Source organism: Paenibacillus rhizoplanae (genome assembly GCF_042684125.1).
Taxonomy (GTDB): Bacteria; Bacillota; Bacilli; order Paenibacillales; family Paenibacillaceae; genus Paenibacillus_AQ; species Paenibacillus_AQ rhizoplanae.
In genome coordinates this window covers 1-57,671 of record NZ_JBHUKY010000025.1, presented here as the reverse complement: position 1 = coordinate 57,671, position 57,671 = coordinate 1, and the positions used below count along the sequence as shown (strand labels likewise).

The window sequence follows — 57,671 nt, the reverse complement described above, 5'->3', positions numbered from 1 at the left end:
CCCCGTCGGAGATAATATGATGCATATCGAACAGGAACAGGTGAAGCTCACGGCCTCCTTCCTGCGGCCTAAGCCTGAATAATCCCACTCTCAGCAAGGGAGCCTCTTCAAGCTGAAAAGGCTGAATGAAATTCCTCAAGATATCCTCCGGCCTAACCGTTGCCGGCTCCGCGTCATATTGGACCCTAAAATCGGCATCAGGCAGTATACACTGGACAATCTCATCCTCTGTCACATCAAATACCGTCCGGAAGGATTCATGCCTGCGGATGAGCTGCGCAAATGTATCCTTGAAGCGCTGCACATCTATAGGACCGGTGATGATCGCAGCACCCGGCATATTGTAATTCAGACTTTGTCCTGCCAGTTGGTTGAGGACAAACAGTCTTCTCTGTGCATGGGAGAGCGGGTAGTATTCCCGCGCGGGTCCGGAAGCGGGGGCGTCTTCCTCCGGTGTAGCCGTGAGCAAACCAGCCAGCCCGCGAATGCTGGGGAATTGAAAGAACTGAGCCATGTTCACCACGGCACCGAACTCCCCCCTGATACGATTAATCAAATCTGTGGCCAACAACGAATCTCCGCCAAGCTGAAAAAAATCGTCCGTTACATCCAGCCGTTCCAGCCCGAGCACCTTGCCCCACAGCTGGGCCATACGGTATTCTTCCTCCGTAGGAGGGAAGCCTCCGCCGTCGAAGAGTCGAACTTCGGTTGTTACCCGTAGATTCTCTTGTATATGGCGGCCGGGACGCCGGGTTGGTGCTTCGACCCAGTGCCTTGTGCGTTCCCACGCATAGGTAGGCAGGGGCCGTTTGGCATATTGGGCCTGCGGATAAAATTCCATCCATTGGATACTCCCTCCCTCCGCATAGGCCCGGGCAACCGCAGCACACTCATCTCCGCTATCAGCCGTCCGCAGCGGATTTCCCGGCGGACAGAGCGATGAATACACCCCCTCTTGACGCAGATCCAGCCAATCCTTGGAGCCGAAGGCACAATAAGCCTGGCGGAGCTTGCCCAGCAGCTTCCCGGGATCTGCTGCCAGAATTGCCAGCCGGCAAGCATGATGCTCACGGCCAGTACTTAACACTGCACAGATTTCCTCCAGATTTGCGGGTTCTGCACAGTCGCTGATAAATTCAATATATTTACCGATGAGTCTCCGTAAAGAAGCTTCGTTGCGTGCAGAGAGTGGAAAGATGTATACAGGCCGCAGCAGCAGCGGCCGTCTACCGGTTTGACGAGGCTGGAACTCTTCCAGCACAACATGACAATTCGTTCCGCTGAGCCCAAATGAGCTCACCCCCGCCCGCAGCGGCTGGCCGTTTGGAGAACTCCATTCCTTCAGCCGGGTATTGATATAGACCGGGGACCGCTGCAGACTCATCAGCGGATTGGGTTCAACAAAGTGGATGGATGGCGGCAACAGCCTCTTTTGCATGGCCATTACCGTCTTAATTAATCCAGCTATGCCAGAAGCCGAATCCAAATGACCGATATTGCTCTTGACGGAGCCAACCCCGCAAAAGTGATTATTCAGCGAGAACTTCCGGAATGCATTGGTCAGACCCTTAATTTCTATGGGATCTCCGATCTTGGTGCCGGTCCCATGGGCTTCGATATAGCTGATGGTCAGCGGATCAATCCCCGCGCGGTTCCATGCTTTGACCAGCACCTCCTCTTGGGCTAAAGCATTGGGCGACGCCATACCGTTGGAGGTTCCATCTTGGTTGATCGCACTCCCCTTGATAACTGCATAGACATAATCCCCGTCTGCTTCCGCCTGCTTCAGCGGCTTGATCAGCACCGCGCCACAGCCTTCGCCCCAGGCCGTACCATTTGCACTTGCATCAAAGCTGCGGGACTTGCCCTCAATGGACGTAATTCCCAAGCCGCTCCCGTTCTCCAGCTTAGCCGGCAGCGGTCCGATGGCTACCCCCCCAACCAGCGCCATTGAACAGTCTCCAGCATGCAATCCTTCACATGCCAGATGCAGAGCAACCAGTGAGGAAGAACAGGCTGTCGCTATACTTACTGCCGGACCCGACAGGTTCAAGGCATAGGATAGTCTGCTTGCCACCACTGGCGGGAAGTTGCCCACAAATGCTGCGGGGACATCCTCGGATACCATATCCTTATATCTGGCTTCGCTGAAGCCCACATACACACCAGTATCGGCATTGCGGATACGTTCCCCGCCATAACCCGCATCCTCAATAGCCTCATAGCCCGTCTCCATAAAAATCCGCTGCTGCGGGTCCATATATTGGGCTTCCCCGGGAAGAATATTGAAGAATTCCGCATCGAAAAAATCAATCTCGTCCAAATAACCGGCTTGATAATAAGGGCCGCCGGAATCATCTTCACCCAGGAAGGGACGGATGCTCTCCATACGGGCGGACGGGAATGGCCGGATGCTGTTCATACCGCTGGCCACATTGTGCCAGAACTCCTCTTTATTGCCGGCTTGGGGGAACCGGCAGGAGATGCCGATAATGGCAATGTCTTTTGATTGATCACCTGTAACCGACTGGTGCGCCTTGATCAACGAATAAGCATTGTCTTCCGAGATTGCATCAATGGCAACAAGCTGCAAGATGGATTCTACAAACGAATTGCTCATAGCTCCTCAAATCCTTTCATGGCCTCACCGACAGAGATGCCATCATTCTTGACGCTCTTTATCAGCCGGCGCAAGGCATCATCCTCAGGGGCCGTTGATCCTGCCCAAGATGGTTGTTCCGGCGCAGCCTGCGGTACGGCTCGCTTATCTCCGATAAATTGCGCCAGCCTGGCAATAGTACCGTAGGAGAATAAGTCACCGGCTTCAACCTCTGCATCTACCTGCGCATTGACCAGGCTCAAGACCTTGAGGATCAGCAGAGAGTCACCACCGATATCAAAAAAGTTATCGTTAACGTCAAACTCCTCGTAACCCAGCACCTGTGCCCAAATCAGTGAAATCTGCTTTTCAAGCACTGTAAATTCTCCATCACTCCTACCGGTCAAGAGCACCTCCTTCAAGCTTTCCGCAGCAATTCCCGGAAGGGGCTCAGCCTTAACTGGGCGAATGCCCGAGGAAGTTCCGCGAATCACATCAGGTGCTAGCCGGATCTTCATCATTGGAGCCCACTCGGCCAGCACATGCGGGTCGAACTTGCCGATAACCACTTGATCCATCCGGCTGGATAGTCCAATGCGGAGAGCGGCCAAGGCATCTCCGGGAGGCATATATCCCATGCATCCGGGGTCGGTCAGTCCCTCCCATGCATACCAATTCACAGCCAGCGTATTCTTTCCACGTGCATTTCGGCTGGCACTGAAGGCATCCAAGAAGGCATTGGCGGCAGCATAATCGGCTCCTCCGACCCCGCCCCAGAGGGAGGCGACCGAGGAGTAGACTACAAAGAAATCCAGTGGATCTTGAGCCAGCAGACTGTCAAGCACCAGCGTTCCCTGTATCTTGGGCCGCAGAACTTGCCGGAATTTCTCTTGGGTCTGGATTTTCAGCGGTTGACTGCAGGCACCCGGTGCAGCCGCGCAATGGATCACCCCATGAACGCTGCCCGCTATTCTCCGTACTTGCGCCATAATCTCGCGCATGCGCTGCTCATCAGCAACATCTCCGGCAAAATAGTGAATCTCCGATCCGGTGTTATCCTCCAGTTCCAGAAGCGACGCCAGTTTATGCATATCCGAAGGATGTATACCTTCTGCCGGGTGCTCCAGACACTGTCTCCAGCGAAGCTTGTCAGGCAATACGGAGCGGCTGATAATGACCAGCTTGACAGGCTTCTCCCGGGATAAATACCTGCAGATCTCCATTCCCAGCCTGCCCAATCCTCCGGTAACAATATAGATTCCGTCCTCACGGACCCTGAATTCCTGCCGGGGATAATTCTTCGGATTGAACCGGGCTAACTCCTGAACCAATCGCTCCTGGCGGAAAGCGACCAGACCGTCATTCTTGTTCTCCGCCAGTTCCTTCATAATCAAAGCAGACACTTCTTCAGCGGAGTAAGCGCCGGTATCCACATCAAGCGCATAGCAGCGCAGCTTAGGATGCTCCTGGGAAATGACCTTGACAAGTCCCAGTATCGACGACTTCCCGGGAGAGACGGCTTGGTCTCCGGCGAGCATCACAGCATGGTCGGTCACGACCCGGATATCTGCCTCGTCATGAGTTCCGAAGTTCAACATAGCTCTTGTCAGGTATGTGACACTGTAGAGTCCTGCTTGCAGCAACAGATCTGCCGTACCGCTGACGGGCACTTCCGCACAGGCTGTGCACGCCCAAAGGTGTATCACTCCGGAAATCTGCCGCCCCTGTTCAGCCAGAATGTTCATTAGACGGATATAATGGACCTCTTCTCCGGCATCTATTGTAAACCGGTTGCTGTGACGGAAGTTGAATTCACTTCCCTTGTCTACAGTTATAATGCTGCAGCCTAGCCGCATAAGCTGCCCGGACAAGTGCTCCCCGATCCCCAGCTCATCCCGGAAGATCAGCCAGACGCCCCCGGGCTGGCTGACCGGCTCCGCATCCGGTTTTTTGGGAAGCCAGCGCACCTCATACATCAGTTCTTCAGGCGGCAGGGCTAAGGTTTTGCCCATCGAACCGATAATAAGGGCCGTGCCGCTTTCCGTATCTGAAGTCCCCGCTAGTTCTAGGGAATAGCTACGGACATCCGCAAACTGTTCCTCATGCAGAAGTTTCTCCCAGGCCGGGGCGGACAGCAAGGGGGTAGCTTGCCGTATATCCGTATCTTCAAAGTGCCACCAGCCCTCGGTTAGACCCCAAACCAAGTTCTCACCGGGCTCGCTCAATACTTTTTCAATGAGATACAATACCCCGCCCGCCGCTATAATTTTCTTCAGTTGCGATAAAGCACATCTTAAATTTCGAGTGGCATGGATCACATTTAGTCCAACAATGATATCGAATTGGCCGGGCTTGAATCCTTGTATCAACGGATCTTCCTCAATGTTAAAAACCTGGTACTGCACAAATGGATACTCCTTGAATTGTTTACTGGCCTCCAGAACAATCGACCGCCCTATATCCGTAAAACAATATTCAACTTGCAGACCGGCTAGTCCGGAGAAAATCGCTTTGCCGATGGTCCCCGATCCCCCTCCCACTTCCAGAATCCGGACGGGCCGGTGAAGCTGGGCTAACACAGTGATATGCTGCTGCAAAGCATCCATTGCCAGAATTTCATGCAGATCCCCCAAAGTCCGCCTCCGATTGGCAAATGACTGCAGAAAATGAGAGGTTCCATCCGGAAAAAGTACGCTCAGCGGAGAACGTTTGCCCGATAGAACATCTGGATACGCCTGGAAACAATGCTTCAGAATCTGGAAGCTGCCTGCAAGCTCCGGATATTGCCGGCAATATTCCGCACATAAATCCTTCACATCCAGGCTGGAATATACACCGGTTAAAGAATGAATATCCCCCTCGGAATGTAAACATCCCTTCTGATTCAGAAAGGACAGCATATAGCTGACCAGCCGCTGATAGGGAGGGGCAATTCTCGTCTTATGCATAATTTCCTGCCCGGAATAGACATTTTGGTCGTTAAACAATCCGTAGCTGCGAAAAAATTGCAGAATGAGTTGAACCGCAAAATGATCCAGATTCGCTTTATATTCCGGTTCCCAGCCAAAGCTGCCTTCCGCTAGCAATTGTCTACCCATCCCGAATACCGCCCCGGGAATGTGCAAGAAATCCGAAGCCTTAACCACATCTGCCGCATACTCAGGCGTTACCGGAGCTGGTGCCTCCAGCAGTACTTTGGCCGGAGCCGTCCAGCATCGTTTCTGCTCAAAGGGATACGCAGGCAGCGGCACGCGTCTGCGGGCTTGCCCGCGATAACAGCTCCTCCAGTCAATTGCTACACCTTGCAGATAAGCTGCTGCAACCTCCCATAGAGATGCATTCGGCTTCAATTCAGCCTGAGCACTCTCCATATCCGTTTTGGACAGTTGATTCCAAGAGATTTGATCTCTTTCCCCGGTGCCCAACGCATATTCATCCTGCAGATACGCGGTTCTAAAGATAACAAGCTTACGCTGCAGGTCCTGAACAGAATTCACAGTTACCGCTAACCGATGGGTATAAGCTGAGCGGCTCAGGCTGGAGCAGTAACAGATGTCCGCCAGAGAAGCTGCGGTAACCGGAAGAAACTGCAGGAAACGATCCACATATCTCAGAAGCGCTTGCGCAGACCAGGCAGACAAAGTAAATAATTGCACGTCTTCAGCTGGAAACGGCTCAGGCCTAATAAAGTAGTCTTCCAGAATGGCATGGCAGTTGGTTCCACTCAGTCCGAAGGAACTGACACCCGCTCTGCGGACTCCGCATTCTGGACGCCATTCCTCGCCTGAATCCGCCACATATACCGGCATATCCGAAAAATCGATATGCGGATTAGGCAGAGTGAAGTGGAGTGACGCCGGGATGTAACCATGGAAGACAGCAAGCGCCGCTTTGATGAAGCCGGCAATGCCTGCCGCTGCGTCCAAATGGCCGATATTGGTCTTGACCGACCCCACTGCACAAAATTGCCTGCGCTCCGTATACTTACGAAATGCGGACGCGATGCCCTCCACTTCAACAGGATCCCCAAGCCTTGTTCCCGTACCATGCGCCTCAATGTACGTAACGGTCTCCGGGTCCAGTTCTGCCCTCCTCCAGGCTTCCTCAATGACAAGTGATTGGGCTGCAGCATTCGGTGCGGTAATTCCGCCAGACCTACCGTCCGAATTCACCGCGCTTGCCTTGATGACAGCATAAATGTGGTCCCCATCGGCTACAGCCTGCTGGAGTGGCTTCAGCAGTACAGCGCCTCCCCCCTCTCCACCACCGGTCCCATTGGCAGAATGGTCAAAGGTCTTAGCGCGCCCATCAGGAGAGGCTATTCCCATTTCGTAGATATTCTGATCCACCATCGACAAATAAAGATTAACTCCCCCGGCAATGGCCATATCGCAGCCGCCCAGAAGCAGTTCCTGAACGGCGTGGTGCACGGCAACGAGTGAGGAAGAGCAAGCGGTATCAATCACTTCGGCCGGTCCCGTTAAATTAAAGGTATATGCAATTCTCCCGGCGATGGCAGCCTGCAGATTCCCCGGAATAGCTGACGGTTCGATTTGCTCCATAAGCTCGAGATATTTCGGCTTGCCCGTCCCGGCAAAAACCCCGGTCCGCGAGCCGAACACCTCCTTCTCCCCATAGCCCGCATCCTGAAAGGCCTCCCAGACCACCTGCAGGAACAGACGCTGTTGCGGGTCCATCATGGCTGCCTCGTTCGGCGATATTTGAAAAAATTGCGGATCGAAGGTGTCGATCCTCTCCAGATAAGCACCTCTTGGAAAGCTGGCCCCATACTCATCTGAAACAGCAATGCCCGGAAGAATATCCTGTAGACGCTGCTGCGGAATCACACCCACCGAATCTACGCCCCGACAAAGATTATCCCAGAATTCCTCCTGGGAAGCGGCATGGGGAAAGCGGCACGCTATTCCGATTACCGCAATATCATTATTTCCACTTAATCGGCTTCCGTTACTGTCCGCAACCCGCTCTGAATTCTGCACTTGTACAGCCCTTAGACCTTCCCTTTCTACATTTACCTTCTCCCTACCAGAAGACTGCAGCACTTCCGCCTGGCATGCAATCGTATGGTGCGTGAACAATTGGGAGATGGTCAACTTCACATCAAAGGCCTGGTTAATCCGGCTCTGCAGCCGGACTACGGACAGCGAGTTACCGCCGGATTCAAAGAAGCTGCTGTGTATGCCCAATTCCCCGCCGCCCAGCAGCTTTCGCCAAATCTCTATCAGCTTTTCTTCAACTGCATTTCGCGGACCGGCCAATCCGTTCATCCGCCGCGGCACCTTAAGCGCACTTTTGTCCGTTTTTCCGTTCACTGTCATAGGCATCCTTGCCAATTCAACGAAATGAACAGGAACCATGTACTCGGGTACAAAACGCCGGAGATGCGCAGTCAGGCTCTCTTGCGTAATGTCTGCAGCCGATTTGTCATTCGCAGAGAATCGGGTGTAAAAGGCCGCTAATTCCGTTGAATTAGAGGAAACGCCATGGACCAGCGCTACTTCTTTAATTCCCGGATATTCCCGCAGTACACTCTCAATCTCGCCCAGCTCGACCCGCATCCCGTTGATTTTGACCTGGTGATCAATTCGTCTGATAAACTGTAAGTGACCGTCAGGCAACCATCTCACTATATCCCCTGTACGGTATAATCGTGCTCCCGGCGTGAACGGATGAGCGATGAATGCCTTACTGGTCAGCTCCGGGCGGTTAATATAGCCGCGGGCTAAGCCGGCTCCGCCGATATACAGCTCACCTGAAGCCCCGTAGGGAAGCAACCGCTGCTCGGCATCCAATACATACACCTGATAATTGGTCAAGGGTTTGCCGATAGGTACAGTGCCATGATTGCTGCCCGAATGCCATTCATACAGAGTGGTATTGATCGTCGCTTCAGTAGGTCCGTAAATATTGAACAGGAAACGGATATCGAAACGCTGCTTCAGTCTGCAGGCTAATTCATGCGTAAAAGATTCACCGGCCATAATTACATAATCAAGCTGATGCGGAAGCCCGTCTGTCTGCTCCATCAGCACTTCCATCAGGGAAGGAACAGTATTAATGACATTGATCTTCTCTTCACATACCAGATCCCAGAAGCAATCCGGATCAGTGATTTGGGTTCTGGGAATAAGATATAACGTACCGCCAGTCGCCAAAGGAAGGAACACCTGTTGTACCGAAGGATCGAATGTATAAGGGGCCAGAAGTACATGACGCAGTGAAGCGTCAAACGAATAATGCAGCATTAAGCCTGCTATTTGATTAACGATGCTCCGGTGTTCAATCATGACTCCCTTCGGGCGGCCGGTTGAGCCGGAGGTGTACAGCACATAAGCCAAATGATGCGGTGCCGCTAACGTCGGCAGATTATCCGCCTCGCAGCCGGTAACGAAGGGAATGGTAATGTCAATTATCCTCCAGGGGCCAGCTAGCTCAGGCTGTGCTCCAATCGTCAGCACAAACTCTATACCGCTGTCTTCCATCATCTGCTGCAGCCTTTCCTGCGGGAGTTCCGGATCAAGCGGACAATAGGCACCCCCTGCCTTCAACACAGCGTTAATGGCGATAATCATCTCAATGGATTGCCGCACCACAATCCCCACAATCTGCTCAGGTCTTACACCATATTCCCTCAGTATTCCAGCCAGTCCGTTGGCTCTCCGGTTAAGTTCGCGGTAAGTCACCTTCCGGTCTTCCTGGACCAGCGCTGTCTGATCCGGCATTCTTGCGGCTTGCTCCTCCAGGAATTGGTGCAATAACCGAACACTGTTCTCCGTGTGAAAAGTGTTATTTAACGTTGTTAAGAGAATCTCACATTCGGTGGATGCAAGCATAGGGCATTCGCCGGCATCCAGAGATGCAAGAGGCTTCATCGTCAAAGCTCCCAGCACATGGACCAGGTTGGCGGCAAACGAACGAATAATAGCAGCATCGTACAAGTTCGGATCGAAGATAAACTGCAGTATTTGCCCTTGTGTGGAATCACTACACTTCCACTTTACCACCAGCGGGAAAAGCATGAGCCCATCCGGAGAGGTCTGGAGTCCTTCATCAACAACGGCGATTTGCTGCAGCACCTCGGTACGGAAGCCCGGTAATGTAAGCAGTCTCTCCTTAACCTGCTCCAGCGGGAGCCCTCGATGATTGAACGAACGCGAGAGTTCGGCATGCATGGCTTCCAGCAGAGTCTTCCAGGGCTGGCCCTGCTCCACGCGATTTCTTAGATAGAGCACTTGACCGCCCTCTTGTCCGGACTGCCTTAATGTGGTTGTACCGATGAGCGACTCTCCATGCTCGTTGTAACGGCACAGTAGGCCCGAAACAGCAGTCAGCAGTACAATAAGCCTGGCCAGTTCTGATCCGCCGGACACCTGCTCCAGTTGCCTCAGGATTGTCACGGGTATTACCGCTTCCCAGCATTCTGTACCTTCTACAGAGCTCTCTGCTGAAGTATTTTGTGCCGGAAGCATCTCCTTGGGGAGCTGCGGTGACAGCTTCTTCATCCAATATTCATCAATGATCTTGCTCTTCAAATCAACATCATGCACCATTCACAGCCCCCTTTGTATACAATCCAAGCACCTGGACTAGTCGGCAGCCTTCCACTCATCCTCCAGAACAGCCAGGCGGGACTCAAAAGTTGGCGGCTCCTCCCGCAGTTCCGCTTCCCATTGCTGCCTGCAACTGCAATCCAGGCCGTCCAGTGCAGATATATCCAATGTTCGGTTATATTCCTTCAAGGCTGCGAGCACTCTGTCGCTGCATTCCGGACAATTATAGGGCACTCCCACCGGCGAAGGATAGAACTGGAACAACCCGACTATCAATTTTCCAAGGTGGGCTGTACGCTTGACGACCTCCAGGATACTCCACAACCAGGCCGTCTTGTATCCCTTGCGTTCACTCAGAACCTGGACCAGAGTATAGTCCTGGATGGTGCAGGTTTCCAGTGATACTGTCGTCCCTCCGACCCGGAAGGAATGTTCAACAGCCAGTACTGCTTGTTCAATAGCCTCCATCTCTGTCAAAAAAGGGGGCTTCAATAGGACATACGTGCGCATGTGCATCTCTCGGGTAATGATCTCTGCTGCTTTGTTATATTGTTTAAGCGTAAACCCTTTATTGATGCAAACATACCGCAGGAAATCGTCGACGAGCTCCAGTCCCATCGCTATTTCAATATGTTTATTTGGAAGGAGCCGCTTGATCTCCCTAATCTTCTCTTCGGTAACGAACTCGGGACGGGTCTCCACAACCAGCATTTTAATTTCAGGCGTTTCACCAATCATTTGCAGAATTCTCCACAAGGCCTCCGAAGGAATCTCTCGTTCATTGATAATGGATCCGTTATTATACACATTTAAGAGCGGGAACTGATCGAATGGAATACGCTTGAACTCGTTCTCAAACTGCGCAATATAATTATCCGCCGAGATCGCTGTATCGGACCGGGTCTGCTTCGCCAAATGACCACACATGGTACAGCCATTACCGTTCTTCAGCGCCCATTCACAGCCGTTAGACATCAGATACATAACGGCACGTTTGTATTGGATTCCCTGGAAATTCTCCTCCCGGATATCCGTCTCCGTGGCGACCGTATTCAGATGGAAATCCTGCTTGGGGATCTTAGCATGTATAGCCTCCATAGCCTTTGCAATCTGGCGGTAATACTTTACGGTTTCTTTGGAACCCGTCCAGGTGTAGGAGTCCATCCCACCCCATTTGTTAAGATTACTCATAATGTCCTCCATTTCCTGATACCGGCTGAAGTTTGAATTCTACTTCCCAGAGCTGGTTCAGCTCCCGCTCCAGGTCGGTCAGACTACCCAATTGCCCCACCGGCTGCTGCAGATCCGCAAGCATAAGTCTTAACATTCCTACAAATCTTTCACGGAGCAAGGCAATGTCTTCCATGTTGAAGATCTCTGTGTGATAGACAAAATGAAAAGCTGTCTGATGAATATCTGTAATGGAGAGCAATAAAGGATAGTTCGTAGAGCTGTGGCCAGAGAAATCCTCCAGTTGCAGATTCCCGAATGTTCGGATATTTAACGGGTAATTCTCAATAATCAGCAGTGTATCGAAAAGCTCCTTCCGGCTGCCGGCCTCCATCCACTCCTGCACATCGACTAGTGGAGTAATCTCATAAGGCTGTCTCCGCAGATTGGACTGCCGGATATTCAGCAGGACATCGATAACTCTGGATTCATGATTTGCGTGTACCCTCACCGGGACCGTATTCATGAGCAGCCCGGCAATCTGCTCTATCCCCGGCAGGTTGCCGCTGCGTCCGGATGCGGTGACCCCGAACACGACATCGTCCTGTCCCGAGTACTGTTGCAGCAAGAATCCCCATGCCGCCGTATAAATGTCACCCACCGTCACCCCAGTTGCCCGGGCCGCATGCATCAGGTCTTGTCTTAGCCCATCTTCGATCATGCAGGAATCGTATCCGGCTTCGTTGCTTCCGGCTGACATAGAACCGATATTCTGCGTGAGCAATGGACGAACCACATATCCCTGCAAATATTGCTGCCAGAATTCTTGCCTCCCGCCCGTGTCCTGTCCGTGCAGCCATTTCAGATACTCCCTGAAGCCGGGCTTATGTATCGTTTGGGGGCGCCTTCCGGCTTGAAATGCTTCGTAAGCCTCCATGAACTCGCCGAGAATAATTCCGTTGCTCCAGCCATCATACAGAATATGGTGATGGCTGACTGTCATGACAAACCGGTTATCATCCCACTCGGTGACCATGACCCGAAACAAAGGAAGTTCCTCCAGCTGAAACGGGTTGGAGCGGTCTGCCTGCAGAATTCCCTTCCAGGCTTCCTCCTTGTCCGCTTCATTGAGCAGCGTAAGATCATGCACGGTCATGGTAATCGGCCGGTGCTTGAGAATAATCTGAACCGGATGTTCGATATTCTCCCAGCGGAACACGGTCCGCAGCATCTCATTATGGCGTATCGTCCAATTCCAGGCTCTTACGCTGGCGGTAATATCCATTGGCCCGTGCAGGGAATAGCTGTATTGTTCGAAATATAAGCCGGAATCCGGTTGCCGCAGACAATGGTACAATAACCCTTCCTGCATGGAAGTCAGCTTAAGCATATCCTCTACCAGACTTTTTCGGATCGGACGGTGGTTGGTCATGACAGCTTCCTCCTCATCCCGTTAATTGTGAACAATTCCAATCCCGTAGGATAAGGACCTTCCATTCTGCTGGAAGCCCGACGGTTCCCGGCTCCCCTCGGGATCGGAAATCTCTGTGCAGGTGCTGCAGAGAAGCTTTACCTCATTCCAGTAAATTCCGACGTCGTATCCCCGGCCCCAAGTTTTGGGATGCAGGTGGATATCATGAAAGGCAATTATTCCTCCTTGCGATACCAGCTGGCGGTACATATGGTAGTCTGAACTAACTCCGCCATAGGAATGATCCCCGTCGATAAACAGCAGATCAATCTGCCTGTCCCCCAGGAGCCTGATTAAATCCTGCTTGGTGGAATGGTGGAATGAGCGGTCCCGGATAAAAGAGAGCTGTTGGCCCGGTGCGCCGAAGCCGGAGTACAACTGCACCTCGTACTCATCCTGTCCGCCTCCGTAAGGGCCTCCCGGATAATCAATGCTGATCAGGCGGGCATTAGCATCCGCCAGCTGACACAGGCTGTAGAATACGCCGCCTCCAGCTGTTCCGATTTCCACTACTGTCTTAGGCTTGCGCTTCTGGACCAGCTCCAGAAATTCCCTGAGCTCATAAGGGTTCTGAATTGCCGGAAACAGCGGCATCCGCTCAGGTACTCCTTCCAGAATGGCGCGTAGACGCCGTGATTCCGGATCGGTTACATCCAGCTTCAAGTTTTCCGGTGTCAGCCGTTCAAAGAGTCCCGGAATCAGCACCTTGTCCAGCAACCCGTCAATCAACCCGCTGCCGGTTGTATCCCGGAACCAGTCTTCCGGCAGAAGATCCAGTACAGCCGAGTCTGTCCTCCCTTCCTTCACCGACTGTTTAAGCTCTTCGGCTTGTCCGGCAGATAATGTTATGAATCCGGGCTTGGAATGATGAATAACCAGCACTTCCCCCTGGAAGTGAATATGGTCCAGCCCGAATTTGTGGACCCATGGCAGATTGTTATACCTTTTGTGAATATAATGCTTGAGCGGTTCCACAGGCAGGAACCTTAAACATTGCGCAATTGTAGTCATCGTTCCCTCCGGCTCAGCCAAGAATTTGTCGCAGATACTGCCCGGTATAAGAAGCTTCCACGGCGGCCACTTCCTCCACGGTGCCGGCAGCGACGATTTGTCCTCCACGGTTCCCGCCTTCGGGCCCGAGGTCAATAATGTAATCGAGTGTTTTGATCAACTGCAGGTTATGCTCAATGACAAGCACCGTATTCCCCTCGGCAACCAGCTCCTGAAAGATATTCAGCAGCCTCTGAATATCGGCGAAATGCAGCCCTGTTGTCGGTTCGTCCAGGATGTACAGCTTGCCGATGCCTTTCTTCGCACCGCCCAGCTCATCCACCAGCTTAATCCGTTGCGCTTCGCCGCCCGAGAGAGTGACAGCCGATTGTCCAAGAATGAGATAGCCCATGCCCAGACGGTTCATTAACGTCAGCTTGTGATGAATATGATGCTGGTCCCCGAAGAAGTCAACGGCCTCCGCTACGCTCATCTCCAGCACTTGAGCAATGTTTTTCCCGCGGTATGCAATGTCAAGAATTTCTTCCTTGAACCGTTGTCCTTTGCAGGCTTCACACACGACCTCGATATCCGACATAAACTGCATTTCGGTCACCAGTACACCAAGTCCGGAACATACCTCACAACGGCCGCCCGCTGTATTGAAGCTAAATGAATTTTCCTTTACCTTCGCCGCCTTCGCCTGTGCTGTTGCTGCGAATAGCCGGCGAATGTAGTCGAAGATTCCGATATAGGTTGCCGGGTTGGAACGCGAATTCCTGCCAATTGGCTGCTGGTTCATATAAACCACATCTTCGATCCATTCAATGCCTCTGATGTTAGGATCCGCAGGCAAACTTGAAGCCCGCCGCTCAAAACGGGTACGAAGATTCTTTACCAAGACTTGATTAACCAGCGTACTTTTTCCAGAGCCCGACACCCCTGTAATCCCGACAAAACAGCCCAAAGGAATCCGTACGTTGATATTCTTTAAGTTGTTCTCCCGTGCGCCAATAATCTCCAGACAGCGAATGTGGTCTGAATGGACATCCATCTTCTGCAGCCTGTGTCTCCGGGGCAATTCAATGACTCTCGCCCCTGACAGATATTGGCCTGTCAAGGATAACGGGCTGGATTTCAACTGCCCCACAGTTCCCTGTGCGACAACCTCTCCACCCTGAACTCCCGCCCCGGGACCGATCTCCACGATATGATCGGCTCCTGCGATGAATTCTTCATCATGCTCAATCACAAGAATTGTATTATTTAAGTCCCTAAGCCGTTGCAGCATGCGAAGCAGCTTCCCGCTGTCCCTGGAGTGCAGGCCGACAGTCGGCTCATCCAGAATATAAATCATCCCCATTAGCCCCGAGTTTAATTGTGTGGTCAGGCGGACCCGCTGGGATTCTCCCCCCGAGAGCATAGTCACTGGCCGGCTGAGACTTAAATATCCTAGGCCTATCTCAATTAAAAAGGTTAGCCGGGCAGCTATTTCCCGGAAAATAGGCTCAGCCACGGCTTCCTCCTGTCGGCTCAGCCCCATCCGATTCAGCCCCTGGCAGAATTCCCGCAGCTCCTGAATCGGCATCTCGGATAAGTCGTGAATGCTCTGCCCGTTAATCCGGTACAGCAGCCGCTGACTCTTCAGCCGCGTACCCGCACACTTTGGACAGAGCTGCTCCCGTATTACACTCTTGTCCTCACCCTTAATTTCACTCAGCTCATTCTTTGCATAGCTATTAAACCGCTCATACACGATGTTAATGATTCCTGCGAATCTCTCATTCATCGGCTTGCCGCCAATAGAGGGATTCTCAATCAGTATTCTCTCACCGTCCGTACCGTACAGCACAGCATTCAGCGCCTCTTCAGATAAATGCTCCACCGGGGTAAACAGATCAAAATGATACCGGTTCGCCAATGCTTCAAATATCTTCCGGTTCTTGGCGAACTTGTCCTGTTCACACTGCCAGCCGATTAGTTGTATAGCGCCGCCACCTATGCTTTTTGTCTTGTCCGGAATGACCAGGTCCGGGTCCACGTAATAATGTCTGCCCAGACCGGTGCACGTCGGACAGGCGCCCAAGGGTGTATTGAAGCTGAATGCACCGGCCGCCGCCTCATGGGCCACGATTCCGCAGTCACTGCAACCAAGTTCCGGGTCAAATGTCAGCATGCCATCCCGCTTCACACCAAGCTTCATGAAGCCCTCTCCAGCCTCCAGTTGGGTATTGATTATTGCTTCCAGCGATCTGTGCTGCTGAGGCTGTACAATAAACGTCTTGATAAGAACATCATCTAACGAATAGATCTCAAGCATCGTCCCCTCCGGGTACTCCATCAGCTGACGGATCAGGGTTCTCTTCTTATTGACCGGAATCTCACGCTGGCAGTGCGGACATACCGCTCTGCTCGCCCGGGAGAACAGCAGCCTCAGATAGGAGCCGATATCGGTCAATGTCCCGACTGTGGAACGGGGGTTGCGTGACACGGTCTTCTGCTCGATCGCTATGGCCGGGGAGAGACCCTCGATCAGATCGACCTCCGCTTCGTCTGTCTTGCGCAGACTGCCGCGTTCGTACGCGGACAATGATTCCATTAACCGGCGGCGCCCTTCGGCGTATATCGTATGGAATACCAGAGAGGACTTGCCTGAGCCGCTGACACCGGTGAAGACTACAAGCTTGTCCCGGGGAATATGAAGCGTAATATTCTTGAGATTGTTCTGTCTGGCGCCTTTGATATAGATCTGATTCTGCAGCAACATTATCCCACCTTATTCTTGAAATTGCCCAATTCCAGCAGTTGGCCTGCATCCATCTTAAAGAGACGGTCTGCCAGATCGAAGTAATGGTCGTCATGCGTAATGGCAATTACAATCTTGCCTTCCGCCCGCATCCCCTGTAACAACGTCAGATAGAAAAACTTGCGGAATTCGGGGTCCTGGTCTGCCGCCCACTCGTCAAAGAGATAGATTGGCCGGTCCTCCAGATAACAAATTAACAACGCCAGCCGTTTCCTCTGGCCGCCTGACAGCTTGAGCGTACTGAACCTGCCATTATCAATGCTGACCTTGCCGTCCAGATCCAGCATCTTCAAGTAACGGTCAATTTCATCCTGCTTCCCTTCGTAATCAATATCATAGATGCGGTCAAATAAATGAAAATCAGAAAATATTGCGGAAAAATACTCTCCTGCACTGCCCGCTTCAATGACATTGCCATTGATGGCGATATATCCCTCCTGAGAAGGGTATAGACCGGTAATCAGCTTGGCTAAGGTCGATTTGCCGCTGCCGTTACCGCCGGTGATAAATATGATTTGCCCCCGCTCTGCTTCAAAAGAGACAGGACCTACTGTAAAGCTTCGCTCTCCAACCGTATCAGCATAAGAGAATATCAGGTGATGGAAAGCAATACTCTCGATCCCGCCCTCTTCGGTGAGTGAGTTCCATTCATTGCCTTCGTCAAGGCTCCTATCAGGCATTTCCTGATTAAAAGCTTCAACTCTTCTCCATGACACCCTGATTTGCAGCATATCGGGAATCACCTGCATCAATCCATTAATTGGACCGATCAAGTAAAGGAATACGATAATGAACTTAATCAGAGTAAAGTCTTTGATATCCGGAAATATTTTGGGAAAGAAGAAGATGACTACGCCCAGAATTAAGATCAGCAGGGATTCACCGGTTACCAGTGCATTGGTGAATTTAATCCTCGATAGAATCCGCTTATCGCGGTATTGCTCACAGCTGTCCTGCACATCCCCGCGGAACTGTAGTTTTTTACGCTGGTGCAGACTAAGCTCCTTATATCCCTTCAACATGTTGTCGATAAGGCCCATAAATACATTTTGCGTATCTCTGGCCTCTTCCCAATAACGGTTAGCCATATTGCTGACAATCATATAAAGGCCGGCTATCGCAGCAATTACTACCAGGGAAATTATCGTTCCCCAGAAAGAAATCGTTCCAAGATATATGAAACAGCAGATAACGGTTAAGAGACTGGTTACGAATCCCACCAGCACATTGGCGGATAATCCTATGAGCTCGGTATCGTTATTTAAGGTGGCTATAACCCTGCCGCTGTCCATTTTCTCCAGATTGGGATATGAGGTATTCAGAATCCGGCGCAGCAGCTCCATTCTTCTCTGATAGATCAAATGATAGGTGAGCTTGATCAGCTTGGTTTCAATGATTTTTCGTCCAAAGATATATAGAGCCAGCGCCAGCAGGAAGTAATACAGCAAGTAGCGGAGCGGGATCTCGGAACCCACAGAGGAGTTGACAATGAAAATGACAACGGCATTCGCAACACCGCTTAACAGACCAAGCATGATTAATGCTGGAATGGGACGCTTGTTCTCATTAGCTTCCGGAAATACTGTAGACAAAATCAGATATACGCAGCTCAGGACTGCCGTTGCGGCCGCTGCTGCTGCTGCTGCCGGAAGACTGACTGGAGACCAGACTATGGCTGTGCTCCACGATACCCCCTGCATGGCCTTCGGAATTAAAAATACGGCGTACACAAACGGCGCCGAAGCGGCTATTAATGCAATTCCTGTAATCAGAGCCTTGCGCCCCGGCGCTTGCCAGGAACGATTCTTCCGGAGGATGCCGGTAACCGTCCATCCCAGCAGCCCGGTAATGACCAGTACAAAGCCTGCAATAATGATGGCAATTACCGAATAGGCGTTATCCAGCTTCTGGTCAGGCTCATAGGGAGAGACAGGCTTCTTATCCCTTAGAATATCAAGGATTCCATGGCCCGTAATATATGTATTGGTCGTGCCATTGTTGGCCATTATGCCGACAGCAAGCTGATCTTCCGGCCGAAGCACCATGTACGCGGAGAAGTTAGGATTGAGTCCGGCTTTGGACAGTTCACCATTTCCGTGCTGGTAGTCTGCCCAGCCCATTGCATATGAAGAGTAGTCGAACTTGCTGGGCGGTACCGTGCGGTCAGGCTCATGGGTCTTCATAATCAGCGGAGTCAGCGGAGAGGTTACAGTTCCTAGTTGGTACATCAGCCATTTCGCCAGGTCCTCACTATCCATGATGATGTAACCCGCTGGCCGGTTACCGCGAAAGGTGGGTGAAGCATATTCTCTGGCTTGAAAGAATCCTGTCTTATAGCCGGTGGCAAGCGTTGAACCTGCCGTCTCCGGATATAAGGTTGTATGTTTAAGTCCGAGCGGCAGAAATACCTGGTCTCTCATATAATCTTCATAGAACTTGCCAGTTACCCGCTCAATAACCGCTCCAAGGATAGCATAATTGATCGTTGCATACTCAAACTGTTCACCGGGCTGATGATTAAGACGGACCCCGTCAATGTTACGTACGACTTCTTCTAAGGCATTGGGTTCATTGGAGACGGGAATATCGGTGATCGTGTACCAGGGAATACCGCTGGTATGATGCAGTAGCTGCCGAAGGGTAATGGGGAAGGAGCGGTTGTTATATTCTGCGTGAAACCAGGGGAAATACTTGGACACAGGGTCATCGAGTTTTAGTAACCCTTGAGCTTCTAATTGGAGAATAGCAAGGGCTGTAAACCCTTTGGAACACGAGGCAATTTCAAAACTAGTCTGGGGAGTAACAGGGGCCTTGCTCTTTATATTCGCATAACCGAAATTTTTCATATAGGAAATCTCTTTGCCCTGCACGATGACTACGGTCATTCCCGGTATTTTGCCCTCTTTCATTTTGGTTCGGACAAAAGTTTCAATTTCTCCGGCCTTCACACTGTCCAGTGCTGCATAAACCCTACTCTGGCCAACAAAGCATGCTAGTAAAAACATGCATAGGATTGACACCAGTCCTTTTGTGCAATTTCTTCTCTGTGCAAGCTCCATCTCCCGTTTCCAACTTTCTCTCAAAAATTTGAAATGATAAATACTTGAGATGCAAGATTGTGTATTATTTCACATATGCTCAAAACAAATTCTAACATATATTCTATTTTCAAACAATTGAATATTCTATGACCTTACATCGATTGACAACTAGGCCAGCCCTTCCTGCCCCCGATTTTATTGATAATCTTCCCTACCAGAGACTCATTCTGCGGTTTGCCCGGATCACAATTCATCATGACGACAACACCGCTTCCTTCTGCAGGAAATGCATAAACCTTGCATTGGAAGCCGATACCCCAGCCTTGAGAGACCAGATATACTTGGCCCTTCGCATCACGGGGAACAAATACGCCAAGACCCGCTTCCTCACTGCAGCCGTGAGCGCTAAGCATCAGTCGGGCAAACTCCGGATTTAGAATAAAATCACGCCCGCCCGCTCCAGCAGCAAGCAGCCGAACCACGAATTCCGCCAGCTCACCGGGAGTAGACCATAAGCCTGCCGCAGCCGGATAGGGATAAAACGGATATTTCCCCTTCACCGTTGTGCCGTGCGGGTCATGCCCGGCAGAAGTCCCGCGCGGCTTCTTCACCTTATATATGTTCCAGAACAAAGACCGCTGCAGACCCAGCGGCTGTAACACCAGCCGGTTCATGGCTGTGCTAAAGGGCATCCCGGTCACTTCCTCGATCAATTGGCCCACTAGACAATAGCCTGCATCCGAATATGAGAACCTGCTTCCCGGAGTACAGGATGACTGCAACGGTTCCTGAAGGAATCGCGTCTGCCCAGACAGAATATCGTTCATTGCTGGCGGCTGTTCTAGCTTGCTGAGCACATCGAAGCTGCCTTCAGGATCAATGAATCCTGCCTGGTGAGACAGCAAATGAAGCAGTGTCACCTTCGTATCCGCTGTATATTCATTATCCTGCAGCTTCCAAGAACGCATATAGCCATTCACATCATCCTCCAGTCCCAGCCTGCCCTCCTGCACCAGTCTCAGAGCCCCCGCAGCGGTAAACATCTTGCTGATCGAACAGGCATGGAAAACAGTATTCACCTTTACTGGACGGGCCTTGCCCTTCTCCAACACACCAAAGCCCTTTTGCCAGATGATTTGCCCATGGCTGAAGACGGCAACTCCCATTCCCGGAACATTTTCCGATTTCATCTCGCGCTCTAAATCTATAAATATATCATTTTTTTTCGGCATCGGTATCCCCCGCAAAAAGTTCACCTATTATTTGGTTTTGAATCTTGAATATGTATTTCTGTTACGATAACATCAAATCAAATATATGGCAATGACTACATATCTATGAAGTTTTCTTATTTATTTCATCCTCATTCCACTAATCTGGAGGAACTATGATGCAGTATAAACTCACCCAGCCCCAAACGAGAATATGGAACAATGAAAAAATTCACGGCAATCCCGCTATGCACAATATTCTAGGCCTGGTGCGCATAAGGAAGAATCTCAGCTTGGAGAAGTTATCCCAAGCCATTGAACTGTTTATTGCCAATCATGCCGGTGTCACTCTCCAGATTAATGAGCAGAACGGTGAGCCCGTGCAGATTTTCAAACCATATGAGCCGGCACAGATCGACTTTTTCGATTTCAGCAGCACGGATAACCCTGCAGCCGGCTTCGAACAATGGATTGATCGTTTAAGACAGACCAGCTTCACCTTGTTGAACGGGCCGCTCTTTTATTTTGCCATGTTCAGAATCGGGAGCTTCGATATGGGCTATGTCGGAAAATTCCATCACATTATCGCCGACGGCTGGTCCCTGCAGATTGCCGGCGAATCCATCGCCCGCTATTACTCAGAGCTTGTAAATGAAATGCCATCAAGTGTTGAAGCAGTTCCATCGTATGTTGATGCTATAGAGCAGGAACAGATTTACTTACAGTCAGAGCGTTTTTTGAAGAACAGAAGCTTTTGGAATGAAAAATTTGCTATACTTCCCGAAACAATGGCAATGGCCAATCATTTGGAAACAGCCGCCTCCAGAAAGACTTGGACACTCGAGAGCGGCCTGTCTGCAGAGATCCGGACGTTTATAGCCGAACACCGGCTTTCACTTAATTCCCTGTTCATATCTTCCGTGCTCATCTATATGCATGTAGTTATGAACGAGGATGATGCCATTATCGGAACGCCGGTGCTTAACCGCTCAGGGAGGAAAGAGAAGCATACCTTCGGAATGTTCGCCAGTACTATGCCCTTCCGTAAAACTATTACGGAAACTGCAGAGATTGGTGTATTTCTAAAAGAAACGGCACGTGAGCTAATGGGCTGCTATGTCCACCAGAAGTATCCTTACAACCTGTTAGCCGGAGATCTGAATTTGCAGAAACATGGGCATGCAGCCCTCTTTGATCTTTGCGTCAATTATTACAGCATAAAATTCAGCCCGGAATTTGACGGAAGTCCCTATGAGAATACGGAAATATTCAATGGAAACCAGCCGTATAAGCTGCAGATTGTCATCAGGGATTGGGAAGAGAACGGTAAAATTGCTGTCGATCTCGATTACCGCATCCAGGAATACAGTGAAATCCAAGTGGATAAGCTCGGTGAGCAGCTATTGAATATTATCCGCTTTATAATTTCCCAGCCCCAAAGCCGGATCTGCGACATCCCTCTTCTTTCTCCCCTGGAATGCCATGAGCTAACCTATAACGTTAACGCCACTTTTTGCCCCTATCCTTCTGCTGATATTATCACCCGCCTATTTGAGGCACAAGCGGAGCGGGCCGGGCTGCAAACCGCATGCAGAATGGGCGATGCCGCCATAAGTTACAACACACTCAACGAGCAGGCGAACCGTTTAGCACGTTTTCTGCGCCGGATGCGAATCGGGCCTGGCTCGGTGGTCGGTATCGCCTCCCCTCATTCTTTTGAATTAATTACCGCTATACTGGCAGTGTTAAAAGCAGGCGGAGCTTTTTTACCCTTGGACCCCGAATCACCGGCGAGCCGCATCCGGTATATGCTGGAGGATTCCGGCGCTGTTCTGGTTCTGAGAGATGAAACGTTGACCGGCAGTTTCAGCTCGCCAGTTGAAGAATACATGCTGCAGGATGCAGCAATTTATGAAGCAGACGGCTCAAATCTGTCGCCCGTTAGCGGTCCGGGAGACCTTGCCTATATTATTTATACTTCCGGCTCCACAGGACAGCCCAAGGGCGTTATGGTGCACCATCAGGGGCTTGTCAATTACATCTGCTGGGCCAACAAGACCTACACGGATCAAGAACGGGAAGTGTTTGCTTTATACTCTTCAGTCGCGTTTGATTTGACCATCACCTCCATTTTCACGCCATTGATCGGAGGGCATCAAATCGTCATTTACAGGGATGACCGCTCTGAATTCGTGCTGGAGCGAATTATCCAGGATCAGGTGGCCAGCATTATCAAGCTCACCCCCGCCCATCTCTTGCTGCTCCAAGACATAAATTTCGATCGGACGAATGTCAGAACCTTTATTGTCGGAGGAGAGAACTTGAAGGTCAGCCTGGCAAAGAGCATCTATGAGAAATTCCGGAGAAACATCAACATCTATAATGAATACGGCCCTACCGAAACCGTCGTTGGTTGCATGATTCACCACTATGATTATGACCAAGACCAGCGCTCTTCTGTCCCTATCGGGCTTCCAGCAGACAATGTCATGATTTATATCCTGGACCGGTATTTAAGGCCGGCACCTGTGCTGACCAAGGGGGAACTTTATATATCAGGAGACGGAGTAGCTCTCGGCTACAGGAATAAACCGGAACTAACTGCCCAGAAATTCGTGGACAATCCCTTTATACCCGGCAAAAAGATGTACCGGACCGGAGATGCGGGGATGTGGCTCGAGAACGGGGTAATGGAATACAAGGGAAGAATGGATTCGCAGGTCAAAATAAGGGGTTATAGAATCGAGCTGGGAGAGATCGCGAATGTGCTCTCGGAGTATACCGGCATTCTTCAAACTGCCATCAAGCTTCTTGAACCAGACAACGGAAGTAAATATATATGTGCGTATTATCAATCGAATCAGGAGATCAACCAGGAAGACGTGGAGCATTACCTGTATTCCCGTCTGCCAGGGTACATGGTTCCCCATCACCTAATGCGTATCCCTTCATTCCCTTTGACTCCAAACGGGAAAATTGATGTAAAACAGCTGCCGGTTCCCTCCATCAACCAGCATTTAGATACGGCACCTGCAAAAGCGAGAGATCAACGGGAAACAATACTGGCCGCTGTCTGGAGGGAAGTACTGGAGCTGCCGGCTGTCGGAGTCTTTGACGACTTCTATACCTTGGGCGGTGATTCCATCAAAGCCATTCAGATTGCCTCCAGACTCAACCAGCAGGGCATTCAAATGTTAGCCAAAGATATTATGACATACCGTAATATTGCCAAGCTCGCGACTCATACCGTTACACCGAAGCCCTCCCCAGCTCACAGCGTCGCAGCGGGAGAAATCCGACTCACTCCCATCGTCTCCTGGTTCTTGAATCTGCAACTGACTGACCCCCACCGCTATACCCAATCTGTTCTGCTGCGGTTAACGGAACCAGCCACGGCCAGTATCCTTGAACAGTCTTTCCGTAAGCTGATCGCGCATCATGATATATTCAGGTTAAGCTATACACCGGAGAGAGGCTTGTTCTACAATGATGACCTCTCGCAGAAGCACTTCTGCCTGCATCTCCACACAAGCGGATTAAACGGTACCGCTTCGAAGGCAGATCAACGTCTTAACACATTCAATCAACTGGTCGGAGAGCTCAATATCTCAAAGCGGCTCCCCATTCAAGCCGCGTTAATTGAATATCCTGACCAGCGGCAGGAATTGTTGATTGTTGCGCATCATCTGGTGATCGACGGTGTCTCCTGGAGAATCATCTTGGAGGACCTGTTCAACACTTACCATTCGATGCAGGAGGGTAAAGACATTATGCTGCCTGATAAGAGCGACTCCTACCAGGAATACGCAGCGGCGGTCCAGGCACTGTCGGAATCAGAAAGCATCTATCAGGAAAGGGAGTACTGGCTTGAAGCCGCTGGTTACCGTACCAAGCTTCCTTTACCCTCCGGAATAAAGACATCAAGCTATGCCTCCCGGCAGACTATGACTGGTGAATTATCAGAAGGCGCTACAGAGGCGCTGCAGCGGGAAGGGGTCAGGGTCTTCCGGGCGGATGCCCAGGTCATGCTACTTGCCGCCCTGTCGGTAACGCTGAGCGATTGGGCGGGCCTTGATGATTTCACCTATGAAATCGAACATCACGGCCGGCACCTGGATGCACTGGATGTCTCAAGAACAGTCGGCTGGTTCACTACAATATATCCTTTAAGAATACGCGTACAGGGCACCTTCGAAGAGCTGATCCACCATGTGAAGACACAGATTCACAGCGTACCGAATTATGGAATGGGTTATGGCGTACTCAAATATTTGACCGGCGGGCTTCCCCGCGATAAAGAGCCCAGCCAGGTCCGGTTCAATTATTTGGGCAACTTTGACAGTCAACCTATGAACGATAATTATATTTATGTACATGATACAGTCCTTCCTGCTATGGGAGAGCAAGAAGCCTTGACTCCTGTGATTGAGCTCAATTGTATGATTGCAGAACATAAGCTTCATTATTCCATTCAATATAGCCGGGAGATCTATAACAGGGAGTCAATGGAAGAATTCAACAGGCTCTATTCCGCCAATTTGTTACGGCTGATTGACCTGGCGTCTTCTCAGACTTGTATCAGCTTTTCCCCGTCTGACTTTGAATGGGCCGGAATCAGCCAGCAGGACTTGGACAAGCTTTTTGAATAGTGATTCGGAACATTAATGTGATGGCATAAGGTTGCATGCCCCTTCTCGCTTTTTGCCGCACAGGGTAGTAAAATAAAACCACTATACCCGAATGGAGTGAAGATACATGGAACAGATTGCTAAGGGAGAAGGACGTTTCTATATCGCTGGTGACGGGAAGGACCTGGCCGAGATTACATACAAAGCGGACAAGACTACAGGTGATTTGGTGATTGACCATACCTTTGTCTCCGAGGATCTGCGCGGTCAGGGTGCGGGAGAGAAGCTTGTGCGGGCGGTCGTTGACCTGGCCCGTGAACAGAACGTGCACATTGTACCGGAGTGCCCGTATGCAGCGCATCAGTTCGAGAAGCATGCGGAGTACCGGGATGTGCTCAAATAGGAGGAAGCAAGATTGATTAAGGCTGATCTATTGAAACAAATTGAAGAGCTCCAGCAGCGCTGCGAGCAATATGAAGGGATCTCGCTGAAGCTGAATTGGGATATGCTGCGGCATCCGGGGGAAGCTGGCGGTGCAGAGTGGCTGCTAGCCTATGAGGGGGAGCTACTGACCGGATTCATCGGCCTGTACGGTATCGGCGGTGATATGGAGGTATGCGGCATGGTCCGGCCGGGCTACCGCCGCCGGGGGATCTTCAGTGGCCTCTGGAAGCAGGCAGAGACCATCATCCGGCAGGATAAAGTGAAGACACTGCTGCTTAACACCCCTGCGGCTTCAGCTTCAGGCAATGCCTATCTGAAAAACTTGCCGCTTACCTTCAGCCATTCGGAGTTTCAAATGAAATGGGATGGCGCAGGCAGCAAGGTTAAAGCCTCAGAGGCCAGCTCGGCTTCCGGCAATGTGTTGCTTCGGCCTGCACGCCCGGAGGAGACGCCTCTGCTCATCGCCTTCGACTGCGACGGGTTCCAGATGACTGAGGAGGACGCTGCTGAAATGTATGCGCAGCAGGAACAGGAAGCCTCCCAGGAGCATATCATCATCGAGCTTAGCGGCCAGCCCGCCGGGAAAATGCGCCTGTGGTCCGAGGACAACGAAACCTGGATCTACGGATTCACGGTGGATAAGAAGCTGCGCGGTCTCGGCATCGGCCGGAGTGCCCTGCAGCAGACAATCGAGCGTGAGCAGCGGAATTATAACGGAGTGAATCTGGAGGTTGCGCTGGATAACCCGAATGCGCTGAAGCTCTATGAGAGCTGCGGATTCGTCGTTCAGAGCCAGCAGGATTATTACACCCATCCTTTGAACAGCTAACCTGCCAACGAGTATTTCAAGAAACATACATTTCCTACAATTAAAAAGCATCCCTTCACAGTCAAATGACCCTGAAGGAGATGCTTTTCTTGTCTTCTCAAAGCCATCGTCTGCTTCTACATCAGCCCGTAGCCCCGCACCTGAGCTTCATCCCGGTCGCTGCGGCGGTTGCTGCATTTCACGCAGCCCTCCGCCTGTTCTTCCCGTTCCAGGAAGACAGACAGCAGGCGTACATAATCCAGCGATTCCTGCAGCGGCATGTCTGCTCCGTCATACAGCTGCCTGCGGCCATCCAGCAGCGAGTAGATGGCGATGGTCTCCGCCGGCTTCCCGTAAGCCTTATGGCAGAACACATTCGCCATATGCAGAAATCCGGTCATCACCTGCTGGTCAGCGTGTACCATGAATTTCTGGATATTCAGACTGCGCCCCGCCAGCTCCGAATTCCAGGCCAGCTGAAAAATCACCGCCAGCTCAATCTCAAGCTCCCGTACAGAAACATGCCACTGTTCAAACCGCATCACCGGAATCTCTCCGGTGTGACTGCCCGCGACAATCCGCATCAGCTCATCGGCCACTGCCTGCTTGACGTCCCAGTAATGCATCAGGGAAGGAAAAGCGTTGCCCTTCAGCGGCCAGCGGCGCTCCAGCAGAAACTGGACAGGCGTCTCCCGGCGTACCTCGGGCCGCAGACTGTAGAAGTCATTGAGCGTATGTCCGACTGCATATTGAACCTGCTGTCTCCAGCGGGGAAGCCCCGTAGCGGGAGCTCCGCTGCCGGTCACCTCCGCTCCGCCCAGCATGATATGCTCCATGCGGTAATCATTCAGACGTCTGTACCGGACAGCTTCAGCATCCGGCTTCGTTCCTGTGAAGTCTCCTGCCGCCGCGCCCATCCTTAAGAGACCGCCGCGCAGATCTCGATGAACTGGCGTCCATAAGTGCGGCAAGCTTCTTTCTCCGTTGCATTCGGACCGTATTCAATCTTCAGGCTGGGCTGCACAATCTCGGCCCCGCGCTCCTTCAGCTTCTCTTCAATCTGATCCACGGCCCCGCAGTAGATCTCATATCCGGTGTCTCCGCTTCCGAAGGCCGCTGCCTTACAGGAGCTGAGATCCAGCTCATCCAGCTCTTCATAGAAATCCAGGAATTCATCCGGCAGCTCGCCGTCGCCCCAGGTGTACGCACCCAGCAGTACTGCCTCATAAGCTTTTATCTCATCCGCATTGCAGTCCATGACCGATTTCAAAACGGCCTCTCCGCCTGCCGCGCGTATTCCTTCCACGATCAGTTCAGCGATTTCCTCCGTATTGCCCGTCAAGCTGGCATATGCCACTAGCACTTTAGCCATGACTTTTATCCTCCCAGGGTCCAAATGAAATGTATTCTCTATATCCAGCCTGCAAGCCGACTATGCCTTGCTGTGCTGTATTACCCTCATTCTATTTGATAATGATTATCATTGTCAATATATATAAAAAAAGCGCCACTCCAGGACATGACTTCTGCCCGGAGCTGACGCTGCTCGCTAATGTTATTGTTGATGCGAAATGTGAGGAATAATCAATATCCGCCTTCCAGCAAGGTAATTGCGTTGCCGTCGGGATCACGGAAATTCATCTCTTTACCGCCGTACTCCATGGTTGCCGGAGGCTGGCAATCCAGTCCTTTCGCCTTCAGCTGCTCGTACGTTTCGTCCAGACTGCCGCAGGAGAATACCAGATTAACGGTTCCTGTCGTAAGGTTCTCCCACTTGTCTGCATTCCATATAATGATGCCGGGCTGACTGGCGTCTATCGCAATTTTGGCCCCGCCTGCTTCTCCATAGCCCTCGAATGGAACCGGGATGCCCAGTACCTCCGAATAGAACGCTACCAGAGCTGCCGGGTCTTTACTGTACAGATTGATGCCGTCAAAAGCTGTAATCATAATTGTATCCTTCCCTTCATTGCTTGTGATGTGATCGGGCTGGTCTCAGCCGTCTATCCTCATTGTACTTCTGCCTGAATAGCTTGTATTGCAAAAAAACGACATCAGCGCCGGGCATGACTCAGCGCATCCAGCGGGGTTCTGCCTGCAAATTTCTTGAAATTGTTGATCAAATGCGACTGGTGACTGTACCCGTAGGTAAAGACTATATCTTGCATTACACCCTTGGTCTGAGGAGCACGGTACAGGTCCCGCCAGACATTCTGGAAGCGGATCAGATCGGCCACCTTTTTGGGCGGAAGGCCGATATGCTGCCGGAACAGCCGTTCAAGCTGGCGGCTGCTTAGGCCGGAGCTGCTCTCCAGCGCCCCTGCCGTCATGCTGCCTCTCGATGTAAGCAGCCTGTGGACTGCGTTCATCATCCCGTCACTGCTGCGGTTTCCCCGTTCCAATCTCCGCAGAAGGAACGCTTCAGCAGCAGCGATGCGCTCAGTCATTGTACGGATATGCTGGAGCCTGTCCCCCAGCTCCTTACGGAAGGTCTGGAAATAATACTCCACCGGCACATGAACATTCAGCACCTCTGTCAGCGGCTCGTCTGCGAACAGATGAACGGCCCAGAAGTGAAACCGGATGGCGAACCGTTGTATGGACGCAGGCTGTGCTGCTTGTCCTGTCTCGAACGGCGTGTCGTTAATTCCGCAAAAAATCCCGCCGGACTCCCCTGTCCGCTCATCCCATTCCCATATGATGTCCATGCAGCTGTCAGGTATGATTGTCTCCGTCAACTGCGGCTTCATGGGCAGTGCTCCTGATCCCCAGAAGCAGCGGATATACGGCTGAAGCAGCCTGCCCGGCAGATACTCGCCGCCCCCGGCCGGATTGGCCGTAATCGGATGATACAGCGCCGAAAGATTATACATCTGAGTGCAGCCTCCTTCCATTGCTGTAACCTTGTATTCAGATCATACACAATCCCTGTACGAAGCGCCAGAACGCCTCCTTTTCCGAGTGAAATGATCTGCCCTGCGTTTCCTGGTAATATTATACGACTGCTGCTTGTTGGCTACACTGGGAGTAGTCGAAAACCTGCAACCATTTTGTTTGTAGATGCGTGCTTAAATGTTGTACAATAAAGGCTAAATGACTTTTTGAAGGATGGATTAATAATGTATATAGCCAGTGATTGGAAAGACTATGAAGTGATCGATACCGGGGGCGGGGAGAAGCTCGAACGCTGGGGCGATATTATCCTGCGCCGGCCGGACCCGCAGATCATCTGGCCGCTGGCCAGCGAGAGCGCCAAGTGGCGGGATGTGCACGGACATTATCACCGCAGCTCCGCCGGAGGCGGGCAGTGGGAGATGAAGAAGACGATACCGGAGGACTGGAAAATCAGCTACGGCAAGCTGAAGTTTCACCTCCGCCCGACGAACTTCAAGCATACCGGCCTGTTCCCGGAGCAGGCGGCCAACTGGCGCTGGATGATGGACAAGATCGCTGCGGCTAACCGGCCGATCTCCGTCCTCAACCTGTTCGCCTATACCGGCGGAGCCACTGTTGCGGCAGCAAGTGCCGGAGCATCCGTCGTGCATGTCGATGCGGCCAAAGGAATGGTGCAATGGGCCAAGGAGAATGTAGCCCTGTCCGGTCTTGCCGACAAGCCGCTCCGCTTCATTACCGATGATGTATTCAAGTTCGTCCAGCGCGAACAGCGCCGCGGCAGCAAATATGATGCAATTATTATGGACCCGCCGTCCTACGGAAGAGGTCCGGGCGGTGAAATGTGGAAGCTGGAAGCCAGTCTCTATCCGTTCCTGGAGAGCTGCATGGAGATTATGAGCGACCGTCCGCTATTCATGCTGATTAACTCCTACACGACCGGCATCTCGCCAACCGTACTGCGCAACATGCTGTCGATGACCATGGGTAAGCGCTATGGCGGCAAGCTGAATTCCGGTGAGATCGGCTTGCCGATTACAGCCTCCGGCATGAATCTGCCTTGCGGGATTCTGGGCCGCTGGGAGGCGTAAGCCATGACCGGAACGAATAACGCAGCAGCAGGAGAATCCGGCAGCAGCCCCTCGCGGTTCGAAATTTTATATGAGGACAACCATCTGCTCGGCGTTGTGAAGCCCGTGAATATTCCCGTTCAGGAGGATGCTACAGGCGACCCGGATCTGCTGACCCTGCTGAAGGAAGATGTGAAGGAACGCTACGCGAAGCCGGGTAACGTCTTCGTGGGCCTGGTTCACCGGTTGGACCGGCCTGTAGGCGGTGCAATGATTTTCGCCAAGACCTCGAAGGCGGCCTCCCGGCTATCCGAGAGTGTCCGTACCCACGCCTTCCAGAAGGTGTATCTGACGGTGGTGCATGGTCAGCCTCCTGGCGCAGAGGCCAGGCTTGAGCATACGCTGCTGAAGGACGCGAAGAGCAATACCGTCCAGGTGGTCCGCCGGGGAACACCGGGCGGTAAGGAGGCTATTCTCGATTATACGGTCATCGGCAGCGCAGAGGGGTATTCCTTGCTGAAGATTGACCTGCTGACCGGCCGCTCCCATCAGATCCGCGTACAGCTAAGCGCTATCGGCTGTCCGCTCTACGGAGATCAGAAGTACGGCGCGGCCGTGAACAGACCGGGACAGCAAATTGCATTATGGTCTGCACTCACCCGCTTCCCGCATCCGGTGACCAAAGAGGAAGTGGAGCTGCTCTCCTTGCCTCCCCGGTCCTATCCCTGGAATCTATGGACTCCACAAATTCAAAAGCAGGCTATCCTTTAACGGACAGCCTGCTTTTTTTGAAATATAATAATTTTCAAATTCACTCGATATCTTATTCTTCTATTTCCCGCTGAAGCGATTAGTGTTGTTGCTTATACGGACTGTACGGAAGCGGCGCTCTCCACCGCCGGGGTAACAGCCATCTTCCCCATGAGATAGAGCAGCAGCTGCTGGTTATGGGAGGAAATCGGGTCCAGGGCTTCGGCAAAAAAGTCACTGCGGACCTTCAGTCCGCGCAGCGTCTCCTGCTGGCCTGTCTCGGTGATGCTCACCCAGACAATTCTGCGGTCCGAGACATCGCGTTCACGGATAATCAGATTATGCTTCTCCATCCGGTCAAGCAGCATCGTCACAGCCGCCGGGCTGGTCGCCAGATGAGGAGCCAAATCAGAAGGCTTCATCGCGTCACGCTCCTGCAGCAATTCCAGTACGGTAAGCTGGGCATCAGTCAATGTAGGGGCAAGCTTGCTGTCCATATGTAACTTATAGTCTTTTAATATCTTATGCCAGATTTTACTGAATTCAGTGGAGTGCACACTTATTCCTTCCTTTCCTGCGTATCTCAAACTGGTATATTTACTTTTTCGCCAGAAAACTTCCATTTCCTTCAAGGGTTAAAAAATAAAATCTTAACTGCAACTGTTCGCCCTAAATTAAAAGCGCGGGCAGCCAGTTACTCCTGAGCTGCCCGCGCCGTTCTGAGCGGTCTATATTCTTACTTGATATTACTTTACAGCCTGAAAAAGAATGGAAATCTCGTCCTTCTTCTCGACGGCAACCAGTTGCTTGCCTGTAGAACGGCGCTCAGCAATCGGTGCTGATTCAGAGGAGAACGAATGCACAGCCCCGCTCTGAGTGATGACGGTCAGCTCCAGCGGCTGCTTGCAGTAGAATGCACCGACCAGCCTGCTGCCGTTCGGACGGACACGCTTGCCCTCCTTGAACTCGAACGTTGGCATCCCTTTGCCTCCACGGCTCTGGGAAGGATAATCCACCATCAGGGAACGCTTGGCATAGCCGATGTCCGAAATAGCCAGGATCTCACCTTCATCCTCACTGACCCAGAAGCAGGAGACGACCTCATCTCCTTCACGGAGCTGTATCCCCCTAACTCCTGTGGCCACCCGGCCCATAGGATTCACTTCATTCTCACGGAAACGGATGCTCATGCCCTCACGGGTAACGAGCACAATGTCCTTGTCGTTGCTGCTCAGCGCCACTGTAATGATCTCATCGCCTTCGGCCACCTTACAGGCGGCAACGGCTCCGGAACGGCTTGTAGAGTACTCCTTGAGCTCGGTACGCTTCACCTGGCCCTTACGGGTGATAAAGACTAGACTCGCCTGCGGGTCCTCCAGATTGCCGACCGGCAGCATACTGACGACACCGTCTCCCTTCGCCAGTCCGATCACGTTCACGATGGCCGTCCCCGGCTCTTTCCATTTGAACTCCGGAATCTGGTGAACCGGAAGCAGGAAGTATTGGCCCTTCCGGGTGAAGACTAGCAGGCTCTCCCGGGTATTTAAATCCAGCAGCTTGACGATATGATCGCCTTCCTTGACGCCTGAAGAGTTACGCTCCCCGCCCGAGCGGGTGAAGGACAACATGCCGGTCCGCTTGATATAGCCGTCAGCAGAGAGTGCAACCAGTACATCCTCCGCATTCACCAGCACCTCCATGTTGACCTTAAGCTCCTCCACCTCTCCCTGAATCAGGGAACGGCGGTCGATTCCGTATTTGTCACGGATCTCCAGCAGCTCCTTGCGGATGACGGTAATCAGCTTCTTGTCGCTGTCCAGAATCCCCTGCAGAACAGCAATCCGGGCCATCATCTCATCCAGCTCCTTCTGAAGGGAGTGAATCTCAAGATTGGTCAAGCGGTAGAGCTGCAAGGTAAGGATAGAATCAGCCTGTCGTTCGCTGAAGCCAAACATCCATACCAGATTATTCTGGGCATCCTGACGGTTCTTCGAGGCCTTGATGGCAGCGATCACTTCATCCAGAATGTTCAGCGCCTTGACCAGTCCCTCCAGGACATGGGCACGGTCCTCCGCCCGTTCCAGATCAAACCGGGTACGGTTGCTGACCACTTCACGCTGATGAGCAATGTAGGCTTCAAGAATTGCTTTGAGTCCCAGCTGCTGCGGAGCCTTGTTGACGATGGCCACCATGTTGAAGTTGTAGGTGATTTGCAGGTCGGTTTTTTTGAGCAGGTAGGCTAAGACGCCTTGGGCATCCGCCTCCTTCTTCAGCTCCACCACAATGCGCAGGCCCTCACGGCCGCTCTCATCGCGGACCTCGGCGATCCCTTCGATCTTTTTCTCCAGACGGATGTTCTCCATGGCAGTCACGAGCCGCGACTTCACGATCTGAAAAGGCACCTCGGTAATCACGATCTGCTGCTTGCCGCCGCGCAGGTTCTCAATCTCCGTCTTGGAACGCAGATAGATACGGCCTTTGCCGGTGCGGTAAGCATCCATAATGCCGTCTCCGCCCATAATAGTTCCGCCTGTCGGGAAATCCGGCCCCTTGATGAAGGTCATGATATCCTCCAGGGCAATATCCGGCTTCTGCATCACAGCGATACAGGCGTCAATCACTTCCCGCAGGTTATGCGGCGGAATCTCGGTGGCGAATCCGGCAGAAATTCCGCTTGTCCCGTTCACCAGCAGATTCGGATAACGGGAGGGAACGACCACCGGCTCCTTGGCCGTATTATCGAAGTTGTCCTTGAAAAGAACGGTGCGCTTCTCAATATCGCGCATCATCTCCAAGGCAATCGGAGACAGGCGGGCTTCGGTATAACGCATAGCCGCTGCCGGATCATCATCCATGGAACCCCAGTTGCCGTGTCCGTCCACCAGCACATGCCCCATCTTCCAAGGCTGTGCCATCCGCACCATCCCGTCGTAGATCGAGGAATCCCCGTGGGGATGGTAGTTACCCATGACATCACCGACGGTTTTGGCCGACTTGCGGTAGGGCTTATCCGGCGTATTACCGGAATCGTACATGGCATACAGAATCCGGCGCTGCACGGGCTTCAGTCCGTCGCGTACATCCGGAATCGCCCGGTCCTGAATGATATATTTGGAATACCGGCCAAACCGGTCACCCACGACCTCTTCCAGAAAAGCCGGCAAAAATTGCTCTGATAAACTGCTCATTCTCTAATCACCTTCTGTTCCTCATTCTGTCCACGTTTTTAAAGATTGATGATCTGGCCGCTGCGCGCCTGAGATTCTCAATTCATTAGAACAAAATCGTAAATCGGATAGAAGGGATGACCGTAACTGCGGTGAGTTTTGGACTTTCGGCCGCTGTTGTCCCCAGATTTCTTGATTTAAAACCGCTGATCGCGGTAGAAATCCGGAGACAAAGGCGGTCGCTACCGCTCCTGCAGTTCCAAAATCCCCTCCGTTACTTCCCCTTCTATAATTTTTCACAATTTCAGTTCCAAACCCATTGAGAAAACATTCGCTATCACTTAAACCGATCATCAAAAAATTAAAAACAGCGGAAGTAATCGTCACTTCCCATTACTCTTACTCCTACTCCACTATTTCGGTGAAGTCGACGTTCTCGACAATCCAGCGCTTGCGCGGATCGACTTTATCGCCCATCAGGGTGGAGACGCGGCGCTCCGCCTTGGCGGCATCCTCAATCTGCACCTGAAGCAGCGTACGCGATTCGGGATTCATTGTGGTCTCCCACAGCTGGTCCGGGTTCATCTCACCCAGTCCCTTGTACCGCTGCAGCTCGAAATTCTTGCCGAATTCCTTCAGATAATTCTGTAATTCCTCGTCGCTCCAGGCATAGCGGATAGTCTCCAGCTTACCCGATTTGCGCGTCAGCTTATACAGCGGCGGCTGAGCGATATAGACCTTGCCGGCATCGATCAGAGGCTTCATGTAGCGGTAGAAGAAGGTCAGCAGCAGCACCTGGATATGCGCTCCGTCCGTGTCGGCATCGGTCATAATGATAATCTTGGAATAATTGCTGTCCTCCACGGCAAAATCCGGCCCGATCCCTGCGCCGATTGCCGAAATAATCGCCTTGTATTCGTCGTTCTTCAGGATGTCCAGCAGTTTGGCCTTCTCCGGGTTCATCGGCTTGCCCTTCAGCGGCAGAATAGCCTGAATCTTGGAATCCCGGCCCTGCTTCGCGGAGCCTCCGGCCGAATCGCCCTCCACGATGAAGATCTCAGTACGTGTAACGTCCTTGGACTGTGCAGGAGACAGCTTGCCGCCCAGGTTCGAGCTTTCGCTGCGTTTCTTGCCGCTGCGGATCTCATCACGGGCCTTACGGGCCGCTTCACGGGCCTTGGAGGCCTGAATCGATTTCTTCAGCAGGCTCTGCGCAACCTGGGGATTCTCTTCCAGGAAGCGGGCCATTTTCTCCGAGACAATGAAGTCCACGGCGCTGCGGGCAGAAGCACTTCCCAGCTGATCCTTCGTCTGTCCGACAAATTCCACATCCGACATCTTGATGCTGATGACCGCCATCATGCCTTCGCGCAGATCATTGCCCTCCAGATTCTTGTCCTTCTCCTTGAGCAGCTGCGTCCGGCGGGCGTAATCATTCAGCACACGGGTATATGCCGTCTTGAAGCCTGTCTCGTGCGTTCCCCCGCTGCGTGTAGGGATGGAGTTCACAAATGAAGCAATGGTCTCCGTATATCCCGCATTATACTGCAGCGCGATTTCCACCTCGATCTCGTCCTTCTCGGAGCTGAAATGGATCACATCATGCAGGACATCCTTGCCTTCATTGAGGAATTGCACGAACTGGCTGGCGCCGCCTTCATAAAAGAATTCATCCTGACGCCCGCTGCGCTCATCGCTCAGATTAATTCTGAGGCCTGAGTTCAGGAAGGCAATCTCCTGCACCCGTTCCGCCAGCGTATCATAGTTAAACGATATCCCTGCGGAGAAGACGCGAATATCCGGCTTGAAGGTGATCTTCGAACCGGTTTTATTCGTATTCCCCAGTATCTCAAGACCGGTTACAGGCTCACCGACATGCTCTTTGCCGTTCTTATCGACCCAGTATTCAAAGCGCTGGCGGTGAATTTTGCCTTCCCGGTAGATCTCCACTTCCAGCCACTCGGACAACGCGTTGGTTACCGAAGCCCCGACTCCATGCAGGCCGCCAGATTTCTTGTAGCCTGAGCCGCCGAATTTGCCGCCTGCATGCAGAATGGTGAATACCACCTGCGGTGTAGGGACTCCTGTCTTATGCATTCCGGTCGGTATTCCGCGTCCGTTGTCAATAACGGTCACCGATCCGTCTTTGCGCAGGGTAATATCAATCTTCGAGCAAAACTTCGCCAAATGCTCATCTACGGCATTATCCACTATTTCCCATACCAAATGGTGCAGACCCGAGGAACTCGTACTGCCAATATACATGCCGGGCCGTTTGCGGACCGCAACCAGACCTTCGAGCACCTGAATGTCGTCAGCATCGTATCCAGTCCGGGCTGCTTCGCCGTTCTTAGAGACTTTTGCAAACATATCGATCTGTTCGAGCATTCATGCTCCTCCTTCACTTGTCTTCCTATCTCTCTAAAAATGCAAACAAACGTTTTCGTTCACTTTGTACATTCTAATTCAAAATATCCCGTTTCGTAAAGACGGCGAATGAAATGATTACGGCCACAAGTCCCCAAATGCCCAGAACCGCCATCGAAAAGCCCAATGTCATGCCCTCAATCGGCGCGGGAGTGCCCGCTAAATAAGTAGTCAGCTCCATGTTGACCATAAATAAATATTTGGCCGCCGTCCAGGCGGAAGCCATGTTGGTCAGGATCGTTCCGGCAATCAGCGCTGCCATCATCACTACAATGCTCGCAGCCGTGCTGCGGACCAGAACCGATACCATGAAGGCCAGCAGGGCCACCACAATACTGACATACCAGATCAGCCCGCCCTGCATCAGCAGATACTTCCACTGCTCCACCGCATGAACCTTAGACATATCTACAGTATCACCGTTTAGCTGGAAGCCTGTGAAGACCGGAACATTGAACCCTTTATAGCCAAAAGCCAGCCCCGATATCAGATAGCTGATTACGAATACGGACAGGACAATCAGCGAGACGAACATCAGCAGTGCCGCCATTTTGCTGAACAGTACCTTCCAGCGTCTGACCGGGCGGGTCAGCAGCATTTTGATCGTGCCTGTCGTCCGCTCCCCGGAGACCAGGTCGGAAGCAACCGCCATGATCAGCAGCGGAATGAACAGCGAGACCGAATTATTGACAAACTCCCGGGTGAACGTCACTCCGCTCGGTTCGTTCGGATTCACATCATGATCCAGATAATACTGCAATTGCTGGAGAAAAATCCGCCGGTACGACTTCCATTCCTCCGGAATCCGGTCGCTGCCGAGCGAGTTCTGGTTGTCGGTAATTTGCTGCTGGATCTCCAGTCTCCAGTCAGAGTTAAATTTGTCACGGCTGCGCTCGGCTATGCGCATTTGAGCATAGGTAAACATTGGTACCAGCACGAGCAGGATGAGCAGGATGACATAAAAACGTTTCTTTTTGATAATCTTCAGGCACTCATTTCGGATGAGCGGCAGCAGGTTAGTCAATGGCTTCACCTTCCGTTAGCTTCAAGAATAGCTGTTCCAGTGTAGGGTTGATTTTATGCACAGCCCGGACTTCCACCTCTTGTGCAACCAGCACGGCAACAATCTCCGGGATCAAATCCTCGTCCATCGCCGTAACCAGGGAATTCACGCCCATGCCTGCGATGACCGAATCATCCAGAGTAACCTCATCCAGCTCCAGCAGCGCGATATCCGGCCGTATAGCCATGATATCTCTTGCCCGCTGAAGCGGCTCCAGCTCCCACAGGACATAAGGTGAGTTACGGGCAACCAGCTCGTCTACAGCGCCAACAGCGAGTACACGGCCTTTGCTGATAATGGCTACCCGGTCGCATAGCAGCTGAATTTCGCTCAGCAGATGACTGGACACAAAGACCGCCAGCCCTTCGTCAGCCAGCTTACGGATGAATTCGCGCAGTTCCTTGATCCCCTTCGGGTCCAGGCCGTTGGTCGGCTCATCGAGAATCAGCAGCCGGGGACGGCCGAGCAGGGCTTGGGCAATACCGAGCCGCTGGCGCATACCAAGCGAATATGTGCTTACTTTATCCTGAATACGCTGATCAAGCCGCACGATAGCAACGACTTCGGCAATCCGCTGCTCATCCACACCAGGCTGCATCCGCGCGAAATGCTGCAGATTCTCCCAACCTGTAAGGTACGTATACACCTCGGGATTCTCGACGATGGAGCCGACATATTGCAGCGCTTTTTCCGGATTCCGGTTCACATTGTAGCCGCAGACGGTAATCGTCCCTTCGCTCGGGCGGATCAGGTCCACCAGCATGCGGATGGTTGTGGTTTTGCCGGCTCCATTCGGACCGAGAAAGCCGAAGATCTCCCCTTTTTTAACGTCAAACGTAACATCATCTATAATCCATTTGCGGCCGATTTTTTTGCGGACTCCCCGGGCAGACAGAACGACTTCTTCCCCCGGTGTCTCATGAATAGTTCTCGCCATCTTATACAGCTCCTTGCCACAGTCATTTCTGTTCAAAAAATTATTTTGTCAACGAACCGCTTGTACAATGCGCTCGCTCATCCGCTGATAACCGTCCCCGTTCGGGTGAAAATGATCGTTCGACAGGTATTTTGCCAAATGACGGTCAAACAGGTCAAAGGTCGGGACCAGTGTCATGTTCTGATGTCTGTTGATCATATCCATGGCCGCATTATTCCACGCCGTTACCGCCTGATTGCCGGGAATAAGCAGTCCCTCGATATCTCCGAAGGGATTATACAGTCCAATGTAATAGACCTGTGCCTGTGGATTCACCTTTGCAACCGTATCCAGTATGCTGCCCAGCCGTTTGGCGGCCCCAGGCAGAGCGGAGAGGAGCGATTCCGGGGTCAGCTCACCCGCAGACGCGGTTGGAACCGGCGCTACGCCTTCTACCTTGTTATTGGCAGGGGCTTCCGGGGTCTGTGGTGCTGCTTCCTCCGAAGGCTTCGCAGAGGCGGCTACTTGTCCGCTGCTCCCGCCTGTGCCCAGAATATCCGAGCCCCGGAACAGGTCATTCCCGCCAATGGAGATCAGGATGACATTCGCCTGACGCAGCGCGTACTGCACTCCTTCCTCCTGAAGCTTGCTCTCCAAGGCGGCCGTAGTCAGTCCGTTAATACCCATGTTCCCCAGCAGCTCTGCCTTTCCTCCATTGGCCGACAAGGCGTCCACGGTCCGTTTAACGAACCCTTGCCCGGAGTTGTCACCGGTCCCTTTGGCCAAAGAATCGCCAAGCGCCAGAATCTTGTATTCGTCACTTGCCGCGGCTGCCGGTGCAGCCGTCTCTTGCGGGAGGGAGGAGAGCAATGGCTCCCCCTTGGGATTCAAAATATCGCTCACCGCATAAACAAATCCTGTGATCAACAGTAAAGTTGCCAGGATGGACACCAGACTCACTGTCCTCCAGGTCCATTTGGAATCATTCAATGCTATCCCTCCATCTGCCGTACTCTTCTGCCTCGCCCTTTATTCACACCATTATTAACTATGTAGATAAACATAATTCTTCTTTGGAGAATTTGCAAACGAAAGGGGTGAGTTTAGGTGGGGGCGCGGCTGCGGTGATTTTGGACTTACGGCCGCTGTTGTCTTTGGATTTCCTGATTCAAACCGCTACTCGCTGTAGAAATCCAAAGACAAAGGCGGACGCATTCGCTCCTACAGCTCCAAAATCCCCTCCGCCGCTTCACACCTAAACGGTGGAAGCAGCAAGGGCGGCACGATAGCGCTGCGCTGATCGTGCGAGAGCAATATTACTTCTATATCCTAAAAATCATAAAACCGCCCCCCGGCATTGCCGGAGGGCGGAGTTAACGTTACGTTACTTTGAGTTACTTTGATTACCTTATATTATTTACCGATAAATTCCTGGACCCAGTAATTATTGTCGAAGCCAACACCGATATAGTTGAAATTCGCGCTCAGGATGTTAGCCTTATGACCCGGGCTGTTCATCCACGCCGTCATAACTTCCTGAGGGGTCTTCTGGCCCATAGCGATATTCTCGCCAGCCGCCTTATACGTAATGCCGAAGGCCGACATCATATCGAAAGGTGATCCGTAGGTCGGAGAAGTGTGTGAGAAATAGTTGTTCGAGCGCATGTCGGCAGCCTTCGCCGCAGCCACTTTGTTCAGGCTGTCCAATGCGGACACAGGGGCTAGTCCAGCTGCAGCGCGCTCTTTGTTCACCAGTGCGACTACTTGCTGTGTGTAGCTGGAGACGTTAGTACCAACCGCAGGAACTGTAGATGGAGCCGGGGCCGGGGTTACCACAGGCTTCGCAGTGGCAACGGGTGCCGGAGCTGGCTTAGCAGTAGCTACGGGTGCTGCTGTAGCCACTGGAGCTGCTGTGGCAACCGGCTTAGCCGGAGCTACCGGCTGTGCTGCCGGGGCAGCTGCAACTGGCGTTGTGTATACAAAGGTTTTAGTGACAGTGTACGTATTGCCATCAAGTACGAAAGTCTTCGAATTGTTCTGCGTGAAATACTCCATGAACTGTGCGAAATTCATATCTGATCCGGCTGCCGCAGGGGCACCGGCTGCTGCTGCGTTTGCTTGTAATGGAAGAGAAATGCCAAGCGCCATCACAGCGGCTACGCTTCCACCTATCACTCTTTTCAAAGTCTTGCTTTTCATTCTGCCATCTCCTTATTCTTTGTTGTGGTATCTCGTGCTGTCAGGGGTGTCGGTCCACAAATGTTACAAAGTTGTAATCTGTTCCTAAGTCATTGTAACACAAAACTATTAGCTGTGCACTTCTAAATTCTGTCATTTTATAGATTTTATAGATAGAAAGACTTGTCCCCTCCAGCAGCGGAAAATGAAAACAGCAATGCCGTCCTTTTCAGGACGGCTGTTGGTTCTACCCTATATATCGGCGCTTCCATCGCTCACTTTAATGAAAAGACTGCCAGAACTCCCCTTCGGTCGAAATCAGGCCCATAATCTCTGCATAGGGAATGCGGAAGGTTGGAAATCCTGCCGAGTACGGAGCAATCTCATAAGGGGCAAAGTACAGGTACAGCGCCTGCGCATCCACATAAAAGGGCTGATCAGCTGTAATGCCTTTATACGTGTCAGGGAAAACGTAGGAATACTGCGGATCATTTGCAATCTGCTTGCCGACAATGTCACTGAGCTTCTGCACATATTTGCTGCCGGGCTTGAACAGGTCGCTGAGCGTGTAGAATTTGCCGGTGCGCAGGTTGATATGCTCATAGATCCGGGTAGGCATACCATGTGCAGCGCCGAACGGGAAATGATAACCGCTGAGCTCCAGCACCAGCAGATTCTTGCGGAAGAAGGATACGGCGAAATCTCCCGTATAGCTGAAATCCTGCGTGCCTCCCCCCGTCCCCGCGCCGTAAGCGAGCGACAGGTTGCGCAGCTTGTCATTCACCGCCTTCGAGACCTCGGCAACCGCAATCCCTTCCACTACCGGATAATAGACCAGATAATCCCGGTTCGGCTTGTATTTCTTCTCCAGCACAGAGTACGGCGGTCTTAGCGGAATGACCCCGTTTTGCCGCCAGACCTGCTTGCCTTTACGGTCATAATAGGAGGTGCGCAGATCAATATCCGCACGGATCAGGCTGCCGCTGAAGGACAGAGATCCTGAGCCAGCGATGACCGGGGGCTGGGCGGCTTTTTTACCGCTGGTGTCAATAAAATACGTATCCTTGGCATCATACACCGACGCGAGCCCGTGCTGATAATTGTTCACGCCCAGCAGCGGGTGGGTGCTGAGAATTCTTCCGGTCAGCGCATCGGCTATAACATAGCTGGAGCCTCTGTAGGGCTGATCCGCATACAGCGGGGTCCCCAGCGCCACACGGTTCTCTCCCAGCTGCTGCACCTCATAATAGACGGCGGGAATAATCATTTTCCCCTGCTTGTCGATCAGACCGTAGGCGTTGCCGTAATCCGCAGCTGTGTTAATCACCGCACGGCCCTCCGAGAACGGCAAGGCTGCCGTATACTGCGGCTGGATAGCAATCGTACCGTCTGTGTGCAGATAACCGTATTTTCCATCCGCCGTCGCCTGAAAGGCCAGCAGCCCATCCCCCGGATACCCGACAAAAGCATGTTTGTACGTATGCAGCACCACGCCATGAAGATCAATCAGCGCATATTCCCCTTCGGCCACTTTGACTAGTGCAGTCCCGTTCGAGAAATCCCCGGCGTCCAGATAGACGGCTGGCAGCACCTCTTTACCCTGGGCATCCAGATACCCGTACAGCGAGATCCCCCCGGTAGTATTCTGCTTGGAGAACAACGCGCGGCCTTCGTGCAGCGAATTCAGATAGTCATAGCGCGCGGAAGTCACTTCTTTGCCTTTTTCATCAATAAAAGTGTAGCCCTTCGCATCCGACACCACGGCCCGCCCCTCGGAAAAAGGACCAATAAAATTATAGACCGGTTTGACCCGCTCCCGCCCGGAGCTGTCAATCAGACCGCTGACATTCCCGCGCTGCACCACCGCCAGTCCATTCTCCTGAAACTCCTCCGCATAATCATATCTCGGCTCAATCACGACCCGCCCGTCATTGTTGATGTATCCCCACAGCGTACCCTCTGTCAGCTTAAAAGGGGCCGGATGCAGCAGTTCTGCCCGCAGTCCTCCGCTGTCACCCGGAAGCACAATGAGCGCCTCCAGCGGCTTTTTGGAGTAGTCTACACGATATAACCCCGCCTCTGCGGGGATCGTCACGAACAGATCATCATCTGCGCGGATGAAATCCTCCTCCTGCTGCGGTATACCCTCGTTCCAGCCGATGCCGTCCCACCGCCATACCTCCGCCACAATCAGACCGTTGTCCGTTCCTTTTCCCAGCTCGTTCAGCTTAATCCTCAGCATTCAGTCGTTCTCCTTTACAAGGGCTTTTGCCTATAGAATATGAGAGTGGGGGGGAAAGGGTGTGCTTGGGCGTTAAAAAACAGAAAGGCGATGTCGTAACTGCGGTGAGTTTTGGGCTTCCGGCCGCTGTTGTCTCCCGATTTCCTGATTTAAACCGCTAATCGCGGTAGAAATCGGGAGACAAAGGCGGACGCTACCGCTCCTCCAGTCCAAAATCCCCTCCGTTACTGCTGCCTTTCTGTTGGTGAAAACACAAACACACCCTTTCGGAGGGTGTGTGCCGGGGATACAAGGGCTGCTTCGCCTGCCCTTGAAATCTGAGAATAATCCTTCTGCTGGGCGGGCAAAGGTTAAAAAAATCTATAAAGGATAGAAGCATACAACTCTATTCACCGGTCTGGATAAATACCTCCGCAAGCAACCGTGCTAAATCTGCCTGTTGCCTGTTATCTGATGGTAACTGCTTACCGCCTGCTCTCTGCCACCGACTGCTAATTACTGCCTACCGCCTGCTAACTGCTTACCTACGCTGTCAGTTTCCTGATTGCTAACTGCTTGTCTACCGCTGCCTGCCACCTGCCACTTACCCTCTGCCCTCTGCCGCCTCTGAAACTGAATAAAAACTGTTAAATTAGTTACGGGTAGCTGCGAAATCCTGCCCAAAATGCAATATTCGGCTTCCTCTACCGGCTTTAAACTAACATTGTTGTATGAAATGCAGCATTTGCCCGCCCACGAACCAATTAGAAGAGGAAATGTTGTAATTCGTGCAGCAACTTTCCCCAGTCCCCCTGTTCAAGAAAGCCTGAATTGCAATTATTGCAACAATTCACGATCAGGTGATAGGAGGAGCGGAAGGGAGTTTGGAACTGAAGGAGCGGAAGTGGCCGGAGGTCCGATACTCACCACCGCAGGCACGTGTAATCCAATGATTTGCAACGTTGCGACAAATCCGGGCAAGCCAAAAAGCGTTTGCGAGATACCGCAAACGCTCTTTGTCCTGCCTCCCCCACCCTTGGTGAGGTGATAGGAGTACCGGAGGGGATTTTGGAACTGGAGGAGCGAAGCGTACGCCTTTAGGTTTGGATTTCTACCGCGAACAGCGGTCCAAATCAGGAAATCCAAACCTAACAGCGGCTGGAAGTCCAAAATCCCCGCAGTTACGACTAATCACCGAACCCCACCTTATTTTTTCGATGAATATTTACGCATATCAAACGATACCGCAGCGATGATGATCAGGCCCTTGATAATCAGCTGGTAGTAAGGGCTGATGCCGATGAAGGTCAGGCCGTAGTTGATCAGGGTGAAGATGATAACCCCGACCAGGACGCCCGGCACGGTACCGATCCCGCCGGTAGTGGATACGCCGCCGACGACGCAGGCTGCGATGGCGTCAAGCTCGTACATGTTCCCGTAGTTGTTGGTAGCGCCGCCGGTTCTGGCTGCTTCAAGCACACCGGCCAGACCGTACAGGGCACCGGCGATGGCATAGATGTAGATCAGGTTCTTGGAGACGTTGATCCCGGATACCTTGGCTGCCTGCATGTTGCCGCCAATGGCGTACATGTTTTTGCCCAGCTTGGTTTTGTTGAACAGCACCCAGACGATCGCCGCGACTCCAAGGGCTATGAGTACGATGTACGGAATGGAATATTGGCCGCTGCCGATGAAGCCGGAGCCGATATCCGTGAAGTCTCGGCGCAGACCGCCGATCGGCTGCGATTGGTTAGGGTCCATATCGAAGTACAGGGAGTTCAGGCCGTATACGATCAGCATAGTGCCTAGTGTGGCGATGAAAGGCGGAACATTCAGCTTGGAGACGATAATCCCGTTGACGAGACCGCAGAGCAGACCGGCAACAATAGCAATCAAGATAGGCAGCCAGACCTGCACCTGTGGCAGATCGGGGAAGAAGCGGCGAGAGTAGTCTGGAATCTGCAGCATGGAAGCTGAGATAACAGCTGTGAAACCAACCACCCGGCCTGCCGACAAGTCGGTCCCGGCGGTGATCAGGATAAAGGCCACCCCGAGCGCAATAATCACGCGTGTGGAGGACTGAATCAGTACATCCCGCAAGGTGTTAATGGACATGAAGCTTGGCTCGTATATGATAATCCCCATGATCAGCAGTACCAGCACGATGTAGATAGCGTTTTGAGTCACGAAGGACTGCGCTCTTTTAATAGTCATAATTGTGTTCCTCCTTAATTGTTACGCGAAGTTTAAGCATTCGTTGCTAAGCTTCTTCAGCCTTGCAGCAGCCCTATGGTCTTCGCCGTCCTGTGAGTGTAGCTCCTGATTAATGCTGTGCAGCGAGACGCATCACTTCGGTTTCCGTAGCCTGCGCACCTTCGAGTATTCCTGTCAGCCGTCCTTCCGACATCACCATAACACGGTCAGACATCCCTAGCAGCTCGGGCATTTCCGAGGAGATCATGATGATGCTCTTCCCCTGCTTCGCCAGGTCGGCAATGATCGTATAGATTTCGAATTTCGCACCAACGTCAATCCCGCGTGTCGGCTCATCGAGCAGCAGCACCTCAGGCTCGGTCAGCAGCCATCTGGCCAGCAGCACCTTTTGCTGATTCCCGCCGGAGAGATTCATAATCTGCGTTTTGGTCGTAGGCGTCTTAGTGCGCAGCTTTTCAATCATTTTATCGACTTCAACCTTCTTCTTGCGGCCATTCAGCAGCAGATAAGGCGTCTTGTAGCGGTCAAGGTTGGCGATGGCGCCATTCTCATGCACAGACAGCACCGGGAAAATCCCCGTAGCGCGGCGCTCCTCGGTTAACAGGGCCAGCCCGTGTTTTTTGGCATCCTGCGGAGAGTTAATCTTCACCTTCTTGCCGTCAATCGAGATGGATCCGGATTTCACGGCGCGTAGTCCGAACAAGGCTTCAATCACCTCGGTCCGCTGTGCGCCTACCAGTCCGCCGATACCAAGAATCTCACCCCGTCTAAGCTCGAAGGAGACATCCTTGAAGGAACGCGGCTCCGGTGAAGTCAAGCCTTCCACTTTCATGAACACCTTACCTGGAACATTGGTGCGCTCCGGGAAACGGTTGGTCAGATCGCGCCCGACCATCTTGGAGATAATCAGGTCCGTGGTCAGTTCGGCCGAGGGCCAGGTGCCGATCTTTTTACCATCACGCATAATCGTCACTTCATCGGAAATCTCCAGGATTTCTTCCATTTTGTGAGATATATAGATAATAGCTACGCCTCTTTTTTGCAGGTCCCGGATGATCCGGAACAGATGCTCCACTTCCACGCTGGTTAAGGACGAGGTTGGCTCATCCATGACAATCACGCGGGAGTGAAAAGAGACCGCCTTCGCAATTTCGATGGATTGGATCTTGGATACGGACAGCTTGCCCACCAGTGTTTCGGGATTCAAATCGATATCCAGATCTTTGAATAAGTTTTCTGTGTCTGTGAACATTTTTTTGTGGTCAATGAACTGAAGCGGCCCGATGCCCTTGGTTGGAAAACGTCCCAGCCAGATGTTCTCCATCACGCTGCGGAAAGGTACAGGGTGCAGCTCCTGATGGATCATCGAGATGCCATGCTTCAGTGCTTCGCTCGAATTGGAGATGGAGGCCTTCTGGCCATCCAGGAAGATCTCACCGGCATCCGGTGAATAGATTCCAAAGAGACATTTCATCAGTGTGGACTTGCCTGCCCCGTTCTCGCCCATAAGTGCATGAACCGAGCCCGGACGAACCTTAATGCTGACTCCATCCAGCGCCTTCACGCCGGGAAATTCTTTGGTAATGCCGTTCATTTCCAGCAAAAATTCCGTATTTGCCATGTTGTTACGCCCCCTACGCTTTTTTTCTTTTTCCATGAGAGGCACAGCGGTTCCATCCTGCTCCCTACCCGTAAGGAATTCCGGAGAGCGCATTGCAGCGCCCTCCGGGACTGGTATCTATGATACGTATCTGTATCTGTAGCCTTGCACCTGTTAACGGATTATTGCGCGTCTGCTACGTTGTCTTTGGTAATCTTTTTGTAGGATATCCATACAAACTGGTTGTCTGTGATGTCGAAGCCTACGTTCTCTTTGGTTGGCGTTTCGCCTTTGGCCAGCAGAGTGGCCAGGGTAATCGCTGCTTTACCTTGGTTATTGGCATCGTTCAGTACGGTACCCAGCATCGTTCCATCCTGTAAAGCCTGAACCGCAGGAGCGGTTGCATCCACGCCTACAACCGGCATGTATTTGTCGCCGCTGAAGTAGCCTTGAGCCTTCAGAGCTTCGATTGCGCCGAGTGCCATGTCATCGTTGTTAGCAAGTACGGCTTCAATCTTGTCACCGTGGGAGCCGAGGAAGGCTGCCATTTTTTCCTGGCCTTTTACACGATCCCACATCGCGGTATCTTCAGCCAGCTTCTCTACCTTGATGCCGGCATCTTCGATCGCCTGAATGGAGAAGGTGGTCCGCAGCTCGGCATCCTGGTGTCCCGGTTCGCCCTTCAGCATGACATATTGCAGCACGCCGTCGCCGTTCTTGTCCGCTTCAGGGTGAGCCTTCCAGTAATCCACGATCAGCTGGCCGGACATGGTGCCGGACTCTTCGGCTTTCGCGCCTACATAGTAGACCTTATCCCATTTCTTCATATCTTCCGGCAGCGGCTCACGGTTCAGGAAGACCACCGGAATGTTAGCCGTTTTGGCTTTATCAATGATTACTCCAGCCGCAGTACGGTCCACCGGGTTGATCAGCATGCCGTTATATTTCTTGGTGATGAACAGATCCACCTTATCGTTTTGTGTAGGCTGGGAGTTCTGGCTGTCTACGATATCAACCGTGGCAATGCCCTTGGCAGCAGCGTCGATGGAGTTACGAACACCCGTCATGAACGTGTCGTCGAATTTGTAGATCGCTACACCGACCTTTGGAGTCTCAGCAGAACCGGAATTCTCTGTGTTAGCCGCAGTCCCTGTGTTAGCAGGATCAGCCGCCTTGTTATTGTTGCCGCCGCAGCCCGCGAGAGCAGCACCCAGCAATGCACTGGCAAGTAAAACGGAAGTGATTTTTTTCATGTCTAATTGACCTCCTGAGGATATTTCTTTATTTGGATGATCCCGGTGTGTCCCGGGTACATCCTTATTATGCCCTACGTGAAAACGGTTGCGAATATAAAATCCTACTCATTTTCATGAAAATTCTACTGTCCAAGCAGAAACGGCTTACCGTCCTTCAAGGGCTACCGGACAAACGGGAACAGCAGCTTCTGATTCTCAGGCCATAGCATATTCTCCAGATCGATGAGCTTGGTGCCGGTATCTACGCGTTCGGGAATGTCCATACCTTCAAGCGCCTCCACTGCATATTTCACCGCCAGATACCCGTTGCTGAACGGATTCTGGATCACGGTCGCCTGCACAGTGCCATCCTGAAGCGATTCCATCATGGAGGGCGAGCTGTCAAAAGCAATCATTTTCACACTATCCCTCTTAAGGCCCTGAATCACCCTCGCCGCACCCTGTGACGCAATTTCATTCAGAGTGGCAATGCCGCGCAGCTTGGGATACTTATTCAGCATCTCCCGGGTCAGATTTTCGGCGTCGGAGGTGCTGGAGGAGGTGTAGGCGATTTGTACCACTTTGACGTTAGGGTAACGGGCGGCATAATTCAGAAAACCCTTTTCCCGCTCATCTGCATCCCGCGCACCATAGTCGATACTGCCAGTTTTGCCGGAGTCCGGGGTAAGCGACGAATTGGTGAAGTTAATGATCCCGATCTCGCCATAGCCCCCCAGCAGCTGAATCAGCCGCTCGGCGGACTTCTGTCCGGCCTCGTAGCCGTTCGAACCCACATAAGAACGAACCTTGGCCGAGCCGACCTCCGCATCGACTGAGATCACCGGAATTCTGGAATACGCCGCCTGGTCCACGACCTGCGCCAGTCCCATATAGCTGCTGGCCGCGAGTATAACCACATCCGCCTTCTCCTTGATGGACTCCTCCACCATAACAACTTGCTCCTCAATATCACTCTCCGAATCCGGCGCTTTGAAGGTCAGATTGACATTGAATTCCTTCGCCGCAGCCTCTGCTCCGAGCTTCAGGGTGTTCCAGTAATCCCCTTTGTTCATCTTGACAATCAGGTGGATATTCCGCGTCTTGCTGGTGCTGATATAGGCTGGCGAGGCATTGAAGCAAGAGGACACAGAGATCCACAGCACTCCGCACAGCAGCACGGTGAGCCATACACGCAGGCTTTTCACAGGTTCATCTCCTCCTTCTGCTCATCCATAACCTCTCCCGCCGGGAGGGCCGGGAATACAATCGTAACAACCGTCCCCTCCTCCAGCTCACTCTGAAAAGCAAGCCCGTACTCCCGCCCGTAATACAGGCCGATCCGTTCGTGCACATTCCTGACACCGACTCCTGATCCGCTGGTGCTTTTGACGCTTCCGCTTAGAATGCCGTTCATCGTCTCCTTGGTCATTCCGAGGCCGTTGTCGCTGACCCGGAGGGTAACAAGCCCGTCCTGAAGCCCGGCGGTGATCGAGATCAGCCCCTCGTCCGGCAGCATTTCGATCCCGTGATAGAGCGCGTTCTCTACGATAGGCTGCAGAATCAGCTTGATCGTCTGACACTCTAGGACTTCCTCCTGCGCCGCGATCTCATAACGGAATTTATTCTTGAAGCGGAAGCTCTGAATCACCAGGTAATGGCGGATGTGGTCCAGCTCTTCCTGGATGGTGATAATGTTCTTGCCTTTGCTCAGGCTGATGCGGAAGAATTTCGAGAGCGACTGGATCATGGTGACGACTTCATCCGTTTTGCCGCGTTCTGCCAGCCGGATGACCGAATTCAGCGTATTGTACAGAAAATGCGGGTTGATCTGCGATTGCAGCACCTCAAGCTCGCCCTTACGCTTCGTCTCCTGCTCATAAATGATCTGCTCCATCAGCTGGCGGATACGCTGGAGCATCATATTGAAGCGCTTCGACAGCTGTTCTACCTCATAGGCTCCGCTGACGTTAATCGGCGTATTCAGATCCCCCTCCGCCACCTGCTTCACGGTACGCTCCAGCTTGCGGATCGGGCTGGCAATCAGCCAGGACAGGAAGACCGACACCGCAATCACACAGACCAGCACCACCCCAAGAAACCACGCCAGGAACTGATTCAGATCGCGTTTGGTGGTCACAATCTCATCGTAATAAGCGACCCCGACGATCTTCCAGCCGGTCTGCGCCAGTGTACGCACGGTAATAAACCGCTTCTCTCCGGTCGATTCATCCAGATAGCTGCGGTAGGCATATTCCAGCACCGGCTCCACGTTCTCATACTTCAGCCCGGCATAGATGAGCTGCTGCTGGGGATGGTAGACGATATTGCCGAGCGGATCGAGGATGTAGGCGTAGCCTCTTTTTCCCAGCTTGACCTGCTTGCTGAGCTGATCAATCGTTCTGAAGTTGAAATCCAGCAGCAGCACACCGGTTCTCAGCTCCCCGTTCTCCCTGTATTGAATCAGCTTGGAGATGGAGACCACCCAGGTATATCTGCCCTTGAACAGATTCTGGATATGCGGGGCGGAATAGGAGATCTCCGAGGTACGCTTGGCTGTGGTGAACCAGCTCTGGCTCTCCAGCTGAGTGTTCAGGCGCATCGTCTGCCCCGGCGTTCCTACGACATACTTCCCCTGCGGGGTAAAAACAGCCACGGACACCAGATCCTCACGGCTGCTCATCAGTGTATCCATCCGTTCATAGAGCAGCGGGGAATCAATGGAGGGCGTAGAGGTAATCTGCTTCTCGGCGGTCGCAAAAATACTGCCCATCCCCTTCACATACAGCTCCAGGTTATAGTTCACCTGCTCGATGATCTGCTGCATGTTGAGATTGGCATTCTCCTCCGCCGTGTTGGCGAACTTGCCGTACAGCAGCACACTGACGATCACGGCCACCGCCGCAGTCACCGCCATGAACGTCAGCGTAATAATCAGCTGAATACTCCGCAGCTTCGAGGACAGACGCAGCCTGCCGCTCTTGCGGGACCCCGGCCGCAACGGGAAGAAATAACCCTTGGGCTTGTTCATGGCTATTCTCCCCGTGCGCTGTTCTTATACTCTTTGGGGGATTGTCCGTATTTCTTGCGGAAGCAGAAGCTGAAATAGTTCGGGTCGGCAAACCCGATCCGCTCGGCGATCTCGAACGCCTTCAGCTCGGTTGCGCGCAGCAATTCCTTCGCAGCCTCCAGCCGGATCTGTAACAGATAGCTGACGAAGGTCATCTTCATTTCTTTTTTGAAAATGCTGCTGAAATAGCCTGTGCTGATATGCAGATGCTGGCATACCCTGCCGATGGACATATCGGATTCTTCATAGTGGCTGCGGATAAATTCCTTAGCCTGGTCTATGAGCTGCTTGTAGCTCGACTGGCGCTCCGAAGCGATGGAATCCATCAGCCGGCTGCATACGGTAATAATCCACTGCCGGGCTTCTTCCAGGTTGTTGAATTTGTTCATATCGCTTAGCGAGGTCAGGCCGGGTCCGATAAAATCATACGTTCCGCTCCCGGATTCCTTCGCCACCCGCAGAATGGAGGTGATGATCTCCAACAGGAAGATCTGATAATCCTGCGCCGAGACCTGCTCCGTATCCAGTCCCCGGAACAACTCGTCCACTACTTCGCGCAGCTCCTGGACGGTGCCCAGCTTGATCGTGCGGATCAGCGACTGTTGGGTCAGCTCGTCATAATCCAGCATCCGGCTGGACCGCGATTCCACATCCTCAATCCAGATGACCCGGTTGTTGCCGAGGATCAGCCGGTAATCAAGCGCTTGCAGCGCATCCCCGAAGGAATGGAACAGCATGGACGGTGCCTTACATACGGTTCCGGCCCCGGCGGTTACGGTAAGTTTCAGGAAGCGCTGCACATTCTGGCAGATCTCTTCGAGAATGGCGAAGGTACTGGCGGTAATGTCGCTCTCCTCTGGACTCTGGCTGACCGAGAGCAGCACAACATCATCCCGGTGGATGAATACCTTACCGAAGCTATGCTTCTGGCAGATCTCCTCCGCTATGTTCAGCACAGCATAGAGCTGAAGATTACGGTCTCCGGTATCCCGCAGGGAGACGGGACGGCCCTCTTGAAGCCCGGACGAACGGTCCTGGCGGATATAATCGATGCTGATTACAGAGGACTGGAACAATTCACCGGTGAGGGGGATGCCGTACTCTGTGCTTTTCTCAGCGATCTCTGCGGAGCGCAGACGGCGGGACACCAAGGTGGAGAGGAACTGCTCGCGCAAGACTGGCAGGCTCTTACGGTAATGCTCGCTCAGCACGAACACATTCTCCTTCTCGGCAATCTCGGTCTCGATCGTGGCGCGAACCTTAAGCAGAACATCAATCAGCTCTTGGGACGAGAAAGGCTTCAGGATATATTCATCAATCTGCAGCTTAATCGCCTTCTGGGCGTATTCAAATTCATCATAGCCGGTCAGAATGATAATCTTCGTATTCGGATGGCGGCTGCGTATCCATTCTGCGAGCTGCAGGCCATTCATGAAGGGCATCTGGATATCGGTAACGACCACATCCGGCAGCAGCCGGTCGATCGCATCTGCCGCCTCCCGCCCGTTCTCGGCCTGTTCAACGACCTCGAAGCCGTACTGCTCCCAGTCAATCTGGGCGATAATGCCTTCTCTTACATCTTCCTCGTCTTCGGCGAGTATTAATTTGTACATGCGTCATCCCTCTTCGGATAGGATATGGAGTTTCACAGAACAATAATAGCTGATTCAAATGGCCCAATCTATGGTTAAATAGACAGGGCTGCGGATCACGGGGGGCACTATAGTGACAGAGATAGTGACACATATAGTGGCATTAATAGTGACTGATTTAGTGATAACTGTAGTGATATAGGAGCAATTTACTATATAGCGTTGCCTGATATAACGCAAGCGGAAATTATGTACATAGGTTAGGGCACTTAAGATTAGGACATTCAAGATTAGAACTCAAAGCTTGGTCGTCGCTGCGGTGAACATTTGGCCCTCCGGCCGCTGTCCCGTTTGGATTTCTTCATTTAAACCGCTTTTAGCGGTAGAAATCCAAACACAGCTTTTGCTTACGATGCGAGCTTTCCTTCGGAAAGCTTTCAGTCGGGCGCTAAAATAAGTGCTACTTACTATAATCAACAAGTGGATTTTGTACACTTAATTTGATTATTTTAACCATTCAAGCTATTTTAAGTGGAAAAATTACATTTATTTCTGTGGATTTGCTCATAACACGGGGAATGCGGATGGATAGATGTACTTTTTCAACTGCTAGTCTGGATACGGGAATTTGGGGTGAAATAGATGCTCTTTTTCCACTAGATTCCGGGGGGAGCCTCGGGGAGAAGGCTTAAGAGGAACGGGGAGCATTCCAGACCAGCGGCGGCTTTACCGCACTATCTCCAAAAAAAACCATCCCGATTACGCCGGGATGGGGATGTTCGGTTACACGTATAGGATTATAGCAGGGCTTTGTTGAAGCGGTAGCCTGTTGTCTTTTCAAAGCCGATATGGCGGTAAAACGCATGTGCAGGTGCACGTTCAACGCGGTTGCCGCTCCGCAAGAACAGCTGGCAGCAGCCCTGATGGCGAGCCCATTCTTCCGCTGCAGCTACGAGTCTTTTGCCAAGGCCTTGTCCTCTAAGCTCCTCAGATACGATTAGCGCGGTGATCTCCGTAATACAATCGGCATGCTTGTAGTAGGACTTCACCTGCCGTAAACCGATCATTCCCACAACTTCGTTATTGAGCTCTGCGACCAGGGTGCAGTGGAACGGATCATGCTCCATGCCTTCCATTCTCTCTTTCATCACGCTAAGCGTTGTCGGATAGCCGAATTCACGCAAAAGGGCTGTCACTCTCTCCAGATCATTCATGCCGCATTTGCGAATTTGCAGTACCTGCTCCTGAGTACTACTGTTCATCCTTGTATACCTCCACTTGTAGCTTAGACGCAGCCTGCTTGGCCGTCATCCGCGCGATTTCAACATCTTCCGCTGAACTGAGTGTTACTGCCACCCGCCGTCCAGGGCGGATCTCCGGCTTGCCGAATATCCGGACCTGCGTGCGGGGAAGGGCCAACGCCTCTTCAATCCCGGTCACAGCAAAAGCTTGTCCGGCTCCATCAGACTTCAGGGTGGCCGAAGCTCCCGGTGTCAACAAACGTACCGCTTCCAGCGGAAATCCAAGAATGGCTCTGACATGCAGAGCAAATTCCGACAAATCCTGCGTAATCATTGTAACCATACCTGTGTCATGCGGCCGGGGGGACACTTCACTGAACAGAACCCCATCGGCTGTGAGGAAGAGCTCCACACCAAAAATTCCATACCCGCCAAGCTGATCGGTAACCTTCCGGGCGATGGCCTCAGCCTCTTCCAGCTGCGCCCCGCTCATCTGATGCGGCTGCCAGGACTCCACATAATCGCCATCCTGCTGGATGTGGCCAATCGGCGGGCAGAACACGGTTCCGCTAACCGAACGGACAGTAAGCAGTGTGATCTCGCTCTCAAACGTGACAAAGGCTTCCACGATGACGCGTGTTCCTTTGGCACGTGCGCCTTCAAGCGCCGTATTCCAGCAGCCCTCCGCATCCTCAGGTGTCCTGCACACACTCTGGCCTTTGCCGGAAGAGCTCATGATGGGCTTAATGACACAAGGTGTTCCCAGCTCCAGCACGGCCTGGCGCAGTTCATCCAGACTGTCAGCGAACCGATAGGCGGCTGTAGGCAAGCCCAGCTCTTCTGCTGCCAGACGGCGGATGCCTTCGCGGTCCATGGTCAGCCGTGCAGCGCGGGCAGTAGGTACTACATGAAACCCTTCTTCCTCGAGCTCCACGAGTGCCCCGGTAGCAATAGCTTCAATCTCCGGTACAATCAAATCGGGCTTCTCTGCACGGATAAGCTGCTTCAGTGCCTCTGCATCCAGCATGTCCAGTACATAAGAGCGGTGGGCCACGCCCATCGCGGGTGCCGCCTCATAACGATCCACAGCTACGGTCTCTACGCCAAGGCGCTGAGCTTCGATAATGACTTCCTTACCCAGTTCACCGCTGCCAAGCAGCAGCAGCTTTTTACTCCGGGCTGTTAAAGGAGCTCCCCACATTGTCGACTCCAACCTCTTTCCGCAAATTTGTCTGCTGACTTCTCTGTTTCTGTAAATTGTCGCAGTTTGATTGTAAATTTTCAGTCTTCTTTATTTTCATCCATCATCCACCAGATTGCAAGCATTCTTCGACATTTTCCTACAAACTTCACAGATGGCTGTTCAAAAGACAAGTGAAAACGGTTTATCAAGTGAAACCTATACATTATATTTCGACGAAAGTCTGCTCCTGAAGCCGTAATTCTTCGGCGATCCGGCCCCAATGCTGCGCACCATCACCCCCTTTCAGCAGCGCCGACATGGCTGCCTCCTGTTCAGACAGGCCTTCACGCAGCCGGTCTGCGGCATGGGATAAGGCCACTGCGGCTGCATCGGTATAGAATGTCAACAGAGAGTCCTCCTGTCCTTGCACTGCCGCCGCCACAACTTCTTTGAACCACGGTTCGGCAGCCGCGCGGATCTCTACCCGGCCCGGTCCCTCGAAGAAGTGGCGGGGAGATCTGAAGCGGCTCCACAGTCCGGCCCAATCCAGCGGAGCCAGAACGCAGTCCAGCTTCGCCGGTGCCGGCCAGCGCTCATCCGGATTCTCCAGCAGCTGAAGCTCCTGATCCGGGATGGACAGACCGGCTGCGGCCGCTATGGCCGCCTGGGTCACGAATCTGCGCCCTGCCGACTCCAGCCGCAGGGTCGTTGCCCACAGCTCCTGTTCCAGTTCACGCAGAATACTGCGCTCCAGCTCCCGCCCGCAGGCGATGAAGATGTCCTTCAGGTTCCCTCCGTCTTCCCGGAGAATGGAAGGATGGAAGGACTCCTGGAAGGAACGCCCGAAGGAAAAGGCAATCCGCTGCCGGACATGATAGAGCAGCTCCGCACCTTCACGGCGCAGGTCCCGGAGCGGCCGGTCTTCCTGCTCAAGCGCGGCCAGCCGCAGATTTGCCGCTTCCCGGCGCTGCCGGAACTGCTTCATCCCTTCCTCCTGCTGGTTCGCCTCCATCAGCGCAAGGCGTTGCCATTCTTCGGCGCGCCCACGCACCGAGCTTAGACTGTCCTTGGCCGCTGCCAGGGACAATCCCGGCAGCTCCTCACCGGCAAATTCGGAGAGTGCGGCTTCAAAGCCGCCGAACCCGGAGGCCTCATAGGCCTCCCGCGCTCCGCTTGATTTGCCCTCCAGCGCAAGCAGGCTGGACACACTGTAGATCCGCGGTGAGGTCAGGCCACCGGCCCGCAGATTTTGCGCCACATGCTGCTTCACCTCTTCAAGCTCCGCCTCATCCGCTGCGAGGTCTGAGGCGTTGATGATGAAGAACATTTTGTCAAGCGCGAAGCTGTCCTTGATTCTGCCCAGCTGGGCAAGCAGGCTGCGGTCAGCCTTGGAGAAGGCGTGGTTATAGTAGGTCACGAAGCAGATGGCATCGGCGTTCTTCATGTAGCCAAAGGTTACACCGGTGTGCCGGGCATGTAAGGAATCCGCACCTGGCGTGTCCACCAGTACAATCCCGCTCCGAGTCAGCGGACTGTCATAATACAGGTCCGTGCTCTGCACGAAGCAGGCGCGTTTCTCGTCTGCAACCAGGCTGCGGTACTCCGCCAGGCTGACCGTCCGCTCTGTTCCGAGCAGCGGACGGGATTCCTCCCATCCGGCGGCAGCTGCCCGCAGGAAGCCGGCATGCGGCAGCGCGGACGGATGGAGCCCTCCGGTCTGCAGCCGCGCCACGGCTGCGGTCCACGAGTCGTGCTGCGGCGGCGCCAGCTGCAGCACGCTGAAGGAATGGAGGATGTCCTCCCAGACCTCCTCCGCCCGCTTCATGGTGATGGACGCCGTCCCATGGGCGAAGCCGCCCTCCGGCGCCAGAATCCGCCCGACGGCAGCCGTTGCCGGATGCGGCGACACGGGCAGCACCTCTTCGCCCAGCAGGGCATTGGCGAAGGAGGATTTGCCGGCGCTGAACGCTCCGAACAGCGCCATCGTGAAGCGGCCGCCGGCGAGGTCCTCCGCCCGCGCCGCCAGGCTGCGCGCGGCCGAGGCCATGGCCGGCTCGCTCCGCAGCACCCCGGCCGCCGCGTGCAGCGCCGCTGCGGCCTGCGTCAGCCGGCGGCG

General features: G+C 52.7%; 35 protein-coding genes (1 of these 35 running past the window's edge). 5 read left to right on the top strand and 30 right to left on the bottom strand.

All coding sequences use genetic code 11. The features are described 5' to 3' along the window. From ACFSX3_RS15615 to ACFSX3_RS15580, 8 genes are all read right to left on the bottom strand, one after another. A protein-coding gene (locus ACFSX3_RS15615; RefSeq protein ID WP_209993107.1) for a condensation domain-containing protein crosses the window boundary here: on the bottom strand, positions 1 to 2,620 show its 5' portion. 2,300 nt of this gene lie to the left of the window's left edge; 2,620 of the gene's 4,920 nt are visible here — the first part of the coding sequence; it begins with the start codon at positions 2,618 to 2,620; its stop codon lies beyond the left edge, outside the window. Then, positions 2,617 to 10,170, bottom strand: coding sequence for an amino acid adenylation domain-containing protein (locus ACFSX3_RS15610; RefSeq protein ID WP_209993105.1), 7,554 nt, complete (start codon positions 10,168 to 10,170; stop codon positions 2,617 to 2,619). The genes ACFSX3_RS15615 and ACFSX3_RS15610 overlap by 4 nt, the downstream gene beginning before the upstream one ends. A gap of 36 nt (positions 10,171 to 10,206) precedes the next feature. Beyond that, on the bottom strand, positions 10,207 to 11,361 hold the full coding sequence (locus ACFSX3_RS15605) for an archaeosine biosynthesis radical SAM protein RaSEA (RefSeq protein WP_209993104.1): 1,155 nt from the start codon (positions 11,359 to 11,361) through the stop codon (positions 10,207 to 10,209). Continuing rightward, positions 11,354 to 12,772, bottom strand: a complete 1,419-nt coding sequence (locus ACFSX3_RS15600) for a condensation domain-containing protein (RefSeq protein ID WP_209993102.1) — start codon at positions 12,770 to 12,772, stop codon at positions 11,354 to 11,356. Before ACFSX3_RS15600 ends, ACFSX3_RS15605 begins: the two co-directional genes overlap by 8 nt. A gap of 21 nt (positions 12,773 to 12,793) precedes the next feature. Continuing rightward, positions 12,794 to 13,822 carry a class I SAM-dependent methyltransferase gene (locus ACFSX3_RS15595; protein ID WP_209993100.1) on the bottom strand — a complete coding sequence of 343 codons (1,029 nt, stop codon included), beginning with the start codon at positions 13,820 to 13,822 and terminating at the stop codon, positions 12,794 to 12,796. A 13-nt stretch (positions 13,823 to 13,835) separates the two neighbouring features. Then, positions 13,836 to 16,568 (bottom strand): excinuclease ABC subunit UvrA, encoded by a 2,733-nt coding sequence (gene uvrA / locus ACFSX3_RS15590; RefSeq protein WP_339218643.1) that lies wholly within the window; start codon positions 16,566 to 16,568, stop codon positions 13,836 to 13,838. Next, a complete protein-coding gene (locus ACFSX3_RS15585; RefSeq protein WP_379313009.1) occupies positions 16,568 to 19,612 on the bottom strand; it encodes a cyclic peptide export ABC transporter in 3,045 nt (1,014 codons plus the stop codon). Before ACFSX3_RS15585 ends, uvrA begins: the two co-directional genes overlap by 1 nt. Before the next feature lie 188 nt (positions 19,613 to 19,800). Continuing rightward, entirely contained in the window at positions 19,801 to 20,880 is a 1,080-nt protein-coding gene (locus ACFSX3_RS15580; protein WP_379313007.1) for a serine hydrolase domain-containing protein, read from the bottom strand. A 155-nt stretch (positions 20,881 to 21,035) separates the two neighbouring features. Here ACFSX3_RS15580 and ACFSX3_RS15575 point away from each other — a divergent pair, with 155 nt between their 5' ends. The 3 genes from ACFSX3_RS15575 to ACFSX3_RS15565 all read left to right on the top strand — a co-directional run bounded on the left by ACFSX3_RS15575 (position 21,036) and on the right by ACFSX3_RS15565 (position 26,760). Beyond that, positions 21,036 to 25,508, top strand: a complete 4,473-nt coding sequence (locus ACFSX3_RS15575) for a non-ribosomal peptide synthetase (protein ID WP_209993097.1) — start codon at positions 21,036 to 21,038, stop codon at positions 25,506 to 25,508. Positions 25,509 to 25,614: 106 nt separating this feature from the next. After that, entirely contained in the window at positions 25,615 to 25,890 is a 276-nt protein-coding gene (locus ACFSX3_RS15570; RefSeq protein WP_209993095.1) for a GNAT family N-acetyltransferase, read from the top strand. A gap of 12 nt (positions 25,891 to 25,902) precedes the next feature. Continuing rightward, on the top strand, positions 25,903 to 26,760 hold the full coding sequence (locus ACFSX3_RS15565; RefSeq protein ID WP_209993093.1) for a GNAT family N-acetyltransferase: 858 nt from the start codon (positions 25,903 to 25,905) through the stop codon (positions 26,758 to 26,760). A 116-nt stretch (positions 26,761 to 26,876) separates the two neighbouring features. Here ACFSX3_RS15565 and ACFSX3_RS15560 read toward each other — a convergent pair whose 3' ends face one another. The 4 genes from ACFSX3_RS15560 to ACFSX3_RS15545 form a co-directional block, all read right to left on the bottom strand. Then, positions 26,877 to 27,710 (bottom strand): hypothetical protein, encoded by an 834-nt coding sequence (locus tag ACFSX3_RS15560; protein WP_209993092.1) that lies wholly within the window; start codon positions 27,708 to 27,710, stop codon positions 26,877 to 26,879. Continuing rightward, positions 27,659 to 28,111, bottom strand: coding sequence for a flavodoxin (locus ACFSX3_RS15555; protein WP_209993091.1), 453 nt, complete (start codon positions 28,109 to 28,111; stop codon positions 27,659 to 27,661). The genes ACFSX3_RS15560 and ACFSX3_RS15555 overlap by 52 nt, the downstream gene beginning before the upstream one ends. Positions 28,112 to 28,323: 212 nt before the next feature. Beyond that, positions 28,324 to 28,689, bottom strand: coding sequence for a VOC family protein (locus tag ACFSX3_RS15550; protein ID WP_209993089.1), 366 nt, complete (start codon positions 28,687 to 28,689; stop codon positions 28,324 to 28,326). 104 nt (positions 28,690 to 28,793) lie between these two features. Next, entirely contained in the window at positions 28,794 to 29,612 is an 819-nt protein-coding gene (locus tag ACFSX3_RS15545; protein ID WP_209993088.1) for a helix-turn-helix domain-containing protein, read from the bottom strand. A gap of 246 nt (positions 29,613 to 29,858) precedes the next feature. Here ACFSX3_RS15545 and ACFSX3_RS15540 point away from each other — a divergent pair, with 246 nt between their 5' ends. Further along, positions 29,859 to 30,722, top strand: coding sequence for a class I SAM-dependent methyltransferase (locus tag ACFSX3_RS15540; protein WP_209993087.1), 864 nt, complete (start codon positions 29,859 to 29,861; stop codon positions 30,720 to 30,722). 3 nt (positions 30,723 to 30,725) lie between these two features. Further along, complete coding sequence (locus tag ACFSX3_RS15535) at positions 30,726 to 31,472, top strand: RluA family pseudouridine synthase (protein ID WP_209993086.1); 747 nt, start codon at positions 30,726 to 30,728, stop codon at positions 31,470 to 31,472. Between the two features lie 92 nt (positions 31,473 to 31,564). Here ACFSX3_RS15535 and ACFSX3_RS15530 read toward each other — a convergent pair whose 3' ends face one another. The 18 genes from ACFSX3_RS15530 to ACFSX3_RS15445 all read right to left on the bottom strand — a co-directional run. Continuing rightward, positions 31,565 to 32,008 carry a MarR family winged helix-turn-helix transcriptional regulator gene (locus ACFSX3_RS15530; RefSeq protein ID WP_209993085.1) on the bottom strand — a complete coding sequence of 148 codons (444 nt, stop codon included), beginning with the start codon at positions 32,006 to 32,008 and terminating at the stop codon, positions 31,565 to 31,567. A gap of 189 nt (positions 32,009 to 32,197) precedes the next feature. After that, a complete protein-coding gene (gyrA, locus tag ACFSX3_RS15525) occupies positions 32,198 to 34,639 on the bottom strand; it encodes a DNA gyrase subunit A (protein WP_209993084.1) in 2,442 nt (813 codons plus the stop codon). A gap of 21 nt (positions 34,640 to 34,660) precedes the next feature. Next, a complete protein-coding gene (locus ACFSX3_RS15520) occupies positions 34,661 to 35,005 on the bottom strand; it encodes a hypothetical protein (RefSeq protein ID WP_209993083.1) in 345 nt (114 codons plus the stop codon). An 18-nt stretch (positions 35,006 to 35,023) separates the two neighbouring features. Further along, positions 35,024 to 37,006, bottom strand: coding sequence for a DNA topoisomerase IV subunit B (parE, locus tag ACFSX3_RS15515; RefSeq protein WP_209993082.1), 1,983 nt, complete (start codon positions 37,004 to 37,006; stop codon positions 35,024 to 35,026). Between the two features lie 73 nt (positions 37,007 to 37,079). After that, a complete protein-coding gene (locus ACFSX3_RS15510; RefSeq protein WP_209993081.1) occupies positions 37,080 to 38,069 on the bottom strand; it encodes an ABC transporter permease in 990 nt (329 codons plus the stop codon). After that, positions 38,062 to 39,045: an ABC transporter ATP-binding protein gene (locus ACFSX3_RS15505; RefSeq protein ID WP_209993080.1), complete on the bottom strand. Its 984-nt coding sequence runs from the start codon at positions 39,043 to 39,045 to the stop codon at positions 38,062 to 38,064. The genes ACFSX3_RS15510 and ACFSX3_RS15505 overlap by 8 nt, the downstream gene beginning before the upstream one ends. A gap of 48 nt (positions 39,046 to 39,093) precedes the next feature. Then, entirely contained in the window at positions 39,094 to 40,014 is a 921-nt protein-coding gene (locus tag ACFSX3_RS15500) for a GDSL-type esterase/lipase family protein (RefSeq protein ID WP_209993079.1), read from the bottom strand. A gap of 423 nt (positions 40,015 to 40,437) precedes the next feature. Beyond that, positions 40,438 to 41,223 (bottom strand): CAP domain-containing protein, encoded by a 786-nt coding sequence (locus ACFSX3_RS15495; protein ID WP_209993078.1) that lies wholly within the window; start codon positions 41,221 to 41,223, stop codon positions 40,438 to 40,440. Between the two features lie 259 nt (positions 41,224 to 41,482). Then, positions 41,483 to 43,444 carry a WG repeat-containing protein gene (locus ACFSX3_RS15490; protein WP_209993077.1) on the bottom strand — a complete coding sequence of 654 codons (1,962 nt, stop codon included), beginning with the start codon at positions 43,442 to 43,444 and terminating at the stop codon, positions 41,483 to 41,485. A 1,185-nt stretch (positions 43,445 to 44,629) separates the two neighbouring features. Next, positions 44,630 to 45,637, bottom strand: a complete 1,008-nt coding sequence (gene mglC / locus ACFSX3_RS15485) for a galactose/methyl galactoside ABC transporter permease MglC (protein ID WP_036700737.1) — start codon at positions 45,635 to 45,637, stop codon at positions 44,630 to 44,632. A 109-nt stretch (positions 45,638 to 45,746) separates the two neighbouring features. Continuing rightward, positions 45,747 to 47,258: a sugar ABC transporter ATP-binding protein gene (locus tag ACFSX3_RS15480; RefSeq protein ID WP_209993076.1), complete on the bottom strand. Its 1,512-nt coding sequence runs from the start codon at positions 47,256 to 47,258 to the stop codon at positions 45,747 to 45,749. Positions 47,259 to 47,419: 161 nt separating this feature from the next. Then, positions 47,420 to 48,490 (bottom strand): galactose ABC transporter substrate-binding protein, encoded by a 1,071-nt coding sequence (locus tag ACFSX3_RS15475; protein WP_209993075.1) that lies wholly within the window; start codon positions 48,488 to 48,490, stop codon positions 47,420 to 47,422. A 164-nt stretch (positions 48,491 to 48,654) separates the two neighbouring features. Beyond that, positions 48,655 to 49,677: a substrate-binding domain-containing protein gene (locus tag ACFSX3_RS15470; protein WP_209993074.1), complete on the bottom strand. Its 1,023-nt coding sequence runs from the start codon at positions 49,675 to 49,677 to the stop codon at positions 48,655 to 48,657. Continuing rightward, a complete protein-coding gene (locus ACFSX3_RS15465) occupies positions 49,674 to 51,500 on the bottom strand; it encodes a sensor histidine kinase (RefSeq protein WP_209993073.1) in 1,827 nt (608 codons plus the stop codon). Before ACFSX3_RS15465 ends, ACFSX3_RS15470 begins: the two co-directional genes overlap by 4 nt. Positions 51,501 to 51,502: 2 nt before the next feature. Further along, positions 51,503 to 53,152: a response regulator gene (locus tag ACFSX3_RS15460; protein ID WP_209993072.1), complete on the bottom strand. Its 1,650-nt coding sequence runs from the start codon at positions 53,150 to 53,152 to the stop codon at positions 51,503 to 51,505. 776 nt (positions 53,153 to 53,928) lie between these two features. Next, complete coding sequence (locus ACFSX3_RS15455; protein ID WP_209993071.1) at positions 53,929 to 54,393, bottom strand: GNAT family N-acetyltransferase; 465 nt, start codon at positions 54,391 to 54,393, stop codon at positions 53,929 to 53,931. Next, on the bottom strand, positions 54,383 to 55,573 hold the full coding sequence (purT, locus tag ACFSX3_RS15450; protein WP_209993140.1) for a formate-dependent phosphoribosylglycinamide formyltransferase: 1,191 nt from the start codon (positions 55,571 to 55,573) through the stop codon (positions 54,383 to 54,385). Before purT ends, ACFSX3_RS15455 begins: the two co-directional genes overlap by 11 nt. 205 nt (positions 55,574 to 55,778) lie before the next feature. Then, positions 55,779 to 57,671: dynamin family protein (locus ACFSX3_RS15445; RefSeq protein WP_379313003.1), on the bottom strand; the 1,893-nt coding region annotated here is incomplete at its 5' end.

What these genes read in the sequence shown, in the direction of transcription:
- ACFSX3_RS15610 (WP_209993105.1), bottom strand. Translation starts at nt 10,170, where the DNA reads ATGGTGCATGATGTTGATTTGAAGAGCAAGATCATTGATGAATATTGG.
- ACFSX3_RS15605 (WP_209993104.1), bottom strand. Translation starts at nt 11,361, where the DNA reads ATGAGTAATCTTAACAAATGGGGTGGGATGGACTCCTACACCTGGACG.
- ACFSX3_RS15600 (WP_209993102.1), bottom strand. Translation starts at nt 12,772, where the DNA reads ATGACCAACCACCGTCCGATCCGAAAAAGTCTGGTAGAGGATATGCTT.
- ACFSX3_RS15595 (WP_209993100.1), bottom strand. Translation starts at nt 13,822, where the DNA reads ATGACTACAATTGCGCAATGTTTAAGGTTCCTGCCTGTGGAACCGCTC.
- uvrA (WP_339218643.1), bottom strand. Translation starts at nt 16,568, where the DNA reads ATGTTGCTGCAGAATCAGATCTATATCAAAGGCGCCAGACAGAACAAT.
- ACFSX3_RS15585 (WP_379313009.1), bottom strand. Translation starts at nt 19,612, where the DNA reads ATGTTTTTACTAGCATGCTTTGTTGGCCAGAGTAGGGTTTATGCAGCA.
- ACFSX3_RS15580 (WP_379313007.1), bottom strand. Translation starts at nt 20,880, where the DNA reads ATGCCGAAAAAAAATGATATATTTATAGATTTAGAGCGCGAGATGAAA.
- ACFSX3_RS15575 (WP_209993097.1), top strand. Translation starts at nt 21,036, where the DNA reads ATGATGCAGTATAAACTCACCCAGCCCCAAACGAGAATATGGAACAAT.
- ACFSX3_RS15570 (WP_209993095.1), top strand. Translation starts at nt 25,615, where the DNA reads ATGGAACAGATTGCTAAGGGAGAAGGACGTTTCTATATCGCTGGTGAC.
- ACFSX3_RS15555 (WP_209993091.1), bottom strand. Translation starts at nt 28,111, where the DNA reads ATGGCTAAAGTGCTAGTGGCATATGCCAGCTTGACGGGCAATACGGAG.
- ACFSX3_RS15550 (WP_209993089.1), bottom strand. Translation starts at nt 28,689, where the DNA reads ATGATTACAGCTTTTGACGGCATCAATCTGTACAGTAAAGACCCGGCA.
- ACFSX3_RS15545 (WP_209993088.1), bottom strand. Translation starts at nt 29,612, where the DNA reads ATGTATAATCTTTCGGCGCTGTATCATCCGATTACGGCCAATCCGGCC.
- ACFSX3_RS15540 (WP_209993087.1), top strand. Translation starts at nt 29,859, where the DNA reads ATGTATATAGCCAGTGATTGGAAAGACTATGAAGTGATCGATACCGGG.
- ACFSX3_RS15535 (WP_209993086.1), top strand. Translation starts at nt 30,726, where the DNA reads ATGACCGGAACGAATAACGCAGCAGCAGGAGAATCCGGCAGCAGCCCC.
- gyrA (WP_209993084.1), bottom strand. Translation starts at nt 34,639, where the DNA reads ATGAGCAGTTTATCAGAGCAATTTTTGCCGGCTTTTCTGGAAGAGGTC.
- parE (WP_209993082.1), bottom strand. Translation starts at nt 37,006, where the DNA reads ATGCTCGAACAGATCGATATGTTTGCAAAAGTCTCTAAGAACGGCGAA.
- ACFSX3_RS15505 (WP_209993080.1), bottom strand. Translation starts at nt 39,045, where the DNA reads ATGGCGAGAACTATTCATGAGACACCGGGGGAAGAAGTCGTTCTGTCT.
- ACFSX3_RS15495 (WP_209993078.1), bottom strand. Translation starts at nt 41,223, where the DNA reads ATGAAAAGCAAGACTTTGAAAAGAGTGATAGGTGGAAGCGTAGCCGCT.
- ACFSX3_RS15490 (WP_209993077.1), bottom strand. Translation starts at nt 43,444, where the DNA reads ATGCTGAGGATTAAGCTGAACGAGCTGGGAAAAGGAACGGACAACGGT.
- mglC (WP_036700737.1), bottom strand. Translation starts at nt 45,637, where the DNA reads ATGACTATTAAAAGAGCGCAGTCCTTCGTGACTCAAAACGCTATCTAC.
- ACFSX3_RS15480 (WP_209993076.1), bottom strand. Translation starts at nt 47,258, where the DNA reads ATGGCAAATACGGAATTTTTGCTGGAAATGAACGGCATTACCAAAGAA.
- ACFSX3_RS15475 (WP_209993075.1), bottom strand. Translation starts at nt 48,490, where the DNA reads ATGAAAAAAATCACTTCCGTTTTACTTGCCAGTGCATTGCTGGGTGCT.
- ACFSX3_RS15465 (WP_209993073.1), bottom strand. Translation starts at nt 51,500, where the DNA reads ATGAACAAGCCCAAGGGTTATTTCTTCCCGTTGCGGCCGGGGTCCCGC.
- ACFSX3_RS15460 (WP_209993072.1), bottom strand. Translation starts at nt 53,152, where the DNA reads ATGTACAAATTAATACTCGCCGAAGACGAGGAAGATGTAAGAGAAGGC.
- ACFSX3_RS15455 (WP_209993071.1), bottom strand. Translation starts at nt 54,393, where the DNA reads ATGAACAGTAGTACTCAGGAGCAGGTACTGCAAATTCGCAAATGCGGC.
- purT (WP_209993140.1), bottom strand. Translation starts at nt 55,573, where the DNA reads ATGTGGGGAGCTCCTTTAACAGCCCGGAGTAAAAAGCTGCTGCTGCTT.